The 56,864-nt window shown below is 72.7% G+C and carries 50 protein-coding genes and 4 pseudogenes (1 of these 54 running past the window's edge); 25 read left to right on the forward strand and 29 right to left on the reverse strand.

Annotated elements, in window-relative coordinates; genetic code table 11:
• The 4 genes and pseudogenes from BU52_RS24605 to BU52_RS24620 all read right to left on the reverse strand — a co-directional run.
• Positions 1–1,188, reverse strand: a 1,188-nt coding sequence (locus BU52_RS24605) for an NAD(P)/FAD-dependent oxidoreductase (protein WP_037938107.1), incomplete at its 3' end; no start/stop codon positions are given.
• Positions 1,189–1,280: 92 nt separating this feature from the next.
• A complete protein-coding gene (gene sigJ, locus BU52_RS24610) occupies positions 1,281–2,228 on the reverse strand; it encodes an RNA polymerase sigma factor SigJ (protein WP_037938109.1) in 948 nt (315 codons plus the stop codon).
• An 83-nt stretch (positions 2,229–2,311) separates the two neighbouring features.
• Positions 2,312–2,425 (reverse strand): annotated as a pseudogene (locus tag BU52_RS34010) (DUF4287 domain-containing protein); the annotation flags it as partial.
• Between the two features lie 103 nt (positions 2,426–2,528).
• Positions 2,529–3,668 (reverse strand): sugar ABC transporter substrate-binding protein, encoded by a 1,140-nt coding sequence (locus BU52_RS24620; RefSeq protein WP_037938113.1) that lies wholly within the window; start codon positions 3,666–3,668, stop codon positions 2,529–2,531.
• A gap of 314 nt (positions 3,669–3,982) precedes the next feature.
• Between BU52_RS24620 and BU52_RS35345 the strand changes: the two genes are divergently transcribed.
• Positions 3,983–4,825 (forward strand): SCO2400 family protein, encoded by an 843-nt coding sequence (locus BU52_RS35345; RefSeq protein ID WP_037938114.1) that lies wholly within the window; start codon positions 3,983–3,985, stop codon positions 4,823–4,825.
• A 43-nt stretch (positions 4,826–4,868) separates the two neighbouring features.
• A complete protein-coding gene (locus BU52_RS24630) occupies positions 4,869–5,186 on the forward strand; it encodes an antibiotic biosynthesis monooxygenase family protein (protein WP_037938116.1) in 318 nt (105 codons plus the stop codon).
• A 264-nt stretch (positions 5,187–5,450) separates the two neighbouring features.
• Here BU52_RS24630 and BU52_RS24635 read toward each other — a convergent pair whose 3' ends face one another.
• The 3 genes from BU52_RS24635 to BU52_RS24645 all read right to left on the reverse strand — a co-directional run bounded on the left by BU52_RS24635 (position 5,451) and on the right by BU52_RS24645 (position 7,134).
• The gene (locus BU52_RS24635; protein ID WP_004985680.1) at positions 5,451–5,654 is read right to left on the reverse strand and encodes a cold-shock protein; all 204 of its coding nucleotides are present in this window, start codon (positions 5,652–5,654) and stop codon (positions 5,451–5,453) included.
• Positions 5,655–5,895: 241 nt separating this feature from the next.
• On the reverse strand, positions 5,896–6,231 hold the full coding sequence (locus BU52_RS24640) for a MerR family transcriptional regulator (RefSeq protein ID WP_037938119.1): 336 nt from the start codon (positions 6,229–6,231) through the stop codon (positions 5,896–5,898).
• Positions 6,232–6,399: 168 nt separating this feature from the next.
• Complete coding sequence (locus tag BU52_RS24645) at positions 6,400–7,134, reverse strand: TetR/AcrR family transcriptional regulator (protein WP_037938120.1); 735 nt, start codon at positions 7,132–7,134, stop codon at positions 6,400–6,402.
• A 133-nt stretch (positions 7,135–7,267) separates the two neighbouring features.
• On the opposite strand from BU52_RS24645, the gene BU52_RS24650 reads away from it, so the two are divergent.
• The 4 genes from BU52_RS24650 to BU52_RS24665 all read left to right on the forward strand — a co-directional run bounded on the left by BU52_RS24650 (position 7,268) and on the right by BU52_RS24665 (position 10,318).
• Positions 7,268–8,464 carry a cytochrome P450 family protein gene (locus tag BU52_RS24650; protein ID WP_037938121.1) on the forward strand — a complete coding sequence of 399 codons (1,197 nt, stop codon included), beginning with the start codon at positions 7,268–7,270 and terminating at the stop codon, positions 8,462–8,464.
• Between the two features lie 348 nt (positions 8,465–8,812).
• Positions 8,813–9,226 carry a Fic family protein gene (locus BU52_RS24655; RefSeq protein ID WP_235216412.1) on the forward strand — a complete coding sequence of 138 codons (414 nt, stop codon included), beginning with the start codon at positions 8,813–8,815 and terminating at the stop codon, positions 9,224–9,226.
• A 251-nt stretch (positions 9,227–9,477) separates the two neighbouring features.
• A complete protein-coding gene (locus BU52_RS24660) occupies positions 9,478–9,849 on the forward strand; it encodes a DUF6479 family protein (RefSeq protein WP_037938123.1) in 372 nt (123 codons plus the stop codon).
• Between the two features lies 1 nt (position 9,850).
• A complete protein-coding gene (locus tag BU52_RS24665) occupies positions 9,851–10,318 on the forward strand; it encodes an FxLYD domain-containing protein (RefSeq protein ID WP_037938125.1) in 468 nt (155 codons plus the stop codon).
• Here the strand turns inward: BU52_RS24665 and BU52_RS24670 are convergent.
• Together BU52_RS24670 and BU52_RS24675 are read right to left on the reverse strand one after the other, a co-directional pair.
• Positions 10,312–11,085 carry an Ig-like domain-containing protein gene (locus BU52_RS24670; protein WP_037938127.1) on the reverse strand — a complete coding sequence of 258 codons (774 nt, stop codon included), beginning with the start codon at positions 11,083–11,085 and terminating at the stop codon, positions 10,312–10,314. The genes BU52_RS24665 and BU52_RS24670 overlap by 7 nt on opposite strands.
• A gap of 219 nt (positions 11,086–11,304) precedes the next feature.
• A complete protein-coding gene (locus BU52_RS24675) occupies positions 11,305–13,008 on the reverse strand; it encodes a glycoside hydrolase family 13 protein (RefSeq protein ID WP_037938128.1) in 1,704 nt (567 codons plus the stop codon).
• A gap of 232 nt (positions 13,009–13,240) precedes the next feature.
• Between BU52_RS24675 and BU52_RS24680 the strand changes: the two genes are divergently transcribed.
• On the forward strand, positions 13,241–14,056 hold the full coding sequence (locus BU52_RS24680; RefSeq protein ID WP_037938129.1) for a hypothetical protein: 816 nt from the start codon (positions 13,241–13,243) through the stop codon (positions 14,054–14,056).
• A gap of 30 nt (positions 14,057–14,086) precedes the next feature.
• On the opposite strand, the gene BU52_RS24685 is transcribed toward BU52_RS24680, so the two are convergent.
• Positions 14,087–14,842, reverse strand: a complete 756-nt coding sequence (locus BU52_RS24685) for a GAF and ANTAR domain-containing protein (protein ID WP_037938132.1) — start codon at positions 14,840–14,842, stop codon at positions 14,087–14,089.
• A gap of 341 nt (positions 14,843–15,183) precedes the next feature.
• A complete protein-coding gene (locus BU52_RS24690; protein WP_037938135.1) occupies positions 15,184–16,527 on the reverse strand; it encodes a helix-turn-helix transcriptional regulator in 1,344 nt (447 codons plus the stop codon).
• Positions 16,528–16,624: 97 nt separating this feature from the next.
• Between BU52_RS24690 and BU52_RS35785 the strand changes: the two genes are divergently transcribed.
• The gene (locus tag BU52_RS35785; protein ID WP_167343541.1) at positions 16,625–16,789 is read left to right on the forward strand and encodes a hypothetical protein; all 165 of its coding nucleotides are present in this window, start codon (positions 16,625–16,627) and stop codon (positions 16,787–16,789) included.
• 142 nt (positions 16,790–16,931) lie between these two features.
• Here BU52_RS35785 and BU52_RS24695 read toward each other — a convergent pair whose 3' ends face one another.
• Positions 16,932–18,011, reverse strand: a complete 1,080-nt coding sequence (locus tag BU52_RS24695) for a serine/threonine-protein kinase (protein WP_037938137.1) — start codon at positions 18,009–18,011, stop codon at positions 16,932–16,934.
• A 63-nt stretch (positions 18,012–18,074) separates the two neighbouring features.
• Complete coding sequence (locus BU52_RS24700) at positions 18,075–19,205, reverse strand: PP2C family protein-serine/threonine phosphatase (protein WP_107061261.1); 1,131 nt, start codon at positions 19,203–19,205, stop codon at positions 18,075–18,077.
• Between the two features lie 212 nt (positions 19,206–19,417).
• Here BU52_RS24700 and BU52_RS24705 point away from each other — a divergent pair, with 212 nt between their 5' ends.
• The 3 genes from BU52_RS24705 (at position 19,418) to BU52_RS24715 (ending at position 21,935) form a co-directional block, all read left to right on the forward strand.
• The gene (locus BU52_RS24705; protein WP_037938141.1) at positions 19,418–19,858 is read left to right on the forward strand and encodes a hypothetical protein; all 441 of its coding nucleotides are present in this window, start codon (positions 19,418–19,420) and stop codon (positions 19,856–19,858) included.
• A 123-nt stretch (positions 19,859–19,981) separates the two neighbouring features.
• A complete protein-coding gene (locus tag BU52_RS24710) occupies positions 19,982–20,890 on the forward strand; it encodes a hypothetical protein (RefSeq protein WP_037938142.1) in 909 nt (302 codons plus the stop codon).
• Between the two features lie 43 nt (positions 20,891–20,933).
• Positions 20,934–21,935 (forward strand): endonuclease/exonuclease/phosphatase family protein, encoded by a 1,002-nt coding sequence (locus tag BU52_RS24715; protein WP_037938143.1) that lies wholly within the window; start codon positions 20,934–20,936, stop codon positions 21,933–21,935.
• 25 nt (positions 21,936–21,960) lie between these two features.
• Here the strand turns inward: BU52_RS24715 and snpA are convergent, their stop codons facing one another.
• Positions 21,961–22,638: a snapalysin gene (gene snpA, locus BU52_RS24720; RefSeq protein ID WP_037938144.1), complete on the reverse strand. Its 678-nt coding sequence runs from the start codon at positions 22,636–22,638 to the stop codon at positions 21,961–21,963.
• Positions 22,639–22,840: 202 nt separating this feature from the next.
• On the opposite strand from snpA, the gene BU52_RS24725 reads away from it, so the two are divergent.
• Positions 22,841–23,764 (forward strand): LysR family transcriptional regulator, encoded by a 924-nt coding sequence (locus BU52_RS24725; protein WP_037938147.1) that lies wholly within the window; start codon positions 22,841–22,843, stop codon positions 23,762–23,764.
• Between the two features lie 27 nt (positions 23,765–23,791).
• Here BU52_RS24725 and BU52_RS24730 read toward each other — a convergent pair whose 3' ends face one another.
• A complete protein-coding gene (locus BU52_RS24730; protein WP_037938148.1) occupies positions 23,792–25,861 on the reverse strand; it encodes a PhoX family protein in 2,070 nt (689 codons plus the stop codon).
• A 278-nt stretch (positions 25,862–26,139) separates the two neighbouring features.
• Between BU52_RS24730 and BU52_RS24735 the strand changes: the two genes are divergently transcribed.
• The 4 genes from BU52_RS24735 (at position 26,140) to BU52_RS34030 (ending at position 30,196) form a co-directional block, all read left to right on the forward strand.
• Positions 26,140–27,462 (forward strand): VWA domain-containing protein, encoded by a 1,323-nt coding sequence (locus BU52_RS24735; RefSeq protein WP_037938149.1) that lies wholly within the window; start codon positions 26,140–26,142, stop codon positions 27,460–27,462.
• 100 nt (positions 27,463–27,562) lie between these two features.
• The gene (gene metG, locus BU52_RS24740) at positions 27,563–29,179 is read left to right on the forward strand and encodes a methionine--tRNA ligase (protein ID WP_037938151.1); all 1,617 of its coding nucleotides are present in this window, start codon (positions 27,563–27,565) and stop codon (positions 29,177–29,179) included.
• A gap of 123 nt (positions 29,180–29,302) precedes the next feature.
• Positions 29,303–29,668: a PH domain-containing protein gene (locus BU52_RS24745; RefSeq protein ID WP_037938153.1), complete on the forward strand. Its 366-nt coding sequence runs from the start codon at positions 29,303–29,305 to the stop codon at positions 29,666–29,668.
• Between the two features lie 225 nt (positions 29,669–29,893).
• The gene (locus BU52_RS34030) at positions 29,894–30,196 is read left to right on the forward strand and encodes a hypothetical protein (protein WP_235216413.1); all 303 of its coding nucleotides are present in this window, start codon (positions 29,894–29,896) and stop codon (positions 30,194–30,196) included.
• Positions 30,197–30,257: 61 nt separating this feature from the next.
• Here the strand turns inward: BU52_RS34030 and aspS are convergent, their stop codons facing one another.
• Positions 30,258–32,021: an aspartate--tRNA ligase gene (aspS, locus tag BU52_RS24755; RefSeq protein WP_037938158.1), complete on the reverse strand. Its 1,764-nt coding sequence runs from the start codon at positions 32,019–32,021 to the stop codon at positions 30,258–30,260.
• A 156-nt stretch (positions 32,022–32,177) separates the two neighbouring features.
• On the opposite strand from aspS, the gene BU52_RS24760 reads away from it, so the two are divergent.
• Entirely contained in the window at positions 32,178–34,316 is a 2,139-nt protein-coding gene (locus BU52_RS24760; RefSeq protein ID WP_037938160.1) for an ATP-binding SpoIIE family protein phosphatase, read from the forward strand.
• A 48-nt stretch (positions 34,317–34,364) separates the two neighbouring features.
• Here BU52_RS24760 and BU52_RS24765 read toward each other — a convergent pair whose 3' ends face one another.
• The 3 genes from BU52_RS24765 to BU52_RS24775 form a co-directional block, all read right to left on the reverse strand.
• Complete coding sequence (locus tag BU52_RS24765) at positions 34,365–35,000, reverse strand: hypothetical protein (protein ID WP_051858563.1); 636 nt, start codon at positions 34,998–35,000, stop codon at positions 34,365–34,367.
• A 146-nt stretch (positions 35,001–35,146) separates the two neighbouring features.
• Entirely contained in the window at positions 35,147–36,127 is a 981-nt protein-coding gene (locus BU52_RS24770) for a pirin family protein (protein WP_037938162.1), read from the reverse strand.
• Positions 36,128–36,245: 118 nt separating this feature from the next.
• Positions 36,246–36,710: an SseB family protein gene (locus BU52_RS24775; RefSeq protein WP_037938163.1), complete on the reverse strand. Its 465-nt coding sequence runs from the start codon at positions 36,708–36,710 to the stop codon at positions 36,246–36,248.
• A gap of 163 nt (positions 36,711–36,873) precedes the next feature.
• Here BU52_RS24775 and BU52_RS24780 point away from each other — a divergent pair, with 163 nt between their 5' ends.
• Positions 36,874–38,700, forward strand: a complete 1,827-nt coding sequence (locus BU52_RS24780; RefSeq protein ID WP_037938164.1) for an acyl-CoA dehydrogenase — start codon at positions 36,874–36,876, stop codon at positions 38,698–38,700.
• 76 nt (positions 38,701–38,776) lie between these two features.
• Positions 38,777–40,075, forward strand: coding sequence for a M18 family aminopeptidase (locus BU52_RS24785; protein WP_037938166.1), 1,299 nt, complete (start codon positions 38,777–38,779; stop codon positions 40,073–40,075).
• A gap of 83 nt (positions 40,076–40,158) precedes the next feature.
• Here the strand turns inward: BU52_RS24785 and BU52_RS24790 are convergent.
• Positions 40,159–42,120 (reverse strand): annotated as a pseudogene (locus tag BU52_RS24790) (protein-arginine deiminase domain-containing protein).
• 295 nt (positions 42,121–42,415) lie between these two features.
• On the opposite strand from BU52_RS24790, the gene BU52_RS24795 reads away from it, so the two are divergent.
• On the forward strand, positions 42,416–42,670 hold the full coding sequence (locus BU52_RS24795) for a DUF6458 family protein (protein WP_037938168.1): 255 nt from the start codon (positions 42,416–42,418) through the stop codon (positions 42,668–42,670).
• Positions 42,671–42,828: 158 nt separating this feature from the next.
• Here the strand turns inward: BU52_RS24795 and BU52_RS36480 are convergent.
• Positions 42,829–42,944, reverse strand: a pseudogene (locus BU52_RS36480) (cupin domain-containing protein); the annotation flags it as partial.
• Here BU52_RS36480 and BU52_RS36485 point away from each other — a divergent pair.
• Positions 42,943–43,150 (forward strand): annotated as a pseudogene (locus BU52_RS36485) (AraC family transcriptional regulator); the annotation flags it as partial. The pseudogenes BU52_RS36480 and BU52_RS36485 overlap by 2 nt on opposite strands.
• Positions 43,147–43,641, forward strand: coding sequence for an LURP-one-related/scramblase family protein (locus tag BU52_RS24800; protein WP_037938171.1), 495 nt, complete (start codon positions 43,147–43,149; stop codon positions 43,639–43,641). The pseudogene BU52_RS36485 and the gene BU52_RS24800, both read left to right, overlap by 4 nt.
• A 21-nt stretch (positions 43,642–43,662) precedes the next feature.
• Here the strand turns inward: BU52_RS24800 and BU52_RS24805 are convergent, their stop codons facing one another.
• Positions 43,663–44,457, reverse strand: a complete 795-nt coding sequence (locus BU52_RS24805; RefSeq protein WP_037938173.1) for a carbon-nitrogen family hydrolase — start codon at positions 44,455–44,457, stop codon at positions 43,663–43,665.
• A 182-nt stretch (positions 44,458–44,639) separates the two neighbouring features.
• Here BU52_RS24805 and BU52_RS24810 point away from each other — a divergent pair, with 182 nt between their 5' ends.
• On the forward strand, positions 44,640–45,464 hold the full coding sequence (locus tag BU52_RS24810) for a maleylpyruvate isomerase family mycothiol-dependent enzyme (RefSeq protein ID WP_037938174.1): 825 nt from the start codon (positions 44,640–44,642) through the stop codon (positions 45,462–45,464).
• 111 nt (positions 45,465–45,575) lie between these two features.
• Here BU52_RS24810 and BU52_RS24815 read toward each other — a convergent pair whose 3' ends face one another.
• The gene (locus tag BU52_RS24815; RefSeq protein WP_037938177.1) at positions 45,576–46,886 is read right to left on the reverse strand and encodes an MFS transporter; all 1,311 of its coding nucleotides are present in this window, start codon (positions 46,884–46,886) and stop codon (positions 45,576–45,578) included.
• Positions 46,883–47,536: a GntR family transcriptional regulator gene (locus tag BU52_RS24820; RefSeq protein WP_037938179.1), complete on the reverse strand. Its 654-nt coding sequence runs from the start codon at positions 47,534–47,536 to the stop codon at positions 46,883–46,885. The genes BU52_RS24815 and BU52_RS24820 overlap by 4 nt, the downstream gene beginning before the upstream one ends.
• A 197-nt stretch (positions 47,537–47,733) precedes the next feature.
• Between BU52_RS24820 and BU52_RS24825 the strand changes: the two genes are divergently transcribed.
• A complete protein-coding gene (locus BU52_RS24825; protein ID WP_037938181.1) occupies positions 47,734–48,678 on the forward strand; it encodes a D-alanyl-D-alanine carboxypeptidase family protein in 945 nt (314 codons plus the stop codon).
• Between the two features lie 54 nt (positions 48,679–48,732).
• Here the strand turns inward: BU52_RS24825 and BU52_RS24830 are convergent, their stop codons facing one another.
• The 4 genes from BU52_RS24830 to BU52_RS24845 all read right to left on the reverse strand — a co-directional run bounded on the left by BU52_RS24830 (position 48,733) and on the right by BU52_RS24845 (position 54,389).
• Positions 48,733–50,133, reverse strand: coding sequence for a dihydrolipoamide acetyltransferase family protein (locus BU52_RS24830; protein ID WP_037938183.1), 1,401 nt, complete (start codon positions 50,131–50,133; stop codon positions 48,733–48,735).
• Between the two features lie 10 nt (positions 50,134–50,143).
• Positions 50,144–51,121 (reverse strand): alpha-ketoacid dehydrogenase subunit beta, encoded by a 978-nt coding sequence (locus tag BU52_RS24835; RefSeq protein WP_037938185.1) that lies wholly within the window; start codon positions 51,119–51,121, stop codon positions 50,144–50,146.
• 1 nt (position 51,122) lies between these two features.
• Positions 51,123–52,328 (reverse strand): pyruvate dehydrogenase (acetyl-transferring) E1 component subunit alpha, encoded by a 1,206-nt coding sequence (pdhA, locus tag BU52_RS24840; RefSeq protein WP_037938187.1) that lies wholly within the window; start codon positions 52,326–52,328, stop codon positions 51,123–51,125.
• Positions 52,329–52,751: 423 nt separating this feature from the next.
• A complete protein-coding gene (locus BU52_RS24845; RefSeq protein ID WP_037938189.1) occupies positions 52,752–54,389 on the reverse strand; it encodes a protein kinase domain-containing protein in 1,638 nt (545 codons plus the stop codon).
• A gap of 346 nt (positions 54,390–54,735) precedes the next feature.
• Between BU52_RS24845 and BU52_RS24850 the strand changes: the two genes are divergently transcribed.
• Positions 54,736–56,385, forward strand: a complete 1,650-nt coding sequence (locus tag BU52_RS24850) for a protein kinase domain-containing protein (RefSeq protein ID WP_037938191.1) — start codon at positions 54,736–54,738, stop codon at positions 56,383–56,385.
• Positions 56,386–56,488: 103 nt separating this feature from the next.
• Here BU52_RS24850 and BU52_RS24855 read toward each other — a convergent pair whose 3' ends face one another.
• Positions 56,489–56,864, reverse strand: partial view of a bacterial proteasome activator family protein gene (locus BU52_RS24855; protein WP_037938192.1) — the 3' portion only. It continues 164 nt past the right edge of the window; the window shows 376 of its 540 coding nt (coding positions 165–540); its start codon lies beyond the right edge, outside the window; its stop codon occupies positions 56,489–56,491.

The raw sequence follows: 56,864 nt of genomic DNA on the forward strand, positions 1-56,864 counted from the left end.
GGCCGGGGCGGCGGCGGCCGCGACGGCCGGGACCCGTACGGCGCGGCGGCGGGCCGGCAGTCCGAACGTCGGGTGGGCCACGGCCCAGGCGGCGCCCTTGCAGACCAGTTCCTTGTACACGGCGGCGAGCCGTCCGGTCAGGGCCGCGCCGACCGCGCGGTCGTCGGCGGTGACGTACTGGATGAGCCCTTCGCCGCGGCCCAGCGAGATGCACTGGTTGAAGTAGCGGATCGGCACGTTCGGGAGCTTCCCGCCGGTCAGCCGTGCCGCGATGGCGTCGGCGGCCTGCCACGCGGTGGGGGTGCCCGAGGCGCACGACATGCGCAGCGGCTTGCCGCCGGGTCCCGTGACCATGGCCGCGTCGCCGATGGCGTACACGTCGGGGTGCGAGACCGAGCGCATGGTCCCGTCCACCACGATCTGGCCGGTGCCGGTGACCTCCAGGCCGGTGGCCCGCGCGATCGGGTGGACGGCGAAGCCGGTGGTCCACACGGTGAGCGCGGCCGGGAGCAAGCCGCCCTCGGAGGTGGTGACGCGGCCGGCGGCCACGGCGGTGACGTCGGTGTGCTCGTGCACGGTGATGCCGAGCCGGTCGAAGACCTTCCGCAGGTGAGCGCGGCCCCTGGGCGAGAGCCAGTCGCCGAGTCCGCCGCGGGCGGCGAGGGCCACGTCGAGGTCCGGGCGGGCCTCGGCGATCTCGGTCGCGGCCTCGATCCCGGTGAGACCGCCGCCGACCACGACGACGTGCTGCCCGGCGTCCAGGCGGGCGAGGCGCTCGCGCACCCGCAGCGCCCCGGGGCGTCCGGCGATCTCGTGGGCGTGCTCGGCGGCACCGGGGACCGACTGGTCGTTCCACCGGCTGCCGAGGGCGTAGACGAGCGTGTCGTACTCCAGTTCGCCGTCGCCGTCCGCGTCACGGACGGCGACGGTCCCTCGGTCGACGTCGACGCCGGTGACCCGCGCGAGCCTCAGCTCCACGCCGGTGCCCGCGAGCATCCCGGCGAGCGGCCGCTGCCTGAGCGGCCGGCCGGCCGCGAGCTCGTGGTTGCGGACGCGTTCGACGAAGTCCGGCTCGGCGTTGACCAGGGTGACGGAGACGTCCTCCCGGCGCAGCCGCCTGGCGAGACGGCCGGCGGCGAAGGCTCCGGTGTAGCCGGCCCCGAGGACGATGATGCGGTGCTGCTGCATGGCTGGCTCCTGTCGTCGGTGGGTTCGCCCCTTGAACCGGGCGGGCCGCCGTTTCCTGACAGGAGCGGAACGTGAGGCCGGTCACACCTCGGTCAGAAGGCGGCGCGGACCAGAGGTTCCCCGTGGTCGGCCGCCGCCCACCTCTCGATCACCCGTTCGAGCTTGTCGGGGTTGACCTGGCTCCGGACGGCGGCGATGCCCTCGGCGGTGACCTCCAGGCACATGACGCCGACGACCCGGCCGTCGACGACCGCCACGACGGCCGGGTCCCCGTTGGCGGTCGTGGCGTAGACCTCGGGGGAGCCACCGACCAGGGCCCGCTTGGCCTTCCCGGGCGTGAACAGGCCCCGCACGAACGTCGCGACCGCGAGCGCGCCCTCGAACGCCTTGGCGCGCGCCGGGACCTTGCCGCCGCCGTCGCCGACCGCGACGGCGTCCTGGGTCAGCAGCCGCACCAGCGGCTCGGTCCGGCCACTGGTGGCGGCCGCGAGGAACTCGTCGACGATCCGCCGGGCGGCGGCCTCGTCGATCTCCGTACGGGCCCTGCCCTGAGCGACGTGCTTCTTGGCGCGGTGGAGGATCTGCTGGCTGGCCGCCTCGGTGAGGTCGAGGATCTCGGCGATCTCCCAGTGCGTGTAGCCGAAGGCCTCCCGCAGGACGTACACCGCGCGCTCGGCCGGGGTGAGCCGCTCCAGCAGGACGAGGACCGCGTACGACACCGACTCCCGCTGTTCGGCGGTGTCGGCGGGGCCCAGCATCGGGTCCCCGGCGATCAGCGGCTCGGGGAGCCACTGCCCCACGTAGGTCTCGCGCCGCGCGCGGGCCGAGGTGAGCTGGTTGAGGCACAGGTTGGTGAGCACCTTCGTCAGCCAGGCCTCGGGCACTTTGATGCGGTCGACGTCGGCGCCCTGCCACCGCAGAAACGTCTCCTGGACGGCATCCTCGGCCTCGCCCGCCGAGCCGAGCAGCCGGTAGGCGATGGCCTCCAGCCGGGGCCGGACGGCCATGAACCGCTCCACGTCGCTCACGCTCAGGGCCATGCCCCGGATCCTAACGCCGACGGCACGGGACGGCCGCGGGGCGGCCCCCGCTGAACGGGTGCGCCGCGCTGCGTCCGCGGGTCGCTGTCCTCGGCGAGGGTGTGGGCGACGAGGGCGTTCGCGTGACCGTGACCCAGGCCGTGTTCGCTCTTGAGCCAGGCGACCAGCTCCATGTGCCGGGTCAGCGGCGAGGCGCGGCACGTCCTTCTCTCGCTGGTGGTCTCTTCCCGTCAGGGAGGACCGGCGAGCGGGACGGAACCGATCGGCACGGGGCTGTGAGCCGCGTCACCCCGCCGCGCGCTACGAGGTCAGGCCGATCTCCGCGCAGGCCGTCGCGTAGGCCTGGGTGCAGATGTCCTTGGCGGTGTAGACGCCGTCCTCGATCACCGTGTCCTCGATGTTCTCCCTCGTGAGGGCGACCACAGGGACCAGCATCGCCGGGACGTCCTTGCGCGTCGGGCTGTCGATGCGGTCCCGGGCGAGGGCGTCGAACTGGATCGAGCGGTCCTGCACCTTGGCCACCGCCATGTCCGCGGCACCCGTCGCCTCCAGCAGGAAGGACTTGTACACGGTCATGTACTGCGTGCCCGCGACGATCCGCTGCACGGCCGCGAGGTCCGCGTCCTGCCCGGTGACCGGCGGCAGGTCGGTGACGCCCGCGTCCCCCAGCGCCTCGATGACGGCACCGGCCATGCCGTCGTTCGCCGAGTAGACGGCGGCGACGTTGCCCGCGCCGATCTCCTTGAGCGCCTTGCGCATGTTCTCCGCGGCGACCTCGGGCAGCCACTTCTCCGTGTCGTACGACTTGGCGATGTCCACCTTGCCTTCCAGCTCGCCGAGCGCGCCCTTCTTGAACAGCGCCGTGTTCGGGTCGGCGGGCTCACCGTTCATCATGACGACCTTGCTGTTCTCGGCGTTCTCGCCGAGCGCGTTCACCAGGGCACGGCCCTGCACCTGGCCGACGAGTTCGTTGTCGTGCGAGACGTAGGCGTCGATCGGGCCCTCGGCGAGACGGTCGTAGGCGATGACGGGTATGCCCGCCTTCTTCGCCTTCTCCACGTCCGGCGCGACGGCCTTGGCGTCCACCGCGTTCACCAGGACCACGTCGACGCCGTCGGCGATCAGCTTCCCGAACTGCTCGCTCTGCCTGGTGCTGCTGCCCTCGGCGTTCGCGTAGACGACCTTGCCCTGCTTGTCGGTGAGGGAGGCGATCCGCTCCTTGATCAGCGGGTAGTCGAACTTCTCGAAACGCGCCGTGTCCCGGTCGGGCAGCAGCAGGCCCACGGTGATGTCGTAACTCCTGGGGCCCCGTTCCGCGTCGTCGCCGCCGGTCGCGCCGAAGAGGCCGCACCCGGTCAGCGAGAGGGCCGACAGCGTGGCGGTCAGGAGCAGGACACAGCGGCGTACGGCGGTGGGGGAGGGAGTGGTGCGGGGGTTCACGTGAGGTGCCTTCCGGGCGGGCGTGCGGCGAGGGCGACCGGGCGGCTGGACGGCCGACGCGGCACCACGGTGCGACGTCAAGACCAACTCCCGCCTCCGCCCTGAATGTTGCTCAGCAGTGTGTCCATTGTGAGGGGGTGCGGCCCCGGCGCTCACGACCTTCTCGCGCGGTGCGCAGAGAATGTGCGCAGGAGAGGCACACGGGCTGCACACAGTGCGCCGGGGCCCTGGCTAGCGTTGCTGTCCCCTGCTCCGGACCGGTCGCCTTCCGGGCGGACGGTACGTCAACTCAGGAAGACACAGGAAGACAGCGGATGGACTACTGCTCCACGTGTCGCCGGCACCTCAACGGCGCCCTGGTCTGCCCGGGCTGCGGCGCCTACGCCCCCGACATCGCGCCCGGCGTCATCGGCGGCCGCGCCGTTCCCGGTACGGCGACCGCGGCGGCCGAGCCCACCGCACCCGTCACTCCCCCCGCCCCGCGCCCCGGTGACGTGCCGTGCGGGACGCCCGCTTCCTCCGGTACGGGCCGGGCGGCGCGGAGGCGGCAGCGGGCCCGCTGGAAGAAGACCCAGCGGCGCGCCCTGGTCGCCACGGCCGTGGCCCTCGTGGGCGGTGGACTGACCCTCGCCTCGACGGACCGGGGCACCGGGGACCGCGCCCAGGCCGCCGCGGCACCCGACCACGAGGGCATGGGCGGCGCCACGGGGCCCGCGGACTCCGCGACCGGCCCGGGCTCCCCGGACGCCTCCGAGGACCGCACGCGTCCGTCGCACCCCACGGACGACGAGGGCCGGACGCCGGCCGGCACCGCCCCGGCGCCCACCGCCCCGTCCCGCCCCCACACGGACGGCCCTTCCGTCCCGCTCACGGACGTCACGTCCCGGCCGCGGACGACCACCCCGGACTCCGTCTCCCGCTCCGGCGCGCGTTCGGACGCGGGCGGGAGCGCGGACGCGGACGCGAGCCCGGACACCGGCTCCGGTACGGTCACCCGTCCGGCGTCGCCACCCCCGGCCGCCGGGAGCGGCGACGGCTCCGGCGACGCCACCGGAGGCACGGACCAGGGCGACGGCTCCCAGCCCGCTCCCTCCACCCCGTCGGCCACCGAACCGGACTCCTCCCGGCTCTGCCTCCTGGTGATCTGCCTCGGCTGACCCTTACGCGCGCCCCGTGCCGCTCCTGCGGAACAATCGGGGCATGAGCATCGTCAAGATCAACGTACTCACGGTCCCCGCAGAGCAGCGCGAGACGCTGGAGCAGCGGTTCGCCGCGCGGGCGGGGGCGGTGGAGAACTCCGACGGCTTCGAGTGGTTCGAGTTGCTCCGTCCGGTGGAGGGCACCGACACCTACCTCGTGTACACCCGCTGGCGGACCGAGGAGGACTTCCAGCGCTGGATGGCCGGCCGGGGCCAGGCCGCGCACGGGGAGCAGGGCGAGAGGCCGCGCCCGGCGGCCACGGACGCCACCCTGTGGTCCTTCGAGGTGGTCCAGCAGGCCGCGCCCCGGCAGGGCTGACCGCACGCGGTGCCGGTCTTGTCCCCCACTCTCCAGCCGCGGGGGACGCCGGCCCGGATGCGCCGGCCACCGGTGGTGCTGCGGACCAGCCAGTCGGCCGGCATCGCCCGCTCCGCGGCCGGGAGGGCCTCGCTTCCTCGCCGATCTCGGTACTGATCAACATGCGTCACACGTCAGGTGCTCCGCGGAATAGGCGAACGGAAAACGAAGAGCAGGGGCCCGCACCGAAGTGCGAACCCCTGCTCTTCAAACCCTGCGTGCAGGTCAGGCGGGGACGATGTTCTCCGCCTGCGGGCCCTTCTGGCCCTGGGTGACGTCGAAGGTCACCTTCTGGCCTTCCTGGAGCTCACGGAAGCCCGAGGTGGCGATGTTCGAGTAGTGGGCGAACACGTCAGCGCCGCCGCCGTCCTGCTCGATGAAGCCGAAGCCCTTTTCCGAGTTGAACCACTTCACCGTACCGGTGGCCATATCAAATCTCCTGAGACAGTGTCGGAACTCGCACTTTACGAATCCCTACATCGTCGCGATGATCACCTGCCCGGAGACCCGGTAGCAAACTGGCAACCACAACTGCAACTGGCGTCAGCCTAGCATGGAAAATAGCCGCGGCAAGCGAGGAAAATCACTGGCATAAAACACCGACGGCGTGTTTAGGGAAAGAGATTTTCTGCAACGGGAGCGGAAATTCTGGTCCGGCGGTAACAGATTTTCACCGGTGTCCCCGGACCGCGTCCGCCTCCCGCCGACGGAGCTCCTCGTTCGCCCGTTCGGCCCGTTCCAGCCGCTCCTCGAGACTGACGATGCGGCACGCGGCGTCGAGCGGGGTGCCCTGGTCGACCAGTTCGCGGGCCCGGACGGCCAGCCTCAGCTGGTGGCGCGAGTAGCGGCGGTGGCCGCCTTCCGAGCGCGTCGGGGTGATCAGCCGCGCCTCGCCCAGGGCGCGGAGGAACGCGGGTGCGGCTCCGACCAGCTCGGCGGCCCTGCCCATGGTGTAGGCCGGGAAGTGGTCGTCGTCGAGCCGGCCGGCGACGGATTCCGAGGGCATACGCACCTTCCCGCGGACCACGGTGGGCACGGTCCGCCACGGGGACGGGTTCCCCGCGGGGGAACTCTAGTCGGCCCGGTGGAAAATCTGCCGTGGCTGCAGCAGATGTCGTGGTGGGCCCCGGGGGCGGAACGTGAGGGGCGTCAGGCGCTTTCTCCCGCCCCCCGGTCACGCCCCGCCCTTCCCCCTCGCGTCCTCGGCCGGCCGGGTGGTGCGATGCGGACCCATCGCGCCGAGCACGTCGCCGAGTTCGGTCTCGGTGAGAGCGCTGCCGGGAAGCGGGCCGGGCGGAGCCGTAGGGGTGGCGCGCAGTCCGTCGAGGAACAGGGCGAGGGGGCGGTGCCAGGCGTCGTGGGTGGTGGCCGTGGTCAGCGGCGGGACGGCGCGGCCGAGGGCGGCGAGGGCGAACAGCAGGTCCTCGGTGGTGACGTCGGGGCGCACGGTGCCCTGCGCGCGCGCCCGCTCCAGCAGCAGTTCCACGGTCCTGCGGTTGTGCGCGTGGACGGCCTGGAGGGCCTCGACGTCCGGCAGACGGGTGGTCATGAGGTCGTTGGTGCCGCGGTCGGCCGCAAGAGTGGCGAAGACGGCGCGGAGGTAGCCGGTCAGGCCCGCCCAGGCGTCCGGGGCAATCCGGGCGCGTTCGCCTGCCGCCATGGTGCCGGTCAGCTGGTCACGGAAGACGGCGTCGACGAGGGCGGCACGGGTGGGGAAGTGCCGGTAGAGCGTCGCGTTGCCCACCCCCGCCCGGCGCGCGATCACGTCCAGCGGGGCGTCGAGCCCCTGCTCGGAGAAGACCGCGTGCGCGGCCTCCACCAGCCGGTCCCGGTTGCGCCGCGCGTCACGCCGCTGCCGGGGCGGCGGGGCGGCGGGGCCGGGCGCGGTGGGCTCTTCACCGACGGTCATCGTCGTCCTCCGTACGAAAGCGGGGAGCGCTCCCCGACCGGATGCTATCGTCGGCGGACGAAGTGGGGACCACTCCCCATTTAATGCGTCGGTACCGGGCACAGGAGTGTCACGGCACGGAGAGGACGGCGACGTGCGCGCGCCCACCCTGGAGGAGCTGGCCCCGCGGGGCCACGACCTGGCAGCCGAGCCGTTCCCGGTCCTCGCGGCCCTGCGGGCCGAGGGCCCGGTGCACCGCGTCCACGTGCCGGGGAGCGGGGACGCCTGGCTGGTGGTGACGTGGGAGGCGGTGCGGGCCGCGCTGACCGACCCCCGGCTGCGCAACGACATCCGGCACTCCGCCGGGTGGGAGACCGACGGCGGCCACGCCGTCGGCCGCAACATGCTGCAGAGCGACCCGCCGGACCACACCCGGCTGCGGCGGCTGGTGGCGGGCCGCTTCACACCGGGCCGGATCGCCGCCCTGCGGCCGCGCATCGAGACCGTGGCGCGCGAGTTGCTGGACCGGCTGCCGCGGACGGGCACCGCCGACCTGGTGAGCGGTTACGCGCTGCCGCTGCCGGTCACCGTGATCTGCGATCTCCTCGGCGTGCCCGAGGCCGACCGCGCGGCATTCCACACCTGGTCGAACGAGCTGGTCGTACCGACCGGCGAGGAGGCCGCCGCCGCCTCGGCCGCGGCGCTCACCGGCTACCTCACCGGACTCGTCGCCGAGAAGAGCCGCACACCGGACGACTCCCTGCTCGGGGAGCTGACCACGGCCGCCGGCGCGCCGGACGACGGGGCCCGCCTCGCCCCGGAGGAACTGCTCGGCATGGCCTTCCTGCTCCTCGTGGCCGGCCACGAGACCACGGTCGACCTGATCTCCGCGACGGTGCACAGCCTGCTGACCCACCCCGACCAGCTGGCCCTGCTGCGCGCCGACCCGGACCTGACCGGCGCCGCGGTCGAGGAGTCGCTGCGCTACAACTCCCCGGTCCACGCGGGCGCGTTCCGTTTCGCGGCGGAGCCGCTGGAACTCGCCGGTACCCGGGTGGCCGCCGGTGACGCGGTGCTCGTCTCCCTGGCCGCGGCCTCCCGCGACCCGCTCGCCTTCCCGGACCCCGACCGCTTCGACGTCACCCGCCGCCCCCGGGGCCACCTGGCCTTCGGACACGGCGCGCACCACTGCCTCGGCGCCCCGCTCGCCCGCGTGGAGGCCACCGTCGCCCTCCGCCTCCTCCTCCAGCGGCACCCGGGCCTCGCCCTCGCCACCGCCCCGGAGGACCTCACCTGGCGCACGAGCACGCTGCTGCGGGGCCTCACCACGCTGCCGCTGCGCCTGGGCTGACCGACAACACACCCCGCGGGCACCGTAATGCGGAGGCGTGTACGACGGTGAGGCGCGAGACTGCGCCGTACGCACGGACCCGCCCGCCACCGCAGCCACGGAGGCCGCCACGTCACCCGAACCGTCCACCGCACCGTCCGCGTACCGCCCCCTCACCTGGCCCGAGGTCGACCCGGCGCGCATCCCCTTCCCCTGGGACGCGGCGGAGGAGGCCCGCATCACGGCACGGGTCGCCGTGCGCGTACCGCCCGTACGGACCGGCGGGGAGGGCAGGTGGACGGACGAACGGCGCTGCGAACGGCGGCTGACCGACCTGTTCGTCGAGACGCGGCCGTCCGCTCCGACGCGGTGCGGCGCCCGCGCCCGCCGCTCACCTTCTCCCTGCTGTCCGGGTGGCAGCGGCAGGTCCTCGGTACACCCGGGCCCCCGCCCTTCCGCACGGGCGACGCCCACGCCAAGGCCGGGCGCGAACGCTGCGCGCTGACCCCGCACACCCCGGCGGTCTTCGCCCGCTGTCCGGCGGAGGCCGACGGCCCCGGCGTCCCGCTGCCCGCCCGCGCCGCCCGCGCCTGCCTGGACGTGGCCTTCTTCCACCCCTTCGACGACGGCAACGCGCGCGCCGCCCTGCTCGCCCTCGCCTTCGTCCTGGCCCGCGAGTCGGTCACCCTGCACAAGGTGGGGCCGCTGCGGACCGTCCGCTACGCGGACGACCCGGACGGGGCCGCCGACCTGGCGGTCCTGGTGACGATCCTCATCCGGTGACGGGGGACCGCGCGCCTCGGACGGGCGCGCGGCGCCGGCCGCCGGGGAGGCCGCGCGGGAAGGCCGGGCCGGGCCCCGAGCTGCACACGTGGGGACGCGACGGCCCGTCCCGGCCTTCCCTCTGGCCGCAATCTGCCACGCGGCGGGGCCGGCCGCCCGCCGGGACGGGCCGAACGAGGGCCCGCCCCCCACCTCCGTGAATCCGGGCATTCCGGGCGCTTTATCTCATTTCTTCGCCCATACTCGGAAACATGGACACGGCAACGTACGTACAACTCGCTGCGAGTCAGCAACGGTGGGGCGTCCTCGCGGCCTTCATCGGCGGGATGATCGTGGCCGGCGCGCTGATCTGGGCCGTACGGGTGGGGATGCGCTACATGGACCAGGAGGAGCCCCGCCCCAAACCCGAGGAGCAGCCGAGGCTGCCGGACGGCGGCGCGGTCCACGAGATGCGGGAGATGCGGGAGCCGGACGAGATGCCGAAGGTCGAGAGGGGCGGCTCACGGCTCATGCCCTACGAGCTCCATCACTCCGCCACCAGGACGGGCAAGGACCAGAACCGCAAGCGCTGGCTGCCCGGGGGCAGCGGGGCCTTCGGCAGCGGGGGCCCGGGGCACGTCTGACATGGCCGGGGCACGCACCCGCGGGGCCGCCGGAGCGGCTGCGCTGGCGGCGCTCCTCGTCGGCGGTGCGGCCGGCTGCGCGGACGACGGGAACGGGGCCGAGCCGCCCGCGTCGTCCGCGGCGTCCCGGGCCACGGAGCTGTGGGAGTCGGCGACGGCCGAGGCCGGGCGCGGGCTGGAGGAGTTCACGCGGGGCCTCGACGTCACGGACGACGTCACCCTCGGCTCCCCGACCGTGCCCGCGGACGGCCGGACCTCGGTCGGGGTCACCGTGCGCAACACCGACGACTCCACGCGTTCGTTCCTCGTGGAGGTCGACTTCAGGGACGCGGACGGCGACCTGGTGGACGTGGCCCTGGTGACCGTGGACGACGTGGCGGCGGGCGAGTCCGCGCAGGCCACCGCGCGCGGCACGCGCGACGTGCCCTCCGGCGCCCGCCCGGAGGTGGCGCGGGCGGCGCGCTACTGAGGCACCGGAGCCGCGGCGTCCCCCACGGTGATCTGGATCTGCTCGCCGGCCGCGCTCACCCCGTTCAGGGCGGCCGTGGCCTGGAGCCGGTTGGGTCCGTCGGGCAGCGCCTGGGCGGGGGTGCAGGTCCAGTGGCCGTCGGACCCGGCGGTGTCGGTGCACACCTCGGCGCCGTCCTGGTCGGAGACCGTGATCTGGGCACCCGGGTGGGCCGTACCGGCGATCACCGGCCGTGCGTCCAGGGGCACCCCGGACTCCGGGCGGGTCAGGGCCGGGGAGGCGAGCCCCACGGTCACCTGGCAGCCGCCGGTCGCCGTGACCACGCCCCTGCCGTCCGCGAGCCTCAGGACACAGCCGCTCAGCCGGGTCCCCGGCACCGCGTCCGCCGGCACCGCCAGCACGAACGGGAAGGCGGCGTCCCGCCACGGCCGCCGCGCCGAGTCCGCGGTGTAGACGGCGCCACTGCCGTCGGCGGCCACCACGCCCCGGTAACCGGGGGCGTCCAGGGGGACGCCCGTCACCCGGGCCCCGGCGGGCGCGGTCAGCGTCAGCGTGGACCCGGGGCCGGGCAGGGGATCCGTGAAGCCCGCGGCCTCCACGATGCCGTCGTGGCCCGGCGGGATCGTCACGTCGCCCCACAGCACCCGCGCCCGCGCCGCCGGAGCGGGGCCGTCGGCGGCGGCGGACGTCCCGGCCGGCAGCCAGACTCCCACGAGGACCCCGGCCGCGGTCAGCGCGGCGGCGGCTGTCTTGCTGGACCTGTTCATCGTCGGCGGGCTCCCTGTACATCCGTCGCGGACACACCTGGGACCGATTCTGACGCGGTGTCCGTGTGGCCCGCCCGCACTGCGCGGCCGTACGGGTGGCCGCCGCACGGAACTCCCAGGTTCCGCGCCCGTGAGGGTGTACGGGGGGCGGAACCTGGGAGCCCGCCGCCCCCCTGCCGTCGACCGGGCCCGGCGACGGCAGGGAGCGCGGTGGCCGGTTCAGCGGCCGAGCCAGGCCGTCGTGTCGGGGCCGAGGCGGCCGTCCTCCAGGGGGGAACTGGTCAGCAGGACCTCGCCCGCCGGGAGGGAGACGGGGGCGGAGGACAGATTGGCCACGCAGCGCCAGCCGTCGCCGCGGTCGAACTGCAGGACCCCGGCCGGGGTGTCCTCCGCCCAGGTCAGCGTCTCGCCGTCCAGCAGCTTGCGGCGCAGCCGCAGCGACGTGCGGTACAGCTCCAGGGTCGAGCCCTCCACCCCGTCCTGCGCCTCGACGGCGTACGCGGCGAAGGAGGGCGGCTGCGGCAGCCAGGCGCCGCCCGCCCCGAAGCCGTACGACGGTCCGGTCGTCGTCCACGGCAGCGGCACCCGGCATCCGTCGCGGCCCTTGCGGACGTGCCCCGTCTGCTCCCAGATCGGGTCCTGCAGGACCTCGGTGGGCAGGTCCGCGACCTCGGGCAGGCCGAGTTCCTCGCCTTGGTAGACGTACGCGGAGCCGGGCAGCGCCAGCATCAGCAGGGTGGCGGCGCGGGCCCGGCGCAGCCCGGCGTCCTGGTCGACGGCGGGGGCGCGGCCGCCGGACAGCAGCCAGGCGTTCTCGTCCGTGTCCGGCGGCAGCATCAGCCGGGAGGCGTGCCGGACCACGTCGTGGTTGGACAGCACCCAGGTCGCCGAGGCACCGGCCGCGTGCGCGGTCGCCAGCGAGTCGGTGATGACCTGCCGGAGTTCCTCCGCGTCCCACGGGGCCTGCAAGTACTCGAAGTTGAAGGCCTGGCCCAGTTCGTCCGGGCGGGCGTACAGGGCGCGCCGCTCGCCCGGGACCCACGCCTCGGCGACGGCCATGCGGGGCGGGGAGTAGGCGTCCAGGATCTTGCGCCAGTCGCGGTAGATCTCGTGCACCTCGTCCCGGTCGTAGAACGGGTGGGTGCCGGGCGGGAAATCGGCGAGAGCGCCCTCACGGCTCAGTTCGGGGGCGCCGAGGTCGCGCAGCGGTTCGTCGAGGTCCTTGGCCAGGGCGTGCGCGACGTCCACGCGGAAGCCGTCGACACCGCGGTCGGCCCAGAACCGCAGGGTGGTGCGGACGTCCGCGCGGACGTCCGGGTGCCCCCAGTTGAGGTCGGGCTGCTCGGCGGCGAAGAGGTGCAGGTACCACTGCCCGTCCGGCACCCGCTGCCAGGCGCTGCCGCCGAAGACGGACTGCCAGTCGGTCGGCGGCAGCTCGCCCCGCTCGCCCCGGCCGTCCCGGAAGACGTAGCGGTCGCGGGCGGGCGAGCCGGGGCCGGCCCGCAGCGCCTCCTGGAACCAGACGTGCTGGTGGGAGGTGTGGTTGGGGACGATGTCGACGATCACCTTCAGGCCGAGCCGGTGGGCTTCGGCGACCATGGTGGCGAAGTCGTCGAGGGTGCCCAGGCGCGGGTCGACGTCGCGCGGGTCGGCGACGTCGTAACCGCCGTCGGCGAGCTCGGAGGGGTAGAAGGGGCTCAGCCACAGGGCGTCGACGCCGAGGGCTGCGAGGTGGGTGAGGCGCCGGGTGACGCCGCGCAGGTCACCGAGCCCGTCGCCGTCGGCGTCGGCGAAGCTGCGGGGGTAGATCTGGTAGACGACCGCCTGCCGCCACCAGTCGGGGTTCCGGGAGGAGAGGTCGGGCGTGGCGGCGGGCGCCGGATGCGGGGGCCGGGGGTCGGGCGTGGGGATGCGATCGGTCACGCGGTCTCCTCTGGGTGCGTGCGGGTACCGGCGGAGAATCTGTCCACACCACCGTAAAAGCGAACACTCCGGCGGCGGGGACCGATTCCCCCGGGTGTCGCGGCAGCGCCGTGTACTCGCTCGGGTGGGGCTCACCCGGACGGCTCGCCGCGCTGGTGGGGGGTCCGGCTCGGTGGTGCCGTAAGAGCACGTCCGCCCGTGGACGGCCCGGTCCCCCTCAGGAGGCACCCCGATGACCCATGCCCCGGCCGCCGCGCGCGCCCTCCTCGCCTCCGCGCTGTCGGTGACGGCCCTGCTGACGACGGCGGCGTGCACGGCCGCCGACCGGGAGGTGTCCCGCGGTCTGCCCGCGGGCGTGTCCGAGCCCCCGCCGCCCGCCCCGACCGCGTCCTCGTCCTCCGCCGCGTCCGCCGGTGAGCGGCCGGCGCCGTCGCCGCCCGCGCTGAACGAGGCGCAGCTGCGGGCGGCGCTGATCACGGAGACGGACCTGGGGGAGCCCTGGATGACGAGCCGGGGCGCGGCGACCTGGCGGGACGGCGTGCTCAAGGCGACCACGGAGAACCCCGACTGCCGCCGGCTCCTCGACGCCCTCTACACGGAGGAACTGTTCGGCACCCCGGCCGGCCCGCGCGCCACCGCCACCCTCGACGACACCTACAACGACACCCAGCTCCGCTACCAGACCGCCTCCCACCGTCCGGCCGACGTGGACCGCGTCCTTGCCTGGCTGGGCACCCTTCCGGAGACGTGTGCACGCTTCGAGGCGACCACCACCGGCGCCGGTACCCATCTCGTCGAGGTGTCCGGACTCCCCCTGCCGGAGGCGGGCGACGCGCGGGCGGCCCTGCGCGTGCGGGTGACCGGGGAGGCCGGTGACGAGGCGCCGCCCCTGACCGTGCACCTCGCCGTGGTCCGGGTCGGCGAGGAGGCCATCACCCTCACCAACGGCGGCTTCGGCGCGGTCCTGCCGGAGGTCACCCAGGCGATGACCCAGCTCGGCGCGGACCGCCTCGCGGAGGTCGCCCGCCAGGGGCGGGTACGGGTCTGACCGACGCACGGGTGACACGGACCCGGCAGGTCAGGATTCGAAGCGCCGGCGGTGCGAGACGACGTCGAGGGCCACCTCCAGGGCGGTGCGGCCGTGGGCGAAGGCGTCGCCGCGCAGGCGGGCCAGCGCCTCGTCGGCGCCGATGCCGAGCTGAACCATGATCATGCCGACGGCCTGGTGGACACGGTCGTGGTCGGTGGCCAGGCCGCTGAGCCAGGGTTCGTCGCCGTCCCGGGAGTCGTAGGGCAGGTCCACCAGCGCCACCGTCATGACACCGGCCACCAGCCGGGCCACCTGGAGCTGGCGGTCGGTGAGCGCGCCGGGGGTGTCGCGGTAGAGGTCGAGGGTGCCCACGCAGACGCCGCCGCTGCCCAGGGGGAGCGCGTACACGGCCCGTACGCCGGCGCCGAGCGCCTGCTGTGCGAAGACGGGCCAGCGGTGGACGGAGTCGTCGGCGGTCAGGTCGCGGGCCAGCACGGGAGCGCCGGTCGCCAGGACGTGACAGCAGGGGCCGTCCCCCAGGGTGGCCTGCAGCTGGGCGAGACGGGCGGCGCGGGGACCTGAGGCACCGAGTTGCACGGGCATGCTGTCGCCACGCAGGGACACGCTCGCGCCGTCCACCGGCAGCAGGGCGACTGCCACGGCGCACAGGCGCCCGGGCACAGCGGCGGGGCCGGCCCCGCGCAGCCCCGCCGAGACCGCCTCGCCGACCCGCTCGTACTCCCCGTGACCGATACCCCGGCCCGGGTCGTCGGGGTCGCCCCCAGGGTCGTCCCCGGGCCGCACACCGACCGCCTCCCGTCACCCTCCGAAACCGCCCCCCGACTACCCTCCGTCCCACCCCCGAAACACCACCCCCTCACGGCCGTCGCACCCGCACGGGACCGGGGGGGAGGCCGGGGCGGCCGGCGCACCGCACTGCCGGAGGCTCCCGGCCGCCCGCGTCAGGGGCACGGACCCACGGGCGGGCGCACCCGGAACCGGAAGCGCGGCGAGTACACCGGAGCCGAACCCGTCCCGCCGGAGCGAAGGCACGCACCTGCGCGCCGGGAGGCGCCCCGCCGCCCCCCGAGGCCCGGTCCCACGGGCGGGCGCACCCGGAACCGCAAGCGGCGGGCACGCGAGCGTCACACCGGCGGGTGTGCCGGGGCCGGGCCCAGGGTCGTGGTGCCCGGGGCCGTGCGGTGGCCCAGGCCGGTGCGGTAGGCGTCGAGGGCCGCCTCGACGCGGCCGGTGCGCCGCAGGAGGTCGCCGAGGAGGCGGCACAGGTCGGCCAGGTCGCCGGCCGCACCCGCGCGTTCCAGGAGGCTCATGGCACGGACGTAGTGTTCCTCGGCCTCCTCGGTCCTGCGGGCGTCCTCGGCGATGATCCCGAGCAGCCGGTGCGCCGCCGCCGCGTGCACCGCGCCCCGCTCGGGGGAGAGCCCGCCGAGCACGTCCCGCAGCAGCTCCGCCGCCTCCCGCGAGCTGCCGCGCCGGTGCAGCACGTCGGCCAGCTCGACCGTCAGCTGGCTGCTGTAGAGGGACGCGCGGGTGGCGGACAGCATGTGCAGCGCCTCGCGCATCTCCTCCTCCGCGCGCTCCAGTTCGCCGTTCTGCGCGTACACGTACCCGCGCATCCAGTGGCAGTTGGCCAGCTCCGTGCGCAGTCGCAGCCCCCGGTACAGCTCCGCGGCCCGGGCCAGCGAGGCGTCCGCCTCCGCGAGGCGGCCCTCGGCGAGCAGGGTGCGCGCCACCGACCGGTGCATGCGCGCCACCAGCGCAGGGTCACCGCACCGCGGCGCGAGCGCCAGCGCGAACTCCGCCGCCTGCGCGGCCCGCGCGTGCGCGCCCATGTCCATGTACGGGCCGATCACGCCGGAGTAGAGCAGCAGCAGCGCGTCCGGGTCGTGCAGTCCGCCCCGGTTCAGTTCGTCGAGCGCGGACTCCAGCAGGTGGACCGCGTACCGCAGCTCCCCCGCGAGGTAGTGGGCGACGGCCCGCCCGCGCAGCGCCGGCACCCGTGCGGTCAGCGGCGCGTCGGCGAGCGCGGCCTCGGCCTGCTCGAAGTACTGGCGGCCCAGGGCCGGCTCCCCGGTCTCCAGCGCGCACTCCCCGAGCCCGAGCAGCGCGGCGGCCCGCTCCCCGGTCAGGCCGTGCGTCTCCGCCTCGGCGAGCAGCCCGGTGTACTGCTCCACGGCCGCCTCCGCCTCGCCGCCGGCGAGCGCGCGCTGCGCCTCGGTCAGCCGCAGGCGCAGCTCCGTCACGAGCCGCGCCGGGCGCCCGGTCGCCAGTTCGTCGAACGCGACTCCCAGACGGTCGGCGAGATGCCGCAGCGCGTCGTCGGAGGGGCGCACCCGCCCGGCCTCCAGCGTGGAGATGTAGGCAGGCGTGTAGACCGGCTCGGCCAGCTGTCTCTGGGTCAGGCCACGCTCCACTCGCAACTGCTGCACCCGGCGCCCTATGATTCCGGGCTCGTCCCGCTCCCCCATGCCAACTCCCCCAGCGGCCCTTGCCGTTCGCGTCCGACAGCCCCTAGGTTAAACCGCGCGTTAAACGTGTTTAACCCACCGCTGTTGCGAGGTCGCCGTGCTGGATCGCACACGCTCCACCGAGCGTTACGCCCGGGGTTTCACCGCGGCCGTCGCCGCGGTCGCGGCGCTGGTCCTGGCGGCGAACGCGGGCCCGGCCAGGGCCGCCGACCCCGGCCCGGACCGCCAGACCCCGGCGCCGGTGGAAGCGGTGGCCCGGTAGCGGTGGCGCGGTAGCGGCGGCCCGGTAGCGGTGGCCCGCCGTCGGCCGGACAGGGCCCTGCGCGGCGCCCCGTCGTCCCCCTCAGCCACCCCCCACCGTCGTGGCAGCGCGGTCGTGCGCCGGGGAGGATGCGTACGCCGGCTCAGCCCTGGGTCTGCAACTGCCGTAGCTGCCGCCGGACGTGGTCCAGGGCTCCCTCGCGGCGCCCGGGCACCCGGCCGCGCACCTCCGCGAGGACGGAGCCGAGTTCGCGAGCCAGGGCCGGGTCGCCGATCCGGCCCCACTGGTGGTGCGCCCGGTCCACGGCCGCCTCGACGGCGGGCGCGTCCGCCGGCTGGCCGGCGGCGAGCCGCGCGGTGGCCACCGCCAGCCAGGCTCGGCAGCTGCGCGCCGCGTCCCCGGCCAGCATCGCCAGGTCCGCCCGGACCTCGGTCCAGTGCATCGCCTCCTCGGAGACGGGCCCGTGCGCGAGCCCGGCAGCCTGCTCCAGCCGCGCGGCGAGCGCGTCGGCGTCCGCGTGCCGGCCGGAGCGCACGGCGGCGGTGACGGCCGCGTGCGGGTCGCCCGGGAGCGGCCCGCCCTGGGCCAGCAGCAGCTCCGTGCCCGCGCTCTCCGGCGCGATCCGGGCCAGCGCCCGCTCGTGCAGCTCCTCCTCCGGCGGACGCCGTCCGCTGCGCAGGACCGTCGCGACCGCCTTCATGTACGCCGGTGCCGCGACCGCCCGGCGGGACGGCGGCGGCGCGACGCGACCGTACACGGCGTTGTCACGCCCGCAGTCAAGCGGCGACGGGCCCGGCGGCCGCGGCGCGCACAGCGACCGCCAGGTCTCCTGGTCGGCGTGCAGGTCGAGGAACAGGGTCGTCGCGCCCGCCGGACGCAGCCGCAGCTCCTCCCGGAACCAGTGCCAGGGCAGCGCCGTGTACCGCACGGTGGAAGCGGTCGTCCGGGCCAGCGCCAGGTGCGGCAGCCGCTGGCGGCGGTCGAGCTGGAGCTGGCCGGTGACGAACACGGTCAGCGGTCCCGGGGTGGCGGCGGCCGCGCGCAAGCGGGTCAGCACGGCCTGCGGCTCCAGCGGGTCGGCGAGTTCGACCACGTTCGCGGTGTCCGTGCCGGACAGCACGGAGGGCGGTACCGCCGCGAGGACCGGGAGCACGGACGCCGCGTCCACCAGGCGCCCGCGGCCCAGCGGCGAGGCCGCCAGCAGCAGCACGGTTCCGGGCATGGTCCCTCCCCCTGTCGATCACCTACGGCAGCACGGTAACCGCTGCGGCCGCGAAGGGGGCGGTCAGTACGGTGAACGTCCCCCTTCGGGGCCTTCGCCCCCCGCCGCGCGGGTCCGCCGCACCGCGAAGGCCGTGGTGTCGTCGACCAGGTGCCCCCGGCTGTGCCGCAGCGTTCCGTCGCGTACGACGGCGACCAGCCGGGCGGGCGCCACCACCCGCGGGTCCGCGGCCACGGCCCGCTCCAGGTCCTCGGTGAGCGGGTAGAAGCGTCCGTCGCCGTCCCGCGCCTCGGTCACCCCGTCCGTGACCAGCAGCAGTGTCTCGTCGACGGCCAGCGGCATCCGGCGCACCGGGGGGCCACCAGGGGCCAGGTCGCGGCAGCCCAGCGGGAGACCCCCCTCGGCCGGCAGGATCCGCACGCCGCCGGGGCCGACGGCCAGCGGGTGCTCGTGCCCGAACACGACGGCGTCCACGACGTCCGTGCGGCCCGCGGGGAAGCCGAGCAGGACGGCGGTCGCGAAGCGGTCGCCGTCGTCCCGGCCGAGCGCGGTGGTGTACTCGCGGTGGCGCAGCATCCTGTCCTCCAGCCGGTCGGCGACGGCCGTCAGGTCGGCCTCGTGGTAGCCGGCCTCCCGGAACGTGCCGAGCAGCACCGCCGCCGTCTCCACCGCGCCCAGCCCCTTGCCCTGCACGTCGCCGACGAAGACGCGGGTGCCGTGCGGACCCGGCTGGATGTCGTAGAAGTCGCCGCCGACCCGCGCCCGGGCGTCCGCGGTGAGGTAGATCCCCGCGTGGTCCAGGCCGCCCCAGCCCCGCGGGAGGGGGCGCAGCACGGTACGGCGGACGGTGTCGGTGACGTCCCGCAGGTGCAGCGCGCGGCGCTCCCCGCGCACCCGCACCGCGCAGGCCAGCGTGGAGAGGACGCCACCGGCCGCCACGAGGATGAAGTCCGGCAGCCCCGCCTGGAACTGGTGCGGCCAGGCACTGTCCACGAGGCTGTACGTGACCATCGCCAGCGTGGCGTACACGGCCGTGCCCCACACCCCGCAGAGCGCGGAGGCGATGCCGGGCACCAGCACGATCCAGGAGATGGTCCGGAACTCGCCGCCGGTGTTGTAGTCGGCCGCCGTGATGGCGAGGAGCAGCAGCAGCGGCGGCACCCAGGCGACGCTGCGGCCGCCCACCTGCAGCATCTCGTGCCGGTGCACGACGTCGCGGCGGCCGGCCCGCGGATACCGGTCGTGCAGGACCTGCCCCCCGCTGCCCGGACTCACCGCCCCAGCGAAACACGGGCCCGCACGGCCCGCATCCGGTCCCGGGGACGCCTGGCCCCTCGGTCGACTTGCCGCGCGACCGCGGCGGGTGTGCCCTGGGAGGGCAGGGACGCGGAGAGAGGAGTGCTCCCATGGCGCATGCGGCACCCCGGCCCCGTAAAGCGATCGAGCGGGGCAGCACGACGGACGTCTTCAGCCCGCGGGTCCACAGGGCGGCGCTGGTCGCGGCACCGGTCGCCCTCGGACTGGTGTACGGCTTCTGGGCGGCGGCCAACCGGCGTTACGGCGGGCCCGTCACCGGCTGGAACCTGCTCTTCGGCTTCCTGACCGCGCTCGTGTTCGCGGTGGTCCTCATGGCGCTCCTCGCCCTCGCCCCGAAACTGCGGCGGGAACTGCACGCGGTGGTCTGGGCCGCCTTCTGCGGCATCGCCGTCGGCTTCCTGTTCAGCCAGTCCGGCGGCAGCATCCTGCGCTCCGGGGCACTGGGCCTGGGCGTCATGGCAGGCGTCTTCGCCATGATGTTCTACCGTTTCTACACCCACGAAGACGCCTCGGGCCACCCCGTCACCTAGCCACCCCGCCTGCGGGGCCGGGAGGTGCCCTCCCAGGGCGCGGGGGAGGTTCGGCGCCGGGGGCCCCGCCCGTTCGGGCCGCCTCCACTCGCGCCCTCCGCCGACGGACCGTTGCCTGGAAGCGTGTCCCTCCGCAACGTCCTGTCCGCGACCCTCGTCGCCCTCGCCTGCCTCCTCACCCCCTGCGCCGCCCTCGTCGCCTGGGCGGGCTTCGGCCTCGCGGACACCGGCCGCTACGTCGCCGCCATGGCCCCCCTCGCCACCGACCCGGCCGTACGGGCCGCCGTGGCCGACACCGTGGGCGACGAGGTGGCACGCGAGCTGGGCCAGAGGACGCCGGACGCCGGCCTCGCCCCGTTCGTCCGTGACGCCGTGCACTCCTTCACCCGCACGGAGGCGTTCCGCACGGCCTGGGTGGCGGGCAACAGAGCCGTCCACGACGCGGTCCTGCACGCCCTGCGCGACGACACCGCCACCCGCGGCCCGGTCACCGTGGACCTCGCCCCCGTCGCCGCCCAGGTGCGGCAGCGCCTCGCCGCCGACCACATGCCCTACGCCCACCGCATCCCCGTCGAGCACACCGAGGTCGCGGTGGTCCCGGCCGACGAGGTCGCCGGACTCCGGAAGGGGTACCACGTGCTGGACACCGCCGCCCTCTGGCTGCCCCTCGCGACCGTCCTCCTCGCCGTCGGCGGGATCGCCGTCGCCGCCCGCCGCCGCCGCGCCCTCACCGCCACCGGCCTGGGCACGGCGCTGGGCGGCGCCCTGCTGGCGGTCGCGGTGGCCGCCGGGCGCCGGCTCACCCTGGCCGATCTGCCCGAGCGCCTCCACCGCCCGGCGGCGGCCGCGGTCTACGACGCCCTCACCGCCACCCTGCGCACCGCGTCCTGGCTGCTGCTCGCGCTGGGCCTGACGGTGGCCCTGGCCTCCTGGCTGACCGGCCGCCGCGGACACCGCCGGCGTCCTCCGTCTCCCGCGACCGCCCCGGGGGGCCGTTCCCGGCAACCGTCCGTCACGTTCCCTCGTCCTTGAGGGAGGATTCGGGCATCGCACCCGTGAGCGGAAGGCCGGAACGTTGGACACTGCGACTGCCGACCCGACGGTCACCGGGGACGGGAGGGAACGCCGGCCCGGGGGCGGGCGACGGTTCGGTGCCCGGTGCGCGGCGCTGCTGTTCGCCGGGGTGAGTGTGGTCGTCGGGTGCCGCACCGCCGACACCGACGGCATCACCCCCGTGCCCCAGCTGCTCGCCTTCCTGCCCTGGCTGCTCGTCCCCACCGCCGCAGGACTGCTGTTCACCCTGCTCGCCCGCTGGTGGACCGGCGCCGTGTGGGGCGTGGTCCTCCTGGGCCTGCTGGCCTGGTTCATCGAGCCGTACGGGAAGAGCGGCGATCCCGCGGGGCCGCCCGTCGCCGGGCTGCGGGTGCTGACGTCCAACGTGGAGTTCGGGCAGGCCGCCGGGGCGCTGATCGAGGCCGTGCGCCGCGAGGAACCGGACGTCGTGTTCGTCCAGGAGTGCGAGTACACCTGCGACGCGGCCCTGAAGCGGGAACTTGCGGCCGTCTTTCCGCACCGGCAGGCCGTGGCGGGCGGAGGTTCGGAGGGGTCCGTCATCCTCAGCCGCTTCCCGCTCGGGGCCATCGACGGCGTGCCCGGCACGATGGGCATGCCCGGGGCCGTCGCCGACGTCGGCGGACACACCGTACGGCTCCAGCTCGCCCACCCGATGCCGCCGCTCCCCGGCCAGGTGCGCCTGTGGCAGCGGGAGCTCGGGCGGCTGCGCGACGCGGCCGCCGCCCGGGACACCCCGACCGTGCTCGCCGGGGACTTCAACGCCTCGCAGGACCACGCGGCGTTCCGCCGCATCCTCGACACCGGCCTGCGCGACGCGGCCCGGCTGGACGGCTTGGACCGGACGCCGACCTGGCCGGCGCGCACCGCTCGGGCGTTCGGCACGCAGATCGACCACGTCCTGGTGTCCGAGGAGTTCGCCGCGAGCCGGGCACGCTTCCTCGACCTCCCCGACACCGACCACCGCGCACTGGTCGTCGACCTGACGCTGCACGGCGGCCGGTGAGCGGGCCCGGCCCACGGCGTTCCGGCTAGCGCGAGGACTTCTGCAGCGCCTTCTCCGCCTTGTCGAGCGCGGCGGCGAATCCGTACGCCCAGAGCTGGTTCACCCGCGACCGCTCCGCCGAGTTGGGATAGGCGTTGGTGCAGGACGGGCCGGGACCGCCGCCGGACATCAGCTCGCTGCACGGACCCGAGTAGTGGTCCGGCAGACCGAGCACGTGGCCGGTCTCGTGCGCGGTCACGCGCGTGGAGTCGTAGGTCTGGTTCTGCCGGTAGTCGAGGAAGATGTAACCCCGGCCGTGACCGTCGGTGGAGGCGTACGAGCCGCGCGAGTCGTTGCCCTCGTAGTACGAGAAGTCGGCGCCCGACGTGCCGGCCTGGAGTCTCACGTTGGAGACCGAGCTGTTCCAGATCTGCGTGCTGCGGGCTATCTGCGTGGCGAACGAGGGTGCCCGCGACGCGTTGTAGACGACCGTGACGGCGGCCGTGCCCGTCGGGTTCGCGGCCCGCTTCTCGGCCGCCGACTTCAGCACGGCCTCGAAGAACGCGCGGTTCGCCGCCGCCTCCTCCGGGGAGCCGTCGTAGGCGGCGATCGAAGCGGTGTCGAGCGGGGCGGAGGCGGCGGTTGCGGGTGCCGTGCCGAGGCCGAGGGCGGTGAGGCTCAGACCCGCGGCGGTGAGCACGGACAGGGGCATGCGCATGCGCATCGATGACTCCTTGAGGTGGGGGTGAGTCATGTGTCATCGGTGAGTGTCCGCGCCCGTCCGGCGGCTGTGATGATGGCAACCGGTGATAGGCCCGCGCTATCGCCGGACTCCGGCCAAGCACGCGGCGTCGCCCGACTCCGCCTGAACGGGCGGGATTTGTGAGTCTGGTGAAACGTGAACTTCCGCCTTACCCTCCCAGGGCATGGAGCTCGAGGTCAGGCACCTCAGGGCGTTGTGCGCGATCGCCGACACCGGCAGTCTGCACCGCGCCGCACGCCAACTGGGCGTGGCTCAGCCCTCGTTGAGCACGCAGTTGCGGCGCATCGAACAGGAGCTGGGCGGCGCCCTGTTCGTGCGTGCGCGCACCGGCTGCCGGCCCACCCCCCTGGGCCGGCTGGTCCTCAGCCGCGCCCGCCCGCTCGTCACCGAGCTGCGTTCCCTGGTCACCGAGGCCCGCGCCGCCGCCGTCGGCGGACGGCAGCTGCGCATCGGCTCCACCGCGAGCCGGGCGCTGGCCGGCTGGCTGCGCCGGCTGCGCCGGCACTGCCAGGAGCCCACCCTGCACATGGACGTCTCCGCCAACGCCCTGCTGCGCATGGTCGCCGACAGCCAGCTCGACGTCGCCTTCGTGCACGAGGTGGAGGGCTGCCCGCTGCGCGTCCCCGAGGGCCTGCGCACCCGCGTCCTCATCGAGCGCGAGCCGCAGTTCGTGTCCCTGCCGGCCGACCACCCGGCCGCCGCGCACCCGGTCGTCCACCTGTCCGACCTGGCCGGCGACCGGTGGATGATCGACCCGACGGTCGACGGCGAGTGGGACGCCGTGCGCCGCGTACTGCGCGCCGCCGGGATCAGCCCGCGCGTGCTGCACGGCGACTACCACACCGCCGCCTCCCTGGTCGCCACCGGCGAGGTCGTCACCGTGTGCCAGCCGACCTCGCCGTCCCGCCCCGAGACGGCGGTCCGCCGGCTCCACGGCGATCCCCTCGGCGTACGGCTGCTGCTGGCGGCCCGCACGGACACGGAGCTGGAGGGCGTCTATCCCGACCTGGCCGACGCGTACCGGGAGGTGGCCCACCAGGCACCGGCCTACCGGGAGTGGCTGGAGGAGCTGGTGCCCGGTCCCTGAAACCAGCCCCTCCCGGAACCGCCGCCGTCAGACGCCGATGTCCCGCCCGTCCGCGCGCCACACCGCGACCACGGCGGGCCGGACGTACGTGCCGGGCCCGTCGGGCCAGGTGCTGGCCGGCGTGTCGACCGTCGCCCCGTCCACCTCGCCCGGGTGCTGCACGGCGACCAGCACCCGCCGGTCCTGGATCACCGGGCCGCAGGTCTCCGCGCCCGAGGGCACGGTGAGGAACTGCTTCAGCTCACCGCGCCGCTCCCCGCGCGTGGCGACACCGAAGAGACCGTCGTGGGAGCCGAGGGCGCTGCCGTCGGTGGAGATCCACAGGTTGCCGTGGTCGTCGAAGGCGACGTTGTCGGGGCAGGAGATCGGGCTGACGGAGTCCTTCGGGAAACCGGCGAAGTACGTCGCCGGGTCCTCGGGGTCGCCCGCGACCAGGAAGAGCGACCAGGCGAAGCGGGTGCTGTCCGGCCGGTTCCAGCGCTCGGTCAGCTCCAGGACGTGGCCGTGCTTGTTGAGGTTGCGCGGGTTGGCCTCGTCGGCGGCGGCGTATCCGGCCTTGCCCCGGTTGGAGTTGTTGGTGAGGGCGACGTACACCTTGCCGGTGACCGGGTTGGGCTCGATGTCCTCGGGCCGGTCCATCTTGGTGGCGCCCACCTTGTCACCGGCGAGGCGCGTGAAGACGAAGACCTCCTCGGCGGTCATGCCCTCGACGTGCGAGACGGCGCCGTCGGCGGTGGCCGTCGCCAGCGGGATCCACCGACCGCTCCCGTCGAACTCGCCGTCCTCCGGCAGCGTGCCCGTCCCGTCGATCTCGATGGCGGGCGAGTCGCCGGTCAGCCTGGCGACGTACAGCGTCCCCTCGTCGAGCAGGGAGAGGTTGTGCTCACGCGCCCAGCGGCTGTTGCCGTGCCGCATCCGCTTGCTGCCGACGAACTTGTAGAAGTAGTCGAACCGCTCGTCGTCCCCGCTGTAGACGACCGGACGCCCGTCGTGCGTCAGCCGCACGGTCGCGCCCTCGTGCTTGAACCGGCCGAGCGCGGTGTGCTTGCGCGGGGTGGAGTCGGGGTCGTACGGGTCGAGTTCGACGACGTAGCCGAAGCGGTGCGCCTCGTTCGGCTCCTGGGCCAGGTCGAACCGCTTGTCGAACCTCTCCCACTTGCGCTCGGTGGCGCCGGTGCCGATCCCGTAGCGCTTGTCGGTGGCGCTGCTGCCGTGGGCGAAGTACTGGTTGAAGTTCTCCTCGCCGTGCAGTGTCGTGCCCCAGGGGGTGGTGCCGCCGGCGCAGTTGTTGAGGGTGCCGAGCACCTTCGTGCCGCTCGGGTCGGCGGAGGTCCTCACCAGGTCGGACCCGGCGGCGGGGCCGGTGAGCCGGAACTCGGAGGTGGCGGTCAGACGCCGGTTGAGGTGATGGCGGGGGACGGGCGTGATCCTGCCGCTGCGGTGCTCCTCCTCGACGGCGACCACGGCGAGGCCGTGCGCGGCCCAAGCGATCTCCACCTGCTCGCGGGTGGGGTTCGCCGGGTCGTAGTCGCGGAACATGAGGATCTCGTCGGTGTACTCGTGGTTGGCGACGAGCAGCTGCCGGCCGCGCTCGCCGCGCAGCGGGAGCAGCGCGAGGAAGTCGCAGTTGTACCCGAACTGTCCGGCCTGCGCCGTGGCGCTCTGCCGCTCCGGGTCGAAGGCGGGCGCACCGCGCAGGATGGGCTCGCCCCAGCGGATGACGACGTTCTGCCGGTAGCCCTCCGGCACGGTGACGGCGTCGTTCGTGTTCGGCGCGACGGGAGTGAACCGCAGACCGCGGGCGCCCTGGTGCCCCTGGCCGGGCCGGTGGGCGGCGGGCGCCGCCTGAGCCCCGGGGGCGGCCGCGACGCCGACCGCACCGGCGCCGGCGGCGGCGACCGTCACGACGGCGGCGGCGCGCATCATGGACCGGCGGCTGAGGGCACCGGCGATGACGTCGCCGACGTACTCGTTGGAGCTGGTGTTGGGCACCTCGTGGAAACAGGCGTCACCACACCGGAAACGACAGGTCAGGGCGGACCGGCCGCCGGGGTGGGAACCGGACGGCGTTCCGATCAGCGGCAGCAGCTTTCGCACGTGTTCTCTCCTTGGGTGCCCGTGGTGTCAGCGTGACCGTAGGAGCACATATGTGCGGTAGCCGGGCGGCCGGATGAACGGCGAGTGAACCCGCGGCAGCATTAAGGACGTTGCACCGGAACGCCCCGGGCGGGCACCCGCGGGCCGAGATCGCCCCCTTGACATATACGATTCCGCAAACCCAACCCTGCCCAAGATCGCCCTTTCGGGCCGCTAACCTTACGTGTCCGTCCTGGCCAGGGATTGACGGGCATCAACTCACGCGAAGGGTTGCGCACATGGGCATTCTCACTCTCCTGCGGAACGCGTTCGGACGGTCACGCAAAGCGAGGGCCGCCGAAGCGGAGGGTGCGGCACCGGCCGCCGAAAGGACGGAAACGGCCGCTCCGACATCGCCCGAACCCGCCCCCGAATCGGCCCCGGAACCCGCCGCGAGCACACCGGCGCCACTGACGATTCCGTCCCCGTCCCCGGAACCGACGCCGGCACCCGTGGCCCCCTCCGTTCCGGAGCAGCGCGACGAGCACGATCTCGTCGCCGCCGCCTTCGACAGCGTCGCGGTCCCCCGCCCCACCCGCTCGGACGACACCCCGCCGGTGCCGGCCACGGACGAAGCCCAGCCCGAGCCCAAGCCCGAGCCCGAGCCCGAGCCGCAGGCAACCACCGAACCCGCCCCGCAAGCCGAGCCGGAGACGAAGCCCGAGCCGGAGGCGAAGCCCGAGCCGGAGCCGCAAGCCGAGCCGGAGACAAAGCCCGAGCCGCAGGCAACCACCGAACCCGCCCCCACCGAGGCACCCGCGGCCGCCGACGGCGAGGACACCCCACAGGGGCCACCCGCAGCCGACGACGAGACCCGCACGGGCGGTGCGGGTGGGAACGACTCCCCGGCCGAAGGCGAAGCCGAGGCCGAACCCCCCGCCCCCACCGAGGCACCCGCGGCCGCGAAACCCGCCACCCCCGCCACCAAGCTCCGCAACACCACCCTCACCACCGCCTACAAGGCCGCCGGCACCGCCCTCAAGAAGCACGACCTCACCGGCGCCCGCGCCAAGGTCTACCTCGTGCTCGACCGCTCCGCGTCCATGCGCCCGTACTACAAGGACGGCTCCGCCCAGGCCCTCGGCGAGCAGACCCTCGCGCTCGCCGCCCACCTCGACACCGAGGCCACCGTCCACGTCGTCTTCTTCTCCACCGAACTCGACGGCACCGGCGAGCTGACCCTCACCGACCACGAGAACAAGATCGACGAGCTGCACGCCGGCCTCGGCCGGATGGGTCGCACCAGCTACCACGCCGCCGTCGAGGCGGTCCTCGCACGGCACGCCGAGGAGCCGGCCGGCGCCCCCGCCCTGGTGGTCTTCCAGACGGACGGCGCGCCCGACGCCAAGACCCCCGCCACCCAGGCCCTCACCGACGCCGCGAAGAACCACCCCTCCGTGTTCTTCTCCTTCGTCGCCTTCGGCGAGCACGAGAACAAGGCCTTCGACTACCTCCGCAAGCTGAAGACGGAGAACACCTCCTTCTTCCACGCGGGCCCCACCCCCCGCGAGCTCACGGACAAGGAGCTCTACGAGGGCGTCCTGGCGGCCTGGCGGCCGTAGCCACCCCCTCACTCCTCGCCCCCGGGGGGCGGACGGGACTCCCGTCCGCCCCCCGAAACGCGTGTGAGCCGACCCCCACCCGCCCAGTAGGATTTCGCCCATGGCGGCCACTGGATCAGAGAAGCAGGGGGCGAAGGCGTACTACGTCTCGACCCCCATCTACTACGTCAACGACGCTCCTCACCTGGGCCACGCCTACACGACCGTCGCAGGCGACGTGCTCACCCGCTGGCACCGCCAGCGCGGCGAGAAGGTGTGGTACCTCACCGGCACGGACGAGCACGGTCAGAAGATCATGCGCACGGCCGAGGCGAACGGGGTCACTCCCCAGGCCTGGGCCGACAAGCTCGTCACGGAGGCATGGAAGCCCCTGTGGGAGCACCTCGAGATCGCGAACGACGACTTCATCCGCACCACGCAGAAGCGGCACACGGACCGCGTCCAGGAGTTCGTGCAGGACCTGTACGACAAGGGCGAGATCTACAAGGGCGGCTACGAGGGCCCGTACTGCGTGGGCTGCGAGGAGTACAAGCTCCCCGGCGAGCTGCTCGACGGCGAGGGTGACCACGCGGGCCAGAAGCTGTGCCCGATCCACAAGAAGCCGGTGGAGATCCTCAGCGAGGAGAACTACTTCTTCAAGCTGAGCGAGTACAGCGAGAAGCTGCTCGCCCACTACGAGGCCAACCCCGGTTTCATCCAGCCGGAGTCCGCGCGCAACGAGGTCGTGAACTTCGTCCGCCAGGGACTGCAGGACCTCTCCATCTCCCGCTCGACGTTCGACTGGGGCGTGCCGGTCCCCTGGGACGACAAGCACGTCATCTACGTGTGGGTCGACGCGCTGCTGAACTACGCCACGGCGGTCGGCTACAACGAGAACCCGGAGAAGTTCGAGGCGACCTTCCCTGCCGACGTCCACCTCGTCGGCAAGGACATCCTCCGCTTCCACGCGATCATCTGGCCGGCCATGCTGATGGCGCAGGGCCTGCCCCTCCCCGGGAAGATCGCCGCGAACGGCTGGCTGATGGTCGGCGGCGAGAAGATGAGCAAGTCCAACCTGACCGGCATCAAGCCGCAGGACCTGACCTCGCACTTCGGTGTGGACGCGTACCGCTGGTACTTCCTGCGGGCGATCGCGTTCGGCCAGGACGGCAGCTTCTCCTGGGAGGACTTCTCGGCCCGCTACACCAGCGAGCTGGCGAACGACTACGGCAACCTGGCGTCCCGCGTGGCCGCGATGGTCGGCAAGTACTTCGGCGGCGAACTGCCGGCGTCGACGGCCGACGGCGAGGCGGAGCGGGCGATCCACGACGGTCTGGCGAAGGCCGTGGCGGAGGCGGACCGCCGCATCGGCGAGGAGCTGGACTTCCAGGGCGGCATCCTGGCGGTGTTCGACTTCGTGAAGCAGGTCAACGGCTACATCACGGAGCAGGAGCCCTGGAAGGTCGCCAAGGACGAGTCGCAGGAGGGCAGGGCCCGCCTGGCGACGATCCTCTACACCGCCGCGGAGTCCCTCCGCGCCGTGGCCGTCCTCCTCAACCCGGTCATGCCGGAGACCTCCCAGAAGCTCTGGGACTCCCTCGGCGCCGAGCCCGGCCTGGGCGCGCTCGCCGACCAGAAGGTCCAGGAGTCCGGCACCTGGGGCCTGCTCCCCGCCGGCTCGACGGTCACCAAGGGCGCGGTCCTCTTCCCGCGTCTCGAGGAGAAGCCGACCGCGTAACGTGATCGCTACAGCAGGGGCCCGGGAGGCGAGCGGAACTTCTCCCGGGCCCCCCGCTTTGCGAAGATCGCGTGAAGGCGGCCGACGTCCGGCCGCCACCACTCACGTGGGGGGATTCGTTCCATGGCACTCTTCGGCAACGCCCACACCGTCGACCCGGCCCAGGCGCAGCAGGACTACGCTCGTCTGCTGGGTCAGGGCGAGCAGGTGCACGCGGCGTTCCTGCTGATCCGCGACACCATACTGTTCACCGACCGCCGCCTGATCATGGTCGACAAGCAGGGCATCACCGGCAAGAAGGTGGAGTACCACTCCATCCCGTACCGCAGCATCACCCACTTCGCGGTGGAGACGGCGGGCACCTTCGACCTCGACGCCGAACTGAAGATCTGGCTCTCGGGCTCCCAGGCCCCCATCCAGAAGACCTTCACCAAGGGCGTCGACATCTACGAGGTCCAGGCCATCCTCACCCAGTTCGTGGCCCGCTGACCCGATCGGGTGAATGTCTCACATATGCCCGGCGCATAGACCATGAGCGCAGCAGGCTTGCGCTCATGGTCACCGCAACACACGAGGCCTCCCACAAGCTCTTCCAGGAGCATCCGGAGGCCCTGGCGCCCGTCTTCGACGCACTTGGCCTGCCACCGCCCACGAAGACGGACTTCGTCCTGGCCGTGGAGGCCCAGACAAAGAAGGACCCGGACAAGGCGAAGGGTGGAGGTCGGTCTGGAGTCCACTCCGACCAGGGAGAACTGGAGGAAGCTGATGCAGGACGTCGTCACCCACTTCCCGGGGCACGGAACGCTCTTCGAGGAGAAATACCTGGAGGGCAAGGCCGAAGGCGAGGCCAAGGGAATTCTGCGCGTCCTGGAGGTACGAGGCCTCCCCCTGTCGGAAGACGTCCGTCAACGGATCACCACCTGCACCGACCTCGGTCGCCTCAACGACTGGCTCGACCGCTCCGGCACGGTGGAGCGCGCGGAGGACCTGTTCACCGAGAACGGTCCGGCAGTCTAGGCGCGCACGGCGAGGGGCCCGGAGGCGCTGTGCGCGTCCGGGCCCCTCGCCGTTGCCGGGGTTACTTCGGCTGCGGCTTGCGCACCGAGAGGTGAAGCTCCTTCAGACGGGCCTCGTCCAACTCGGTCGGGGCACCCATCATCAGGTCCTGGGCGTTGCCGTTGAGCGGGAAGGCGATCGTCTCGCGGATGTTGGGCTCGTCGGCGAGCAGCATCACGATGCGGTCCACGCCGGGCGCGATGCCACCGTGCGGCGGAGCGCCGAAGCGGAACGCGCGGAGCATGCCGGCGAACTTCTCCTCGACCGTCTCACGGTCGTAGCCCGCGATCTCGAACGCCTTGAGCATGATCTCCGGCTCGTGGTTCCGGATCGCGCCGGAGGACAGCTCGACACCGTTGCAGACGATGTCGTACTGCCAGCCCAGGATGTCCAGCGGGTCCTGGGTCTGCAGGGCCTCCAGGCCGCCCTGGGGCATCGAGAAGGGGTTGTGCGAGAAGTCGATCGCGCCGGTCTCCTCGTCCTTCTCGTACATCGGGAAGTCGACGATCCAGCAGAAGCGGAAGACGTTCTCCTCGAAGTGACCGGCGCGCTTCGCGGCCTCGACCCGCACCGCCCCCATGATCTTCGAGACCTCGTCGAACTCGCCCGCGCCGAAGAAGACCGCGTGGCCGGGGGCCAGCGAGAGCCGCTTGGTCAGCTCCGCGACGTTCTCCTCGGTGAGGAACTTCGCGATCGGGCCGGACAGCGCACCGTCCTCGCCGACGCGCACCCACGCCAGGCCCTTCGCGCCCTGGGAGACCGCGTAGTCACCGAGCTGGTCGAAGAACTTGCGCGGCTGGCCGGAGACGTCCGGCACCGGCAGCGCGCGCACGTGCTTGCCGGCGAACGCCTTGAACTCCGAGCCCTCGAAGATGTCCGTGATGTCGACGAGCTCCAGCTGCGCGCGCAGGTCCGGCTTGTCGGAGCCGTACTTCAGCATCGCCTCGCGGAACGGGACGCGCGGGAACGGCGACGTCACGTGACGGCCGTTGCCGAACTCCTCGAACAGCTCGGTCATCAGCTTCTCGATGGGCTGGAAGACGTCCTCCTGCTCGACGAAGCTCATCTCGACGTCGAGCTGGTAGAACTCGCCCGGCGAGCGGTCCGCGCGGGCGTCCTCGTCGCGGAAGCAGGGCGCGATCTGGAAGTAGCGGTCGAAACCGGAGATCATCAGCAGCTGCTTGAACTGCTGCGGTGCCTGCGGCAGCGCGTAGAACTTGCCGGGGTTCAGGCGGGAGGGCACCACGAAGTCACGGGCGCCCTCGGGGGAGGTGGCGCTCAGGATCGGCGTCGCCATCTCGTTGAAGCCCATGGCCGTCATCTTGTGGCGCATCGCCGAGATGACCGACGTGCGCAGCAGGATGTTGCGGTGCATGCGCTCGCGGCGCAGGTCCAGGAAGCGGTACTCCAGGCGCCGCTCCTCGTTGACGCCGTCCTCGGCGTTGATGGTGAAGGGGAGCGGGGCGGCGGCACCGAGCACCTCGACCACGGAGACCTCGACCTCGACCTCACCGGTCGGCAGCTCGGGGTTGACGTTGTCCGTGCCGCGGGAGACGGCCTTGCCGTCGACGCGGACCACGGTCTCCTTGGACAGCTTGTCCAGCGCCTCGTACGCCTCGGTGCCCGGCCGGGCCACCAGCTGCGTGATGCCGTAGTGATCACGCAGATCGATGAAGAGGATGCCGCCCAGGTCGCGCCGATTGTGCAGCCAGCCACTCAGCCGGACGTCGGTGCCGACGTCAGAGGCGCGGAGCTCGCCGCAGGTGTGGGACCTGTACCGATGCATCGTCGTTCATCCAGCCTTCGCGGATCGGGGTCGTTGTTTCACGTGAAACTCCCCCAAGCCTACCGGCCGCCCCATGATCGCTTCTCCGCCCTCGTACGTCGGGCGGGCATCCGGCTTCGGTGGAAGTTTTCGGCACCCTCTTCATAAAGTGGTGCAATGCGCACTGGTGAGCCCCTGCCTGCCCTGGGGGACGTCCTCTCCGCCCTCGACACCGGCGTATGGCACTGGGACACCGCGTCCGGGCTGGTCACCCTCGACGCCGTGGCGGCCCGGCTGCTCGGACTGCCCGCCGAGGAGGCCACCCTCACGGAGGCCCAGGTCCGGGCCCGCCTGCACCCCGTCGACTGGAACGAGATCACCGGCGTGGTCCAGCTCGCCGTCGCCGAGGGGACGCTCGCCGAGGTGCGGATCCGGATCATGAACGGCCAGAACCAGGTCGTCCGGGTGGTGCGCAGCCGCTCCAGGCCCTCCTTCGACCCCGCGCGCAAGGCCTACGTCCTGACCGGCTCCCTTCAGGAGGTCACCGAGCCGACGCCGGGAACACCCGCCGGGCGCAGGGCGGTCACCGGTGACTGGCGGCGCTCCCGTGAGGCGTTCCTGCTGGACGCGGGCCGTGCGCTGGCGGAGGCGCGGTCGACGCAGGAGGTGCTGCGGGTCGCGGCCAACCTGTCCATGCCGGGATTCTCACCGGACGGGCTGGCCGTGTTCGGCGTGGAGGGCGACCGGCTCACGATCATCGGCCACCACGGACACGAGCCCGGTGCCGACAACCCCTTCTACATGCCCCTGGACACGGACTACCCGGCCGCCGAGGTGGTGCGCACGGGCCGGGCGGTCTACCTCTCCTCCCCGGAGCAGTACAGGGCCCGCTATCCGCTCACCTGGCCGCTCGCCCAGCGCTTCGGACGTCAGTCCTGGGCGTTCCTGCCGCTGACCGCCTCCGGCCGCACGATGGGCGCCTGGCTGGCGGCCTTCGCCTATCCGGTCGCCTTCACCCCCGACGAGCGCTCCGTGCTGACCACGGTCGCCCGGATGCTGGCCCAGGCGCTGACCCGGGCGGGCACCGCCGAGAGCGAGCGGGCGCTGACCGACGGGCTGCAGCGCTCGATGATGCCGAAGCTCGGCCCGGGCATCCCGGGCATGAGCGTCGCCGCCCGCTACGTCCCCACCGGCGGCGGACTCCAGGTCGGCGGCGACTGGTACGACGTGATCCCGCTGCCGGGCAAGCGGTTCGCGCTGGTCATCGGCGACGTCCAGGGCCATGACGTCCGGGCCGCCGGGCTGATGGGACAGTTGCGCATAGCCCTGCGGGCCTACGCCTCCGAGGGCCACCGGCCCGACGCCGTGCTCTCCCGCGCCTCCCGCTTCCTGCACGGCATCGGCGAGGCGGACCCGGCCGACATGCGCTTCGCGACCTGTCTGTACGCCGAGGTCGACCCCGTGAGCGGCGTACTGGAGATCGCCCGCGCGGGCCATCCCGATCCGGTGATCCGCATGGCCGACAGGACGGTGCTGACCCGGCCGACGGCGGGCGGGCTGCCGCTGGGCGTCGACCCGGACACCGACTACCCCACCACGCGGATCGTGCTGGAGTCCGGCGAGACCATGATGATCTGCACCGACGGGCTGATCGAGACCGGCGGCCACGACCTGGACACCGGCTGGCAGCGTCTGCGCGGCATCCTCGAGGAGCACCGGGGCAACCAGGAGGAACTGGCCGACGCCTTGGTCCAGGCGGTGCACGGCCCCTCCTCGCACCACACCACCGGCCCGCTGGCCGACCGGCGCGAGGACGACATCGCCGTCCTGCTGCTGTCCCGGCGGAGTGAGGGCTGCGGCTGCGGCGCGGAGCCGGACACGGTACGGCCCCCGGTGCGCCGCACGATGCTGACGGTGGCGCAGGCCGAGCCCGAGCGGATCGCCGTGGCCCGGCACCAGCTGCGCGACCTGCTGCACGACTGGTCCTCACCGGATCAGGTGGACTCGGCCGTGCTGCTGCTGTCGGAGGTGCTCACCAACGTCCTCGTGCACACCGACGCCGACGCCCTGCTGCTCGCCGAGGTCACCGACGGGGGAGACGGCCGCCGGATACGCGTCGAGGTCACCGACGCCGGCGACGACCTGCCGCACCTGCGCAGACCGGGCGAGCTGGCGTCCTCCGGGCGGGGGCTGGTCCTCGTCGAACTCCTCGCCCACACCTGGGGCGTCGACCCGCGCGGCGAGGGCAAGAGCATCTGGTTCGAGGTGTACGAACACCAGGATGGGGCCGGGCCACACCTCGACGGTCACGGCTGAACGGCCGGTTGTCCACCGGTCGCACCGGCGTGGCGGCGGCCGGTCCGCTCATCCGCCGAAGGGGTTCCCGTGCCCGGGGGTCCCGCCCGACGGCAGGTACCGCAGCCGTCCGCCGGGCTCCGTGACCGGCGTGAACCCGGCGGCCCGCAGGACGGCGGCGTACCGGGCTCTGAAGCGCCGGTTGACGGCGAACCCGACGGGCAGCAGGGCCATCAGCGCGGCCCAGACGGCGCAGGTGACGACCAGCACGGCCGTGGTACCGGTGTCCGCCGCCAGGCCGACGGGCAGGGCGAGGGGAACGGCGCCCACCCCGGTGAGCACGATCAACTGCCTGCCGGTGTACATGGCGGTGATGTCGTAGGTGATACGGGCCTTGAGGAGCTCGACCTCGTCCGGCGCGAGAGCCGGAAGCGGGCCCCCGTCGCTCGCGCCCGGATGCCTCGCCCGGTTCCGCGCGGCCCGCGCCCGCGCCCGCGGACCGGGGTCGGGCACCAGCGCCACCACGTAGCCGTTGCCCTGGGCCCCGCCGCCCTGATGGACGTCCGCGTAGTCGTATCCGAACTCCCGGGCCATCGCGGCGAGCCGGGCGAGCCTCGTCGTGGACGCCAGGGTGCGGGTGACCTGGACGGGCTCCCCGCTCTCCATCCGCCGCAGCATCTTCCGCATCGCCCGGCGCTCGCCCACGGCCGTCCTCTCCCTCCCGCGTCCCGGCCGTGGTCCGGCCGTGCACGGACATCATCGCGTCCGTCCACGGCCGGGATCACTGCCGGATGCGGGCAGTCCTCGGGCGCGGTCACTGCCGACGGCGGACCCGTCCACGGCCCCGCCGGTCACGCCTCCTGCGGACCGGACTCCGACATGCCGTGCACCGCGGGGACCGTGCCGAGGCGGCCCTTCCGGAAGTCCTCGAAGGCCTGGATGAGCTCGTCCTTGGTGTTCATCACGAACGGGCCGTAGTGGGCCATCGGCTCACGGATGGGCCGGCCGCCCAGGAGGACGACCTCCAGGTCCGGGGTGTACGCGTCCTGCTTCTCGTCCGCGCGGACGGTCAGCGAGGAGCCGGCGCCGAAGACCGCGGTCTGGCCCAGGTGGACCGGACGCCGCTCGGCGCCCACGGACCCGCGCCCGGCCATGACGTACGCCAGGCCGTTGAAGTCCTCCCGCCAGGGCAGGGTGACCTCCGCGCCCGGCGCCAGCGTCGCGTGGATCATCGTGATCGGCGTGTGCGTGATGCCCGGCCCCTCGTGGCCGTCCAGCGCGCCCGCGATGACGCGCAGCAGCGCGCCGCCGTCGGGGGAGGTGAGGAGCTGGACGCTGCCGCTGCGGATGTCCTGGTAGCGCGGCGCCATCATCTTGTCCTTGGCGGGCAGGTTCACCCACAGCTGGAGCCCGTGGAAGAGCCCGCCGGACACGACGAGGTGCTCCGGCGGCGCCTCGATGTGCAGCAGTCCGGCGCCGGCCGTCATCCACTGGGTGTCGCCGTTGGTGATGGTGCCGCCACCGCCGTTGGAGTCCTGGTGGTCGAAGATCCCGTCGATGATGTAGGTCACGGTCTCGAAGCCGCGGTGGGGGTGCCACGGGGTGCCCTTGGGCTCCCCGGGCGCGTACTCCACCTCACCCATCTGGTCCATCATGATGAACGGGTCGAGATGGCGGTGGTTGATCCCCGCGAACGCCCGGCGCACCGGGAAGCCCTCGCCCTCGAAACCGCTCGGCGCGGTCGTGACGGTGAGCACGGGACGTGCCACGGCATCGGTGGGAGCGGTCACTCGGGGCAGCGTCAACGGGTTCTCGACGGTCACTGCAGGCATGTCGGTACCTCCTCGGGTACGCCCACTTTAGTTGAGTGTTGAACTTCCTGCCACCCGGAACGGAGAAAGCCCGGAGGGAATTCCCTCCGGGCTCGGCACAGGCGCGAACGGGCCGCCCTCAGCCATACATCCGGCGCATGGCGAACTCGACCATCTGCTCCACGGCCTTCGCGTCGAACACCATCCGGTGCTCGCCCTCCATGTCGAGCACGAAGCCGTAGCCGGTCGGCAGCAGGTCGATCACCTCGGCGCCGGTGATGACGAAGTACTTGGACTCCTTGCCGGCGTACCGCCGCAGCTCCTTCAGTGAGGTGAACATCGGGATCACCGGCTGCTGGGTGTTGTGCAGGGCGAGGAATCCGGGGTTGTCACCGCGCGGGCAGTAGACCTTGGACGTGGCGAAGACCTGCTGGAAGTCCTCGGCCGCCATCTGCCCCGTGGTGAACGCGCGCACGGCGTCGGCGAGCGAGGGCGCGGACGGCTCGGGATACAGCGGCGCCTGCTGCCCGTACCCGCCCGGCATCTGCTGCTGCGGCGGGACGTAACCCTGTTGCGTCCCCGCACTCTGGTCGTAGCCGTACATGCCGCACAGACTACTGACCCCGCGGGAGGGCTGGGTCACAGATGTCCGGATCGGGGTTGCTTCTTATTACCCACGGGTAGCATCATCGGGACCACTTGTCGGTACGTGAATCAGTTGCGAGGAGTCAGTGCCTCGCCGATCCCTCTCTAACGGAGCCGTCGCCATGGGGCACTACAAGTCGAATCTCCGCGACATCGAGTTCAACCTCTTCGAAGTACTCGGGCGCGACAAGCTGTACGGCACGGGCCCGTTCGAGGAGATGGACGCCGAGACCGCGAAGAGCGTCCTCGACGAGCTGACCCGGCTCGCGGAGAACGAGCTGGCCGAGTCCTTCACGGAGGCCGACCGCAACCCGCCGGTCTTCGACCCGGAGACCAGCACCGCGCCGGTGCCGCCGTCCTTCAAGAAGAGCTACCAGGCCTTCATGGACTCCGAGTACTGGCGTCTGGGCCTGCCCGAGGCCATCGGCGGCACCACCGCGCCCCCCTCCCTGATCTGGGCGTACGCCGAGCTGATCCTGGGCGCCAACCCGGCCGTGTGGATGTACTCCTCCGGTCCGGCCTTCGCCGGGATCCTCTACGACGAGGGCAACGAGGTCCAGAAGAAGATCGCGCAGATCGCCGTCGACAAGCAGTGGGGTTCGACGATGGTCCTCACCGAGCCGGACGCCGGCTCGGACGTGGGCGCCGGCCGCACCAAGGCCGTGCAGCAGGAGGACGGCTCCTGGCACATCGAGGGCGTGAAGCGGTTCATCACGTCCGGTGAGCACGACATGTCGGAGAACATCCTCCACTACGTGCTGGCCCGCCCCGAGGGCGCGGGACCCGGCACCAAGGGCCTGTCCCTCTTCCTCGTCCCGAAGTACCTCTTCGACGTCGAGACCGGCGAGCTGGGCGAGCGCAACGGCGTCTACGCCACGAACGTCGAGCACAAGATGGGCCTGAAGGCCTCCAACACCTGCGAGATGACCTTCGGCGACCGGCACCCCGCCAAGGGCTGGCTGATCGGCGACAGGCACGACGGCATCCGCCAGATGTTCCGCATCATCGAGTTCGCCCGCATGATGGTCGGCACGAAGGCGATCTCCACGCTGTCGACGGGCTACCTGAACGCGCTGGAGTACGCCAAGGAGCGGGTCCAGGGCCCGGACCTGGCGAACTTCATGGACAAGACCGCGCCCAAGGTCACCATCACCCACCACCCCGACGTGCGCCGCTCGCTGATGACGCAGAAGGCGTACGCGGAGGGCATGCGCGCCCTCGTCCTGTACACCGCGTCCGTCCAGGACACGATCGCGGTCAAGGAGGCGGCGGGCGAGGACGTGTCGGCCGAGCACGCGCTCAACGACCTGCTCCTGCCCATCGTCAAGGGCTACGGCTCCGAGAAGGGCTACGAGCAGCTCGCCCAGTCGCTGCAGACCTTCGGCGGCTCCGGCTTCCTGCAGGAGTACCCGATCGAGCAGTACATCCGGGACTCCAAGATCGACACCCTGTACGAGGGCACCACCGCGATCCAGGGCCAGGACTTCTTCTTCCGGAAGATCGTCCGCAACCAGGGCGCGGCGCTGAACTCGCTCGCCGAGGACATCAAGAAGTTCCTGGCGCTCGGCGAGGGCGGCGAGGAGCTGGCGGGCGCCCGCGAGCACCTGGCCAAGGCGGCCGTCGAGCTGGAGGCCATCGTCGGCCTGATGCTCACCGACCTCGCGGCCACCGAGCAGGACGTCAAGAACATCTACAAGGTCGGCCTCAACACCACCCGCCTGCTGATGGCCTCCGGCGACGTGATCGTCGGCTATCTGCTCCTCAAGGGTGCCGCGGTCGCCGCCGACAAGCTGGCCACGGCCACCGCCAAGGACCAGGCCTTCTACACCGGCAAGATCGCCGCGGCCAAGTTCTTCGCGGCCACCGTCCTCCCCGGCGTCACCCTGGCCCGCAAGGTCGCCGAGGGCGTCGAACTGGACCTGATGGAACTGGACGAGGCGGCGTTCTAGGACGACCCCGTACAGACCTCGCGAGGGCCCGCTCCCACACCGGGAAGCGGGCCCTCGCCCTCGTTAAGGTGAACCCATGAGCGAACCCCCCCGCTTCGATCGCGGTCACACCGACGACCTCATGTCCTTCCTGGCGGCCAGTCCCACGCCGTACCACGCCGTGGCGAACGCCGCCGAGCGGCTGGAGAAGGCGGGCTTCCGGCAGGTCGCGGAGACGGACGCCTGGGACGCGACGGCCGGTGGCAAGTACGTGCTGCGCGGCGGTGCGATCATCGCCTGGTACGTCCCCGAGGGCGCCCCCGCGCACGCCCCGTTCCGGATCGTCGGCGCCCACACCGACTCCCCCAACCTGCGCGTGAAGCCCCGGCCCGACAGCGGGGCGCACGGCTGGCGCCAGGTGGCCGTGGAGATCTACGGCGGTCCGCTGCTCAACTCCTGGCTCGACCGTGACCTGGGCCTGGCCGGCCGGCTGTCCCTGCGCGACGGCTCCACCCGCCTGGTCAACGTCGACCGTCCCCTGCTGCGGGTCCCCCAGCTCGCCATCCACCTGGACCGCTCGGTGAACGCCGACGGCCTCAAACTCGACAAGCAGCGGCACACGCAGCCGGTCTGGGGCATGGGCGACGACGTCCGCGACGGCGACCTCATCGCCTTCCTGGAGGAGACCGCCGGCCTCCCGTCCGGCGAGGTCACCGGCTGGGACCTGATGGTCCACTCCGTCGAACCGCCCGCCTACCTGGGCCGCGACCGCGAACTGGTGGCGGGCCCGCGCATGGACAACCTGCTCTCCGTGCACGCCGGCACGGCGGCGCTCGCCGCCGCGGCGGGCCTGGGGTCCGGCCTCTCCTGCGTTCCCGTCCTCGCCGCCTTCGACCACGAGGAGAACGGCTCCCAGTCCGACACCGGCGCCGACGGCCCGCTGCTCGGCGGCGTGCTGGAGCGCTCGGTGTTCGCGCGCGGCGGCTCGTACGAGGACCGGGCGCGCGCCTTCGCGGGCTCCGTCTGTCTGTCCTCCGACACCGGTCACGCCGTCCACCCCAACTACGCGGAGCGGCACGACCCGACGCACCACCCGCGCGTCGACGGCGGCCCGCTCCTGAAGGTCAACGTCAACAACCGCTACGCCACGGACGGTTCGGGCCGCTCGGTGTTCGCGGCGGCCTGCGAGAAGGCGGGCGTCCCCTTCCAGTCCTTCGTCTCCAACAACGCGATGCCGTGCGGCACCACCATCGGCCCGATCACCGCGGCCCGGCACGGCATCCGGACCGTCGACATCGGCGTGGCCATCCTGTCGATGCACAGCGCACGCGAACTGTGCGGCGCGAACGACCCGTTCCTGCTGGCGAACGCGCTCGTCGCGTTCCTCGAGGGCTAGTCGCCCCGTACAAGGTCGTCGCGCCGTCCGGGGCCGGCCCGTGAGGAAGGGGCCGGCCCCGGTGGGACCGCCGGGGCCGGTACTCAGCGCCTCCACCAGGCGGCGCTCGCGTCCCGGAGGGTGTTGGTGCCGCAGTGCACCTCACCCATGCCGAGGTGGTACGTGTACCAGTCGTCGACGGAGGACACCTTCAGCCCGGCCCGCCGGTACGCGGCGTTCACCGCCTCGGTGAAGATGTCCTTGCCGCCCACGACCGGGCCCCACTGGCGGGGCGCCAGGTAACGGTCCCGGCCCAGGAGCACACCGTTCACCGCGCCCGGGACGTAGGCGCTGGTCATCACCGTCTCCGGGGCAGCCGTACCGCCCGGAGAGCCCGCGCCGTCCCGCGCCGTCCACTTCTGCTGGCCGCGTTCCCGCAGCGCGTCGACCAGCGGGGCCCTGCCGCCCAGCCGCGTCAGACGCGGGACGGGGACCTCGTCCCCGCCCTCGGCCGCCATCTCCGACTCGCGCGTGTACAGGGCGGGCACACGGACGATCTCGGCGTCGGTGACGCCCGTCTCCCGCTTGAGGATCTCCAGGTTGGCCGCGATCCGCCGTGCCGCCGTCTCGTTGTCGGCGATCAGGTTCCGGGAGGCGAGCGCCTTGTCGATGGTCTCCTTGGGCGCCGGCTGTCCGGCGAGACCCGGGACGGAGAACATCTTCGTGCCGCCGTGCCCGGCCCGCTGTGCGGTCCGCAGCAGCTCGAGCCCGCCCCGCGGGTCGGCGACCCCGACGCGCCAGCCGCGCGGGGTGTCGGCGGGAAGGAACTGCACGAACTCGTCGACGTGGCCGACACCCAGCCAGGAGGTGTCCAGCAGCAACGGATCCTGCAGGCCCTGCGACGCGAGCAGCGTCCGTACGGCCTTCGACGGCTTCTCCCCGCTGTCCTTGCGCCAGCCCTGGATGACGCGCCCGGCCGGGTAGGAACGGCCACCGTGCGCGTAGGGCGGAATGGTCTCCAGATTGCCCATGGAGTTGAGCGTCCAGTCCTCCGGGGCGGACCGGTCGAAGGCCTGCACGACGCCCACGTTCCGGCCGCGGACCTTCTCGAACAGCTCACGGCCCGCCTCGCGGTCCGGCTGGGCCGAGCGCAGCATCACCCGCATCACCTGCCGGCGGCCGTCCGTCCCGGTCATGCTGACGTAGGCCGGTTCCACGAAGTCCTGCGCCCAGGGGTCGCCGTACGTGTCGAAGGTGATCAGCGGCCGGTCGATCCCGGCCCTCCTCACCTCCTTGCCCAGTTCCTCGACGAACTTCTGCTGCAGCCGCTCCCACTGCCCCTTGCCGGGCACCTTCGTCACCATGACCTGCTGGGTGCGCTACAGGTGATGATGCGTCAGCAACGGGGCGACCCGCAGCGTCACCTCGTCGGAGGTGGTGCGGCCGCCGGCCGTCACGGTCAGGCGGATCACCGTCCGTCCGTTCCACTTCCTCGCGTCGCGGATCACATCGGTGGCCTCGACGCCGAACTCCACGCCCGCGCGCAGCTCCCCGGGCGTCAGCCGGGTCCGCGAGGTGACCGGCTCCCACGCCTTGCCGCGCTTGAGGAAGACATGCGTGTACCGGGCGCCGGCGGTGATCTTCACGCTGCCCCTGGACCCGGCCGGCGCCTTCGCCATGGGAACGGAGCGGATTCTCGCCAGGTCGGCGGCGTCGGCGCTGCCGTTGACCTTGCTGTCGGAGGCGTCGTTGCAGGCGGCCAGTTCGGCGTCGGACAGCCGCTTGCCGCCCGGGCCGGTGGTCCGGCAGCGCCGGGTGTCGTCGTCGATGTTCGGCAGCGTCACCGCTCCGCGGCCGGTGGACCAGGAGTCCTCGCCCGCCTTGTCCGTGCCGCCGGAGACGTCGACGCGGCCGTCACGGTTCACGTCGGCCCGCAGGTCGGCGTGGGCGGAGCCGCTCGCGGCATGGGCGGGGGGCATCGGTGTCGCGCATACGGCTCCCGTCGCGACGAGCGCGACGATCACCGGGCCCGCGGGGTTCCTGCGTATACCCGTACGTGTTCGCACGGCGCATCCCTCCTCAGGTGGGGGGTGGTGGTGTCGCCGTGCAAGAGGAGGATGACGGTCCGGGCGTTCCCGGTGGGTCCGTGGCATACGCCGTGGAACCGTACGAGACTGACGAAACGTCGGTTCCCAGCCACGTCCGCCGCGGCGCCCGACGTGCAGGTTCCGTGCCGTGCGCGCCCCGGACCCCGCCGCCCCCACAGGGCCGGACTGCCCATCAACTGGCCGACGGCGCATGGGAGCCGATGGTCCGGGTACTCGGGTCACACCGGAGACACCGGACAGGGAGGCGACACTCATGGGCCTCGGCGGATGCATCATCCTCATCGCCGTGGGAGCAATCCTCACGTTCGCGACCGACTGGGACATGCAGGGTGTCAACCTTGACCTGGTCGGCGTCATTTTCATGATCGTCGGACTGATCGGGGTCGCGACGTTCAGCAGCATCGCCCGGCGTCGGCGGGTCGTCGTACCACCCGCCACCCCGGTCGTCGACGACACCCGGCCCCCGCATCACACCCGTGACGGCTACAGCGACGGGTACGGGGTCTGACCGGGCCACCTCCGACGCGGAGACGTGCGGCACCCCTGGCGGGGCAGCGTGGCCGAGGGCGAGGGCGCGGGAGAGTTCGTCTCCCGCACCCTCGCCGCCGGGTACCGGCCCACCGCGTGGAGGACGGTGCCGGCGGGCCGGTACCCGGGGCGCGCCCGTCAGCCGAGCGCGTGCCCCGTCGTCGCGTCCACGTGGTCCGGCACCTCGTCGTGGCGGTCGCCGACGGTGAGGTGCCGGTGGGCTCAAAGAGCAGGATCGCGGTGGGGACCGGGGCGCCACTCGCCTGGCTCACCGCGGAGCGGGTGCGCCGGGGTGCCGGCTCATCGAGCGGGGGAGGAACGGCTGGACGTGGTGGCGGCGCGCAGCGGCCCGGGTACGGCGGCGAACCTGCGGGCGCGACGGAAGCGGGAGACCGAGCTCAGCCCATCGGCGTACCCGCGGCGTTTCGGAACGCGCGGCGGGGAAGCCCTCGTGTCATGAGATTTCTTGTGCGGGACCGGATTCTCGGCATCGGGGACGACTACTGGATCGAGGACGACCGGGGCAACAAGGTCTTCCTCGTCGACGGCAAGGCCCTGCGGCTGCGGGACACCTTCGAGCTGAAGGACGCCGAGGGACGGGTGCTCGTCGACATCCGCCGGAAGATGTTCGCCCTGCGGGACACGATGGTGATCGAACGGGGCGGCGAGCCGCTCGCCACCGTCCGGCGCAAGCGGCTGTCGCTGCTGCGCAACCACTACCGGGTGACCCTGGCCGACGGCAGCACCGAGCTCGACGTCAGCGGCCGCGTCCTCGACCGTGAGTTCGCCGTCGAGTACGACGGCGAGCTGCTCGCCGTGGTCTCACGGCGGTGGCTGCACGTCCGGGAGACGTACGGCGTCGACGTCGTGCGCGAGGACGCGGACCCGGCGCTGCTGATCGCGGTGGCCGTGTGCGTGATCAATCTGGCGGAGAAGGAGCGGGAGGACTGAGGGGACCCGCGGGCGCCCGCGTCAGCGGCGGGGACGGTCCAGACCCAGGACACGGTCCTTCAGGGCGGGGAAGCGTTCGCGGGTGCCCGCGACCGCCGCCGGGTCGAAGTCGACCGTGAGGGCCTCCTCGCCGGGGCCCGCCTCGGCCAGGACCCCGCCCCAGGGATCCACCACGATCGAGTGACCCGCCTGCGGAACCCCCGCGTGCGTCCCGGCCGTTCCGCACGCGAGGACGAAGGCCTGGTTCTCCACCGCCCGTGCCCGGGCCAGCAGCGTCCAGTGGTCCCGGCGCCGCTCCGGCCAGCCCGCCGGGACGACGAAGGTCTCGGCACCGGCGTCGACGAGACCGCGGAACAGTTCGGGGAAACGGAGGTCGTAACAGGTGGCCACGCCGACCACGGTGTGCGGCAGGCGGACCGTCACCAGTGCGTCGCCGGCCCCCATCAGCACGGCCTCGCCCTTGTCGAAGCCGAAGCGGTGGATCTTCCGGTAGGCGGCGGCCAGATCGCCGGAGGGGGAGAAGACGAGCGAGGTGTTGTAGAGCGCTCCCTCGGGGTCGCGTTCGGGAATCGAGCCGGCGTGCAGCCACACGCCCGCGTCGCTCGCGGCCTTGGCCATCGCCTCGAAGGTCGGCCCTTCGAGCGGCTCCGCCAGGCCGGCGAACTCCTCGTAGGCGAACGCGCCCGTGGTCCAGAGCTCCGGCAGCACGACGAGATCGGCACCGGCCTGATCCCGCACCATCCCGGCGACCCTGCGCCGACGCGATTCGGCCGGTTCGTCCTCGTTCACGGCGACTTGGAGCAAGGAAGCGCGCACACTACCACCGTCCTGGCATTCGACCCGCGCACACGGGCCTACGATCGTCACACGAAAGCACTGCCGGGGTGCCTCGGAGCAGCGTAACTTAGCGACCCGAGACACCCGTGAAGCGCAGCCACCGCCCACTGGCACCGCCGCCACAACCTGCCCGTGTACCGACCGCCGAGGGGTCCCGTTCCGTGAGCCTGCATCCCGCCCTCCAGCCCTACGCCGACGCCTGGACCCACTCCATCGAGGCGATATCCGAGCTGGTGCAGCCGCTCCCGGAGGCCGACTGGAACCGGCGGACGCCGTGCCCGGGCTGGTCGGTCCGCGACATCGTCTCGCACGTCATCGGCCTGGACTCCGAGATGTACGGCGACCCGCGCCCCATCCACACCCTGCCGCGCGACCTGTTCCACGTCACCAACGACCACCAGCGGTACATGGAGATGCAGGTGGACGTGCGCCGCCACCACACGGCGCCCGAGATGACCTCCGAGCTGGAGCTCACGATCATCCGCCGGAACCGCCAGCTGCGGAACGAGTCGCGCGACCCCGGCACCAAGGTGCGCGGCCCGCTGGGTACGGAACTGACACTGGAGGAGTCCATGCGCCGGCACGCCTTCGACGTGTGGGCGCACGAGCAGGACCTGCGCGCGGCCCTCGGCCGGCCCGGCAACCTGGACTCCCCCGGCGCGCACGTCGCCCGGGACGTACTGCTCGCCGAGCTGCCGCGCGTGGTGGCCGAGCGGGCGCAGGCGCCGCGCAGCTCGGCCGTCGTCATCGACGTCCACGGCCCGGTGGAGTTCCTGCGCACGATCCGCGTCGACATCCAGGGCCGCGGCACCCTGGAGACCGCGCCGGCCCTGGGCCCCGCGGCCGCCCTCGTCCTCGACTGGGAGACCTACGTCCGCCTGGCCTGCGGCCGCGTGACCCCGGGGGCGGTGGCGGACAGGGTGAAGACGGAGGGCGACCTGGACCTCGCGGCGGCGATCCTCCGCCACTTCGCCGTGACGCCCTGAGCCGCGTGCCCGCGGGGCGGCGCCGGGCTTGGGAAGAGCGCGCCGGGGCTGCCGCTCGGGGGGAAGCGCCCCTGCGGACGCCGGCCCGCACCTCCCGCCCCGCGGCGGGCCCTACGCGGGCACGTGCACGGACGTCACCCGGCTCGCCACCAACCGCTCCCGCTCGGCCCGCGCCGCCCGCCCGCGCAACCGCAGGATCTGCGTGACACCCAGCGCCTGCACCACGAACACGGACGAGAACGCGACGCCGTAGTCGTCACCGGTCGCGTCCAGCAGCACCCCGATCGCGAACAGCGTGGTCATGGAGGCGACGAACCCGCCCATGTTCGTGATCCCCGACGCCGTCCCCTGCCGCTCCGGCGGGTTCGCCGGCCGCGCGAAGTCGAACCCGAGCATCGAGGCGGGCCCGCAGGCCCCCAGCACCGCGCACAGCACCGCGAGCAGCCACATCGGTGCCGTGTCCGCCGGCCAGAGCAGCGTCGCCGCCCAGAGCAGCGCGGTGGCACCGACCGTGCCCAGTGCCAGCGGCAGCCGCGCCCCGTGGTGCCGGGCGACGACCTGGCCGTAGACGAGCCCGACGGCCATGTTGGAGAGCACGACGAGCGTCAGCAGCTCACCGGCGGCCGCCCGGGACAGCCCCTGTGCCTCGACGAGGAACGGCATGCCCCACAGCAGCAGGAAGACCATCGCCGGGAACTGCGTCGTGAAGTGCACCCACAGCCCGAGCCGCGTCCCCGGCTCCCGCCAGGACGCGGCGATCTGCCGGCGTGCGTAGGCGGGGCCCCGGTGCGGGACCGGCTCCGGTGCGTGGCCCTCGGGGTGGTCCTCGAGGAAGAGCACCAGCAGCACGAACACCACGGCCCCGGCGAGCGCGCTGCCCGCGAACGCGGCCGTCCACCCGATGCCGTGCAGCAGCCGGGACAGGACCAGCGTGGAGACGAGGTTGCCCGCCATGCCGACCAGCCCGGCCATCTGCGCGACCATCGGCCCGCGCCGCGCCGGGAACCACCGGGTGCCCAGCCGCAGCACGCTGATGAACGTCATCGCGTCCCCGCAGCCGAGCAGCGCCCGCGAGGCGAGCGCCATGCCGTACGACGGGGAGAACGCGAAGCCGAGCTGCCCGGCCGTGAACAGCACGACGCCGATGCCCAGCACCCTCTTGGTGCCGAGCCGGTCGACCAGCAGCCCGACGGGTATCTGCATGCCCGCGTAGACCAGCAGCTGAAGGATGGAGAACGTGGACAGGGCGGAGGCGTTGACACCGAACCGGTCGGCGGCGTCGAGGCCGGCCACACCCAGGGACGTGCGGAAGATGACGGCGACGAAGTAGACGGAGACGCCGATCCCCCAGACGGCGAGGGCACGCCGTCCGACGGGCGGCTCCGCGCACGGGACGCCGGAACCCTGCCGGGCGGTGCTCATCGCACCTCACCCCTGGCCAGGTGGGAGAACCAGCCGACATGCCGGTGGACCATCTCGACGGCCGCCTCGGCGTCCCCCGAGCGCAGGGCCCGGAGGATCTCCTCGTGCTCGGCGAGCGTCTTGGCGATGCGGTCGGGGTGGGAGTGCATCACCGCGACGCCCATGCGCAACTGGCGGTCGCGGAGCTGGTCGTAGAGGCGGGAGAGGATCTCGTTGCCGCCACTGCGGACGATCTCGGCGTGGAAGCACCGGTCGGTGACGGACGCGGCGGCGAAGTCACCGGCGGCGGCCTGCTCCTTCTGCCGGGCGAGCAGCTGCTCCAGACGCTCGATCAGACCGGGCGGCGCGGGTACGGCCTTGCGCGCGGCGTGCTCCTCGACGAGCAGCCGGGTCTCCACCACGTCGGCGATCTCCTGCGCGGACACCGGCAGGACCAGGGCGCCCTTCTTCGGGTAGAGCTTGATCAGCCCCTCGGCCTCCAGGCGCAGCAGCGCCTCGCGCACGGGGGTCCGCGAGACACCCACGGCCTCGGCCAGCTCCCCCTCCGTGAGCAGCGTGCCGCCCTCGAAACGGCGTTCGAGTACGCCCTGTTTGACGTGGGTGTAGACGCGGTCGGCTGCGGGGGGTTGCCTCACGGCGGCCAGGCTCATGCCGACACGATAGATACAACGCGTATGCGTGGAACTTCATGTCCACGATGCGGACTCGGCCCGCCCCCAGGGGAGTCGTCCCGCGACGAGCACAACCATCCGCCGCCGGCAGGAGTCGGACTTGTGCGGCCCCGTTGTCGGCCGCACCACAACTCTGCCGCACCACTGGGGCATTCAACTCAATCGGGGTACTTGACTTGAAGATCGGCATTCGGGGCATCCGCCTCCGCAGAGCCGTCGGCGCCGCCGTGACCACCGGCGCCGTGCTCTCGACCGGAGCCCTCTACGCAGCGCCCGCGCAGGCCGCTCCCGTGCAGGCCGCTCCCGTGCAGGCCGCGGCCGTGCAGGCCGCGGCCGCGCCCACGATCGTCGCCAAGGGCGGCTTCGTGATGAACAACGGGAACGGGAAGTCGCTGTACACGAAGGCGGCGGACACGCGTCGTTCGACGGGTTCCACCACGAAGATCATGACGGCCAAGGTCGTGCTGGCGCAGAAGAACCTGAACCTGGACGCCAAGGTCACGATCCAGATGGCGTACAGCGACTACATCGTCAGGAACAACGCCTCGTCGGCCCGGCTCATCGTCGGCGACAAGGTCACCGTGCGCCAGTTGCTGTACGGGCTGATGCTGCCGTCCGGCTGCGACGCGGCGTACGCGCTGGCCGACAAGTTCGGCACCGGCAAGTCGCGGTCCGAGCGGGTGAAGTCGTTCATCGGCAAGATGAACGCGGACGCGAAGAAACTGGGCCTGAAGAACACCCACTTCGACTCGTTCGACGGCATCGGCAGCGGCAAGAACTACTCCACGCCGCGCGATCTGACGAAGATCGCGAGCAGCGCGATGAAGAACTCGACGTTCCGCGCGATCGTGAAGACGAAGAAGTACACGGCGAAGACGAGGACGAAGTCGGGCGGCACCCGCACGATGGCGCCGTGGACCAACACCAACACCCTGCTCAGCAGCTACAGCGGAACGATCGGCGTGAAGACGGGCTCCGGCCCGGAGGCCAAGTACTGCCTGGTCTTCGCCGCGACGCGGGGCGGCAAGACGGTCATCGGCACGGTGCTGGCGTCGTCCTCCGCCGCCCAGCGCGAGAAGGACGCCATGAAGCTCCTGGGCTACGGCTTCGGCAAGATCTGACGCATGCGCACGGGAAAGGGGCCCACGGTCACCCGTGGGCCCCTTTCGTCGCTGTCAGGCCCAGGTGATCAGCCGCTTCGGCTGCTCCAGGACCGCGGCCACGTCGGCCAGGACCTTCGAGCCCAGCTCGCCGTCGACCAGGCGGTGGTCGAAGGAGAGGGCCAGCGTGGTGACCTGACGGGGCTTGACCTTGCCCTTGTGGACCCACGGCTGGAGCTTGATCGCGCCGACCGCGAGGATCGCGGACTCGCCGGGGTTGAGGATCGGCGTGCCCGTGTCGACGCCGAAGACGCCGACGTTCGTGATCGTCACCGTGCCCGCCTGCATGGCGGACGGGGAGGTCTTGCCCTCGCGGGCCGTGGACACCAGTTCACCCAGGGACTCGGCCAGTTGCGGCAGCGTCTTGGCGTGGGCGTCCTTGATGTTCGGCACGATCAGACCGCGCGGCGTGGCCGCCGCGATGCCCAGGTTGACGTAGTGCTTGACCACGATCTCCTGGGCCGCCTCGTCCCACGACGCGTTGACCTCGGGGTTGCGCTTGATCGCGACCAGCAGGGCCTTGGCGATCAGCAGGAGGGGGTTCACGCGCAGACCCGCGAAATCCTTGTCCTGCTTGAGCTCCTCGATCAGCTTCATCGTGCGCGTCACGTCGACCGTCACGAACTCCGTGACGTGCGGCGCGGTGAACTTCGAGCCCACCATCGCCGCCGCCGTGGCCTTGCGGACCCCCTTGATCGGGACACGGGTCTCGCGTGCGGTGTCGTACGACACCGGGGCGGCCGGAGCGGGAGCCGCGGGGGCCGGCACGGCCCCCGGCTCCTGAGGAGCCGGCACCGCGGTCACCGCCGCGTGCACGTCCTCGCGGGTGATGATGCCGTCCGGACCGGTCGGGGTGACGGTCGCCAGGTCGACGCCCAGGTCCTTGGCCAGCTTGCGCACGGGCGGCTTGGCCAACGGACGGCACGCCCCGGCCACGGGGGCATGGCCGTTCAGCTCCGTCCGGACGGCATCCGCACCCTGCTGGGCGGAGGCGTCCGGCGCCGCCGTCCTGCGCGGGCGGCGGCGCGTCGAGGACGTCGCCACGCCGTAGCCGACCAGGACCGGCTGGCGGGCCACGGGCTCGGCCTTCGGCTCCTCGGCCGCCGGCTCCGGCACGGCGGCCGGGGCGGGTGCCTCCTCCACCGGCGCCGCGCCGCCCGAGACGTCCACCGCGATGATGGACGTGCCCACGTCGACCGTGGTGCCCTCGGGGAAGTGCAGCGCGCGGACCACGCCGTCGTAGGGGATGGGCAGCTCGACGGCCGCCTTCGCCGTCTCGACCTCGCAGACCACCTGGCCGTCGGTGACCGTGTCACCCGGCTGGACGTACCACTTGAGGATCTCGGCCTCGGTGAGGCCCTCGCCCACGTCCGGCATCTTGAACTCGCGTACGGACGCGTTCGTCATCGTCGTCACGACCCTCTCCTCAGTACACCAGCGAGCGGTCGACGGCATCGAGCACCCGGTCCAGGTCCGGGAGGTAGGACTCCTCCAGACGGGCCGGCGGGTACGGGGCGTGGTAGCCGCCCACCCGCAGCACCGGGGCCTCCAGGTGGTAGAAGCAGCGCTCGGTGATCCGGGCGGCGATCTCCGCGCCGGAACCGAAGAACACCGGTGCCTCGTGGACCACGACGAGCCGGCGCGTCCTCTCCACCGACGCCTGGATGGAGTCGAAGTCGATCGGGGAGACCGAGCGCAGGTCCAGCACCTCGAGGGAACGGCCTTCCTCGGCGGCCGCGTCGGCGACCTCCTGGCAGAGCTTCACCATCGGGCCGTACGCCGCGAGGGTGAGGTCCGTGCCCTCGCGCACCACCCGCGCGGTGTGCAGCGGGCCGGGGATCGCCTCGGTGTCGACCTCACCCTTGTCCCAGTAGCGCCGCTTGGGCTCGAAGAAGATCACCGGGTCGTCGCTCTGGATGGCCTGCTGCATCATCCAGTACGCGTCGGACGCGTTCGACGGCGACACGATCTTCAGACCGGCCACGTGCGCGAACAGCGCCTCCGGCGATTCTGAGTGGTGCTCCACCGCGCCGATGCCGCCGCCGTACGGGATGCGCACGACGACCGGCAGCTTGACCTTGCCCAGCGAGCGGGCGTGCATCTTCGCGAGCTGCGTGACGATCTGGTCGTACGCCGGGAACACGAAGCCGTCGAACTGGATCTCCACCACGGGGCGGTAGCCGCGCAGGGCCAGGCCGATCGCGGTGCCGACGATGCCCGACTCGGCGAGCGGGGTGTCGATGACGCGGCTCTCGCCGAAGTCCTTCTGCAGACCGTCCGTCACCCGGAACACGCCGCCCAGCTTGCCGACGTCCTCGCCCATGACGAGGACCTTGGGGTCCGTGTCCAGCGCACGCCGCAGCGACTCGGTGATCGCCTTGGCCAGGGCCATCTTTTCCGCCATGTCACTTACCCCCGTCTTCGTCCGCGAACGACGCCTGGTAGGCGGCGAACTGCGCCCGCTCCTCGTCCACGAGCGCGTGGCCGTCCGCGTACACGTTCTCGAAGATGGCGAAGTGGTCCGGGTCCGGCATGGCGCGGACCGCTTCGCGCACTCGTTTGCCCAACGCCTCGCTCTCGGTCTCCAGTTCCGCGAAGAATCCCTCGTCCGCGTGGTTCGACACCTCGAGGTGGCGGCGAAGGCGCAGGATCGGGTCCTTCGCCTCCCAGGCGGCCCGCTCCTCGTCGTGACGGTAGCGGGTGGGGTCGTCGGAGGTGGTGTGCGCGCCCATGCGGTACGTGAACGCCTCGACCAGCGTCGGGCCCTCACCGGCGCGGGCCCGCTCCAGGGCCCACTTGGTGACGGCCAGATTCGCCAGCACGTCGTTGCCGTCCACGCGGACGCCCGGGAAGCCGAAGCCCTGCGCGCGCTGGTACAGCGGCACGCGGGACTGCTTCTCGGTCGGCTCGGAGATCGCCCACTGGTTGTTCTGGCAGAAGAACACCACGGGGGCGTTGTAGACCGCGGAGAAGGTGAAGGCCTCGGCCACGTCGCCCTGGCTGGAGGCGCCGTCGCCGAAGTAGGCGATGACGGCACTGTCCGCGCCGTCCTTGGTGACGCCCATCGCGTACCCGGTGGCGTGCAGGGCCTGGGAGCCGATGACGATCGTGTACAGGTGGAAGTTGTTCCCGTTGGGGTCCCAGCCGCCGTTGTTCACACCGCGGAACATGCCGAGCAGGTTGGTCGGGTCCACCCCGCGGCACCACGCGACACCGTGCTCGCGGTAGGTGGGGAAGACGTAGTCGTCGTCGCGCAGCGCCCGGCCGGAGCCGATCTGCGCCGCCTCCTGCCCGAGCAGCGAGGCCCACAGGCCCAGCTCGCCCTGGCGCTGCAGGGAGGTGGCCTCGGCGTCGAAGCGGCGGGTGAGCACCATGTCGCGGTACAGACCGCGCAGGTCGTCGGCGGTGATGTCGGCGACGTACTTGTCGAACTCGGCGTTCTTGACGCGCTTGCCCTCGGGCGTCAGCAGCTGCACGAGGGCGGGCTCGGCGCTCTTCCGGGCGCCGGTGGCCTTCTTGGTGGTGCTGGTGGTGCGCTTGGTGCCGGTGGTGCCGGCCTTGTTTCCGGCGCTGCGTCGCGGTGTGCGCGCGGCAGTGCTCTCCACGGTCACGTGTGCTCCTCCGTCGGTCCGGCCCCCGGGGTTGCCGGTGGGCCAGTGCGGCTCACCTGTTTCTCGACCACCGGGCACGGGGTGGGTGCCACTCGACCGGGAACAGGCGTGACAGGTGCCCCGGCGAGCGCCCTGCACAAAGCACGTTACCCAGTGCTCCACATTTCTGTGAAACCCCATCTGACCTGCGATTTTGCTTGGATTTCCAAGTAAATCGGGAAAGGCCCTCAAGGCGCGCTGGTCACAGCCTTGCAGGAGGCCGGAGCAACGGCACGTTATCCCGGCCGGGCCGGGCACGGGAAGGGCTGAAATGGAGGACGGCACGGCGTGCCGCGCGAGGCGGTCACGGTGTGTGCGGAGAGGCGTACGGACTGTTCGTTTCGGAGGTGCCGGGGGCGGTGAGGGTCGGAGCGGGCGAGCCGGTCAGCCCGCCCCGCCGGGCACTCCGCCCACGTCCGTGCCACCCGCGTCGGTACCGCCTACGTCCGTGCCACCCGCGTCCGTGCCACCCGCGTCCGTGCCACCCGCGTCGGTACCGCCCGCGTCCGTGCCACCCGCGTCCGTGCCGCCGGGGTCCGTCCCGCCGGTGGGGGTGCCGCCTGTCTCGGACGGCTGCGCGGACGTGGGCGGGTCGCTCGGCTCCTCGGTCTCCGGCTGGGACGGCGTGTACGACGGTTCGTAGGACGGCGTCCAGTCGCCGTTCCCGCCGGAGCCGGTGCCCGGGTCCGTGCCCGGGTCGGTCGTCTCCTCGGTCGCGTCGTCGCTCGGGGTCCCGCTGGGCTTCTCGTCCTTGGTGGTCTGCGAGGTGGACGGCGAGGTGTCGGGCTTGCCGCCCCCTCCACCCCCGCCGCCGTTGTTGAGCGCCAGCGCGACACCCGCCGCGACGGCGATCACCGCGAGCACCGCGAGGATCCACAGCTTGCCGCGCCCGCTGCCCCTGTTGCCGTGGCCCTCGAAGCCGCCGTCGTCCCCGCCGCCGTACCCGGCGGGCAGGATCGGCTGCGGGATCGCCGTCGTACCGGCGGCGTCCGGGTGCGGCAGCACGGCCGCCCCGGCGTAGCCGGCCGCCGGGGTGCGCGGGCCCTCGTGCATGTCGACGGGGCCGGTGTTCCAGGTGCCGGTGTGGCCGCCCTGGTCGTACAGCATCTGCAGCGCGTACTGGACCAGCCCGCGCATCTCCTCGGCCGTCTGGAAACGGTCGTCGGGCTCCTTGGCGAGGGAGCGCATGACCAGCCCGTCCAGCTCCGGCGGGCAGGCGTCCGAGGCCTCCGACGGGGGCGTGGGGATGTCCTGGACGTGCTGGTAGACCACCGACAGCGGCGTCTCACCGGTGAACGGGGGACGCAGCGCCAGCAGTTCGTACATCAGACAGCCGGTGGCGTACAGGTCGGAGCGGTGGTCGACGGCCTTGCCGAGTGCCTGCTCCGGGGAGAGGTACTGCGGGGTGCCCATGACCATGCCGGTCTGCGTCATCGTCGTGGACGCGCCGTGCAGAGCGCGGGCGATGCCGAAGTCCATCACCTTGACGGCGCCGTTGTGGGTGATGATGACGTTGGCCGGCTTGATGTCGCGGTGCACGATGCCGTGCTGGTGCGAGTAGGCGAGCGCCTCGAGGACGCCCGAGACGATGATCAGCGCCTGCTCGGGGCCGGGCGCCTCGGCGTTCATCAGGAGGTCCCGGATGGTGCGGCCCTCGACGATCTCCATCACGATGTACGGCACCGACTGACCGCCGACGACGTCCTCACCGGAGTCGTACACGGCGACGATGGCGTGGTGGTTGAGACCGGCCACCGACTGCGCCTCACGCGTGAAGCGCGCCTTGGAGACGGGGTCCTCGGCGAGGTCGGCCCGCAGCAGCTTCACGGCGACGGTGCGCCCGAGGCGCACGTCCTCGGCCGCGAACACCTCGGCCATGCCGCCCCGGCCGAGCCTGCGGGTCAACCGGTACCGGCCGTCGCCGACAAGCCCGCCGTTGCCCCAGTTGTCCGGCGCGTCCGAGATGCCGCCGCCAGTCGCCTCGGGGTCGGACGGGCCCTGAGCGCGCTGCTGCTGTGCCATCAGTCCTCGCCGTCGTTTCTGCCCGCGGTGCGCGCGGTGTTGTCACGGTCTCCGTCGGCCACGCTACAGCCTTTGCACAAGGCTCCGGTCCGAGACGGGCTGCCCAGGCCGGCACGAGACGGACCGGTCATGAAACCCGCACTCCGTACTGTCGTGCAAATTCCGTGTACCGGCAGTACGACCGCTGTAACGCTTCCGCGACGCTTCTTTCGCGTACGGTCACGGAACGGGCACCGCGCTTGACGTGTCACCGGCCTGGGGCAGACTTGGCCGGGAATAGCACATTGGATCTACGACGACACGGTCACCGACGGCGGCGCCGGAGAGGCCACGGGGGACGCGGAACATGAGCCACGACGGCGCACAGGGCCAGTACGCGGGGCGGGCGCTCGCCGGCGGACGTTACCAACTGCGGGACCTGCTCGGCCAGGGCGGCATGGCGTCGGTGCACCTCGCCTACGACAGCGTGCTCGACCGCCAGGTCGCCATCAAGACGTTGCACACGGAACTCGGACGCGAGCAGGCGTTCCGTGAGCGCTTCCGCCGCGAGGCCCAGTCCGTGGCGAAGCTCACGCACACCAACATCGTGTCGGTCTTCGACACCGGCGAGGACGATGTGGACGGCATGACGACGCCGTACATCGTCATGGAGTACGTCGAGGGCCGTCCGCTGGGCTCCGTGCTCGACGAGGACATCCGGCAGCAGGGCGCGATGCCCGCCGACAAGGCGCTGAAGATCACCGCGGACGTGCTGGCGGCGCTGGAGATCAGCCACGAGATGGGGCTGGTCCACCGGGACATCAAGCCGGGCAACGTGATGATGACCAAGCGCGGCGTGGTCAAGGTCATGGACTTCGGCATCGCCCGCGCCATGCAGTCCGGTGTGACATCGATGACACAGACCGGCATGGTCGTCGGCACCCCGCAGTACCTCTCGCCGGAGCAGGCACTCGGCCGGGGCGTCGACGCACGCTCGGACCTGTACTCGGTCGGCATCATGCTGTTCCAGCTCGTCACCGGGCGGCTGCCGTTCGAGGCGGACTCACCGCTGGCCATCGCCTACGCGCACGTCCAGGAGGAGCCGCCGACCGCCTCCTCGATCAACCGGTCGCTGCCGCCCGCCGTGGACGCGCTGATCGCCCGCGCGCTGAAGAAGAATCCGAACGAGCGTTTCCCCAGCGCGGAGGCCATGCGCGGGGAGTGCCTGCGGGTCGCGCAGTCCTTCCACGCGGCCCCGCCGAGCATCGTCCCGGGCACGCAGGCGCCGAGCGGCGCGGGCCTCGGCTCCGCGGTGTTCCCGCCGGTCGACCAGGCGACCCCGGCGCCGACCGGCAACGTGCAGACGCCCTACCAGCCGACCCCGGCCCCGCATCCGTACGGCGCCTCGGCCCCGTCCGCGCCCTCCCCGGCCTACGGCTATCCGCAGCACGGCGGCTACGGGACGCCCGCCCCGTCGGCGTACGCGCAGCAGCAGGGTGCGTCGACCCCGCCGCCGTACACCATCTCGCCCCAGAGCTCCGGGGCGGGCGGCTCGGGCGGCGGACGGAACAAGCCCGTGATCATCGGATCGGTCGCCGTCTCCGTCCTGGCCGTCGGCGGCCTGGTCGCGGCCCTGCTGATGAACAGCGGCGAGAAGGACCCGCAGGGCGGGTCGGGCAGCAGCGCCTCGGCGTCGGCGTCACCCAGCAAGGCGGCGGGTTACCGCGGACCGGACACCTCGAAGACGATCGACAAGGAAGAGTGCGAGGAACCGCACGAGTCGTACAACGACCCCGAGAAGATCCGCCTGCCCAACTTCAAGTTCAAGTACATCGGATCGGTGAAGGAGTGCTTCCAGGCCGCGGGCTGGGGCGACTTCAAGATCGTCGAGGTGGACGAGAACACCTATGGCGAGGGCTCCGTCCGGGAGCAGTTCCCGCCCGCCGGCACGGACGTCGACCCGGAGGACATGCCGGAGATCACGCTCAAGGTGTCGACGGGCAACCCCCCGTCCTGACCCGCCCCCGTCCTGAACCACGCCCTGCACGGCACGGCGAAGGGGCCCGGCATTCGGCTGCCGGGCCCCTTTCGCGTTCGCTCGGGCGGGGAGGGTGGGGCGGTTACAGGTACGGGCCGCCCGTGCGGCCGCCCGGGTGGGGGTCCTCCTGGCCGTCGCCGACGCCCGGGGGGAGAGCGCGGCGCATCTGCTCGAGCTGGGCGCGCGCGGCCATCTGCTGGGCGAAGAGCGTGGTCTGGATGCCGTGGAAGAGGCCCTCCAGCCAGCCCACCAACTGGGCCTGCGCGATCCGCAGCTCGGCGTCGCTCGGGGTGGCCTCGTCCGTGAAGGGCAGGGAGAGCCGCTCCAGTTCCTCGACCAGCTGCGGGGCCAGGCCGTCCTCCAGCTCCTTCACCGAGCTGGCGTGGATCTCCTTGAGCCGGACCCGGCTGGCCTCGTCCAGGGGAGCCGCCCGCACCTCCTCCAGCAGCTGCTTGATC

Source organism: Streptomyces toyocaensis, assembly GCF_000725125.1.
GTDB classification, from domain to species: Bacteria; Actinomycetota; Actinomycetes; order Streptomycetales; family Streptomycetaceae; genus Streptomyces; species Streptomyces toyocaensis.

Bases quoted from the DNA above. Each gene is read 5' to 3' on its own strand.
- BU52_RS24695 (WP_037938137.1), bottom strand. From the start codon at position 18,011: ATGCCCGGAACCGTGCTGCTGCTGGCGGCCTCGCCGCTGGGCCGCGGG.
- BU52_RS24670 (WP_037938127.1), bottom strand. From the start codon at position 11,085: ATGAACAGGTCCAGCAAGACAGCCGCCGCCGCGCTGACCGCGGCCGGG.
- BU52_RS24760 (WP_037938160.1), top strand. From the start codon at position 32,178: ATGCGCACTGGTGAGCCCCTGCCTGCCCTGGGGGACGTCCTCTCCGCC.
- BU52_RS24700 (WP_107061261.1), bottom strand. From the start codon at position 19,205: ATGCTGCAGGTGGGCGGCCGCAGCGTCGCCTGGGTGCCGCCGCTGCTG.
- BU52_RS24795 (WP_037938168.1), top strand. From the start codon at position 42,416: ATGGGCCTCGGCGGATGCATCATCCTCATCGCCGTGGGAGCAATCCTC.
- BU52_RS24665 (WP_037938125.1), top strand. From the start codon at position 9,851: ATGGCCGGGGCACGCACCCGCGGGGCCGCCGGAGCGGCTGCGCTGGCG.
- BU52_RS24705 (WP_037938141.1), top strand. From the start codon at position 19,418: ATGGCGCATGCGGCACCCCGGCCCCGTAAAGCGATCGAGCGGGGCAGC.
- BU52_RS24850 (WP_037938191.1), top strand. From the start codon at position 54,736: ATGAGCCACGACGGCGCACAGGGCCAGTACGCGGGGCGGGCGCTCGCC.
- BU52_RS24785 (WP_037938166.1), top strand. From the start codon at position 38,777: ATGAGCGAACCCCCCCGCTTCGATCGCGGTCACACCGACGACCTCATG.
- snpA (WP_037938144.1), bottom strand. From the start codon at position 22,638: ATGCGCATGCGCATGCCCCTGTCCGTGCTCACCGCCGCGGGTCTGAGC.
- BU52_RS24725 (WP_037938147.1), top strand. From the start codon at position 22,841: ATGGAGCTCGAGGTCAGGCACCTCAGGGCGTTGTGCGCGATCGCCGAC.
- BU52_RS24770 (WP_037938162.1), bottom strand. From the start codon at position 36,127: ATGCCTGCAGTGACCGTCGAGAACCCGTTGACGCTGCCCCGAGTGACC.
- BU52_RS24630 (WP_037938116.1), top strand. From the start codon at position 4,869: ATGAGCATCGTCAAGATCAACGTACTCACGGTCCCCGCAGAGCAGCGC.
- BU52_RS24815 (WP_037938177.1), bottom strand. From the start codon at position 46,886: ATGAGCACCGCCCGGCAGGGTTCCGGCGTCCCGTGCGCGGAGCCGCCC.
- BU52_RS24775 (WP_037938163.1), bottom strand. From the start codon at position 36,710: ATGTACGGCTACGACCAGAGTGCGGGGACGCAACAGGGTTACGTCCCG.
- BU52_RS24820 (WP_037938179.1), bottom strand. From the start codon at position 47,536: ATGAGCCTGGCCGCCGTGAGGCAACCCCCCGCAGCCGACCGCGTCTAC.
- BU52_RS24645 (WP_037938120.1), bottom strand. From the start codon at position 7,134: ATGACCGTCGGTGAAGAGCCCACCGCGCCCGGCCCCGCCGCCCCGCCG.
- BU52_RS24660 (WP_037938123.1), top strand. From the start codon at position 9,478: ATGGACACGGCAACGTACGTACAACTCGCTGCGAGTCAGCAACGGTGG.
- BU52_RS24745 (WP_037938153.1), top strand. From the start codon at position 29,303: ATGGCACTCTTCGGCAACGCCCACACCGTCGACCCGGCCCAGGCGCAG.
- BU52_RS24800 (WP_037938171.1), top strand. From the start codon at position 43,147: ATGAGATTTCTTGTGCGGGACCGGATTCTCGGCATCGGGGACGACTAC.
- BU52_RS24640 (WP_037938119.1), bottom strand. From the start codon at position 6,231: ATGCCCTCGGAATCCGTCGCCGGCCGGCTCGACGACGACCACTTCCCG.
- BU52_RS24780 (WP_037938164.1), top strand. From the start codon at position 36,874: ATGGGGCACTACAAGTCGAATCTCCGCGACATCGAGTTCAACCTCTTC.
- BU52_RS24690 (WP_037938135.1), bottom strand. From the start codon at position 16,527: ATGGGGGAGCGGGACGAGCCCGGAATCATAGGGCGCCGGGTGCAGCAG.
- sigJ (WP_037938109.1), bottom strand. From the start codon at position 2,228: ATGGCCCTGAGCGTGAGCGACGTGGAGCGGTTCATGGCCGTCCGGCCC.
- BU52_RS24635 (WP_004985680.1), bottom strand. From the start codon at position 5,654: ATGGCCACCGGTACGGTGAAGTGGTTCAACTCGGAAAAGGGCTTCGGC.
- BU52_RS24680 (WP_037938129.1), top strand. From the start codon at position 13,241: ATGACCCATGCCCCGGCCGCCGCGCGCGCCCTCCTCGCCTCCGCGCTG.
- metG (WP_037938151.1), top strand. From the start codon at position 27,563: ATGGCGGCCACTGGATCAGAGAAGCAGGGGGCGAAGGCGTACTACGTC.
- BU52_RS24845 (WP_037938189.1), bottom strand. From the start codon at position 54,389: ATGGCACAGCAGCAGCGCGCTCAGGGCCCGTCCGACCCCGAGGCGACT.
- aspS (WP_037938158.1), bottom strand. From the start codon at position 32,021: ATGCATCGGTACAGGTCCCACACCTGCGGCGAGCTCCGCGCCTCTGAC.
- BU52_RS24735 (WP_037938149.1), top strand. From the start codon at position 26,140: ATGGGCATTCTCACTCTCCTGCGGAACGCGTTCGGACGGTCACGCAAA.
- BU52_RS24835 (WP_037938185.1), bottom strand. From the start codon at position 51,121: ATGGCGGAAAAGATGGCCCTGGCCAAGGCGATCACCGAGTCGCTGCGG.
- BU52_RS35345 (WP_037938114.1), top strand. From the start codon at position 3,983: ATGGACTACTGCTCCACGTGTCGCCGGCACCTCAACGGCGCCCTGGTC.